Origin of the sequence: Pseudomonas mohnii, assembly GCF_900105115.1 — a bacterium.
In the GTDB taxonomy this organism is placed as follows: domain Bacteria; phylum Pseudomonadota; class Gammaproteobacteria; order Pseudomonadales; family Pseudomonadaceae; genus Aquipseudomonas; species Aquipseudomonas mohnii.
This window is the reverse complement of the sequence record NZ_FNRV01000001.1, coordinates 3,445,864-3,501,958: the sequence shown is the minus strand read 5'-3', so window position 1 is coordinate 3,501,958 and position 56,095 is coordinate 3,445,864. Positions and strand designations below refer to the sequence as shown.

The 56,095-nt window shown below is 59.9% G+C and carries 54 protein-coding genes and 1 pseudogene (2 of these 55 running past the window's edge); 29 read left to right on the top strand and 26 right to left on the bottom strand.

What is annotated here, in order from left to right; translation table 11 throughout:
• Positions 1–928, bottom strand: partial view of a D-amino acid dehydrogenase gene (gene dadA / locus BLV61_RS16170; RefSeq protein WP_047539144.1) — the 5' portion only. It extends 377 nt beyond the left edge of the window; the window shows 928 of its 1,305 coding nt (coding positions 1–928); its start codon is at positions 926–928; its stop codon lies beyond the left edge, outside the window.
• 157 nt (positions 929–1,085) lie between these two features.
• Between dadA and BLV61_RS16165 the strand changes: the two genes are divergently transcribed.
• Positions 1,086–1,574 (top strand): Lrp/AsnC ligand binding domain-containing protein, encoded by a 489-nt coding sequence (locus BLV61_RS16165; RefSeq protein WP_047535058.1) that lies wholly within the window; start codon positions 1,086–1,088, stop codon positions 1,572–1,574.
• A 140-nt stretch (positions 1,575–1,714) separates the two neighbouring features.
• Here BLV61_RS16165 and BLV61_RS16160 read toward each other — a convergent pair whose 3' ends face one another.
• A complete protein-coding gene (locus BLV61_RS16160; RefSeq protein WP_047535059.1) occupies positions 1,715–2,068 on the bottom strand; it encodes a YkgJ family cysteine cluster protein in 354 nt (117 codons plus the stop codon).
• 147 nt (positions 2,069–2,215) lie between these two features.
• On the opposite strand from BLV61_RS16160, the gene BLV61_RS16155 reads away from it, so the two are divergent.
• On the top strand, positions 2,216–3,529 hold the full coding sequence (locus tag BLV61_RS16155) for an NAD(P)/FAD-dependent oxidoreductase (RefSeq protein WP_090466378.1): 1,314 nt from the start codon (positions 2,216–2,218) through the stop codon (positions 3,527–3,529).
• A gap of 98 nt (positions 3,530–3,627) precedes the next feature.
• Here the strand turns inward: BLV61_RS16155 and BLV61_RS16150 are convergent, their stop codons facing one another.
• A complete protein-coding gene (locus BLV61_RS16150) occupies positions 3,628–3,873 on the bottom strand; it encodes a DUF1127 domain-containing protein (protein ID WP_090466376.1) in 246 nt (81 codons plus the stop codon).
• Positions 3,874–4,052: 179 nt separating this feature from the next.
• On the opposite strand from BLV61_RS16150, the gene BLV61_RS16145 reads away from it, so the two are divergent.
• Positions 4,053–5,486 carry an aminotransferase-like domain-containing protein gene (locus BLV61_RS16145; RefSeq protein ID WP_090466374.1) on the top strand — a complete coding sequence of 478 codons (1,434 nt, stop codon included), beginning with the start codon at positions 4,053–4,055 and terminating at the stop codon, positions 5,484–5,486.
• A 60-nt stretch (positions 5,487–5,546) separates the two neighbouring features.
• A complete protein-coding gene (locus BLV61_RS16140) occupies positions 5,547–7,115 on the top strand; it encodes a phospholipase D family protein (protein ID WP_090466372.1) in 1,569 nt (522 codons plus the stop codon).
• 27 nt (positions 7,116–7,142) lie between these two features.
• On the opposite strand, the gene BLV61_RS16135 is transcribed toward BLV61_RS16140, so the two are convergent.
• Both BLV61_RS16135 and BLV61_RS16130 read right to left on the bottom strand, forming a co-directional pair.
• Positions 7,143–8,288, bottom strand: a complete 1,146-nt coding sequence (locus BLV61_RS16135) for an MFS transporter (RefSeq protein ID WP_090466370.1) — start codon at positions 8,286–8,288, stop codon at positions 7,143–7,145.
• Between the two features lie 186 nt (positions 8,289–8,474).
• On the bottom strand, positions 8,475–9,968 hold the full coding sequence (locus tag BLV61_RS16130) for an aldehyde dehydrogenase (protein WP_090466368.1): 1,494 nt from the start codon (positions 9,966–9,968) through the stop codon (positions 8,475–8,477).
• 222 nt (positions 9,969–10,190) lie between these two features.
• Between BLV61_RS16130 and BLV61_RS16125 the strand changes: the two genes are divergently transcribed.
• Positions 10,191–10,553 (top strand): cupin domain-containing protein, encoded by a 363-nt coding sequence (locus BLV61_RS16125; protein WP_047535073.1) that lies wholly within the window; start codon positions 10,191–10,193, stop codon positions 10,551–10,553.
• 201 nt (positions 10,554–10,754) lie between these two features.
• Here the strand turns inward: BLV61_RS16125 and rpmG are convergent, their stop codons facing one another.
• Positions 10,755–10,910 (bottom strand): 50S ribosomal protein L33, encoded by a 156-nt coding sequence (gene rpmG / locus BLV61_RS16120; RefSeq protein WP_007894709.1) that lies wholly within the window; start codon positions 10,908–10,910, stop codon positions 10,755–10,757.
• Positions 10,911–10,921: 11 nt separating this feature from the next.
• Positions 10,922–11,155: a 50S ribosomal protein L28 gene (gene rpmB, locus BLV61_RS16115; RefSeq protein ID WP_034147715.1), complete on the bottom strand. Its 234-nt coding sequence runs from the start codon at positions 11,153–11,155 to the stop codon at positions 10,922–10,924.
• Between the two features lie 446 nt (positions 11,156–11,601).
• On the opposite strand from rpmB, the gene BLV61_RS16110 reads away from it, so the two are divergent.
• On the top strand, positions 11,602–13,185 hold the full coding sequence (locus tag BLV61_RS16110; RefSeq protein ID WP_090466366.1) for an ABC transporter substrate-binding protein: 1,584 nt from the start codon (positions 11,602–11,604) through the stop codon (positions 13,183–13,185).
• Positions 13,186–13,292: 107 nt separating this feature from the next.
• Here BLV61_RS16110 and radC read toward each other — a convergent pair whose 3' ends face one another.
• The gene (radC, locus tag BLV61_RS16105; protein WP_047535082.1) at positions 13,293–13,967 is read right to left on the bottom strand and encodes a RadC family protein; all 675 of its coding nucleotides are present in this window, start codon (positions 13,965–13,967) and stop codon (positions 13,293–13,295) included.
• A 135-nt stretch (positions 13,968–14,102) separates the two neighbouring features.
• On the opposite strand from radC, the gene coaBC reads away from it, so the two are divergent.
• The 4 genes and pseudogenes from coaBC (at position 14,103) to argB (ending at position 18,337) form a co-directional block, all read left to right on the top strand.
• Complete coding sequence (coaBC, locus tag BLV61_RS16100; protein ID WP_090326620.1) at positions 14,103–15,311, top strand: bifunctional phosphopantothenoylcysteine decarboxylase/phosphopantothenate--cysteine ligase CoaBC; 1,209 nt, start codon at positions 14,103–14,105, stop codon at positions 15,309–15,311.
• Positions 15,312–15,316: 5 nt separating this feature from the next.
• Entirely contained in the window at positions 15,317–15,772 is a 456-nt protein-coding gene (gene dut / locus BLV61_RS16095; RefSeq protein ID WP_047535088.1) for a dUTP diphosphatase, read from the top strand.
• Between the two features lie 231 nt (positions 15,773–16,003).
• A pseudogene (locus BLV61_RS16090) lies at positions 16,004–17,407 on the top strand (phosphomannomutase/phosphoglucomutase); the annotation flags it as partial.
• 24 nt (positions 17,408–17,431) lie between these two features.
• Positions 17,432–18,337, top strand: coding sequence for an acetylglutamate kinase (gene argB, locus BLV61_RS16085; protein WP_047535093.1), 906 nt, complete (start codon positions 17,432–17,434; stop codon positions 18,335–18,337).
• Between the two features lie 179 nt (positions 18,338–18,516).
• Here the strand turns inward: argB and pyrE are convergent, their stop codons facing one another.
• The gene (gene pyrE / locus BLV61_RS16080; RefSeq protein WP_047535097.1) at positions 18,517–19,161 is read right to left on the bottom strand and encodes an orotate phosphoribosyltransferase; all 645 of its coding nucleotides are present in this window, start codon (positions 19,159–19,161) and stop codon (positions 18,517–18,519) included.
• 81 nt (positions 19,162–19,242) lie between these two features.
• Between pyrE and BLV61_RS16075 the strand changes: the two genes are divergently transcribed.
• Complete coding sequence (locus tag BLV61_RS16075; RefSeq protein WP_003176915.1) at positions 19,243–20,022, top strand: exodeoxyribonuclease III; 780 nt, start codon at positions 19,243–19,245, stop codon at positions 20,020–20,022.
• Between the two features lie 75 nt (positions 20,023–20,097).
• On the opposite strand, the gene gltS is transcribed toward BLV61_RS16075, so the two are convergent.
• From gltS to rph, 3 genes are all read right to left on the bottom strand, one after another.
• Positions 20,098–21,303: a sodium/glutamate symporter gene (gltS, locus tag BLV61_RS16070; protein WP_090466364.1), complete on the bottom strand. Its 1,206-nt coding sequence runs from the start codon at positions 21,301–21,303 to the stop codon at positions 20,098–20,100.
• 431 nt (positions 21,304–21,734) lie between these two features.
• Positions 21,735–22,103: a DUF4870 domain-containing protein gene (locus BLV61_RS16065; protein WP_047535107.1), complete on the bottom strand. Its 369-nt coding sequence runs from the start codon at positions 22,101–22,103 to the stop codon at positions 21,735–21,737.
• 29 nt (positions 22,104–22,132) lie between these two features.
• The gene (gene rph / locus BLV61_RS16060; protein ID WP_047535109.1) at positions 22,133–22,855 is read right to left on the bottom strand and encodes a ribonuclease PH; all 723 of its coding nucleotides are present in this window, start codon (positions 22,853–22,855) and stop codon (positions 22,133–22,135) included.
• 266 nt (positions 22,856–23,121) lie between these two features.
• Here rph and BLV61_RS16055 point away from each other — a divergent pair, with 266 nt between their 5' ends.
• The 6 genes from BLV61_RS16055 to BLV61_RS16030 all read left to right on the top strand — a co-directional run bounded on the left by BLV61_RS16055 (position 23,122) and on the right by BLV61_RS16030 (position 28,424).
• A complete protein-coding gene (locus BLV61_RS16055; protein ID WP_090466361.1) occupies positions 23,122–23,985 on the top strand; it encodes a YicC/YloC family endoribonuclease in 864 nt (287 codons plus the stop codon).
• 12 nt (positions 23,986–23,997) lie between these two features.
• A complete protein-coding gene (gmk, locus tag BLV61_RS16050; RefSeq protein WP_047535114.1) occupies positions 23,998–24,618 on the top strand; it encodes a guanylate kinase in 621 nt (206 codons plus the stop codon).
• Positions 24,619–24,784: 166 nt separating this feature from the next.
• Entirely contained in the window at positions 24,785–25,048 is a 264-nt protein-coding gene (rpoZ, locus tag BLV61_RS16045) for a DNA-directed RNA polymerase subunit omega (protein ID WP_007921129.1), read from the top strand.
• Between the two features lie 57 nt (positions 25,049–25,105).
• Positions 25,106–27,211 carry a bifunctional GTP diphosphokinase/guanosine-3',5'-bis pyrophosphate 3'-pyrophosphohydrolase gene (spoT, locus tag BLV61_RS16040; protein WP_047535119.1) on the top strand — a complete coding sequence of 702 codons (2,106 nt, stop codon included), beginning with the start codon at positions 25,106–25,108 and terminating at the stop codon, positions 27,209–27,211.
• Between the two features lie 24 nt (positions 27,212–27,235).
• On the top strand, positions 27,236–27,616 hold the full coding sequence (locus BLV61_RS16035; RefSeq protein ID WP_003229509.1) for a RidA family protein: 381 nt from the start codon (positions 27,236–27,238) through the stop codon (positions 27,614–27,616).
• A 67-nt stretch (positions 27,617–27,683) separates the two neighbouring features.
• Complete coding sequence (locus BLV61_RS16030; RefSeq protein ID WP_047535125.1) at positions 27,684–28,424, top strand: hypothetical protein; 741 nt, start codon at positions 27,684–27,686, stop codon at positions 28,422–28,424.
• Positions 28,425–28,488: 64 nt separating this feature from the next.
• On the opposite strand, the gene BLV61_RS16025 is transcribed toward BLV61_RS16030, so the two are convergent.
• On the bottom strand, positions 28,489–29,346 hold the full coding sequence (locus BLV61_RS16025; RefSeq protein ID WP_090466358.1) for an SDR family oxidoreductase: 858 nt from the start codon (positions 29,344–29,346) through the stop codon (positions 28,489–28,491).
• Between the two features lie 189 nt (positions 29,347–29,535).
• Here BLV61_RS16025 and exbB point away from each other — a divergent pair, with 189 nt between their 5' ends.
• From exbB to BLV61_RS15995, 6 genes are all read left to right on the top strand, one after another.
• Positions 29,536–30,504 (top strand): tonB-system energizer ExbB, encoded by a 969-nt coding sequence (gene exbB / locus BLV61_RS16020; protein WP_047535131.1) that lies wholly within the window; start codon positions 29,536–29,538, stop codon positions 30,502–30,504.
• Positions 30,505–30,510: 6 nt separating this feature from the next.
• Entirely contained in the window at positions 30,511–30,939 is a 429-nt protein-coding gene (gene exbD / locus BLV61_RS16015; RefSeq protein ID WP_047535134.1) for a TonB system transport protein ExbD, read from the top strand.
• On the top strand, positions 30,936–31,685 hold the full coding sequence (locus BLV61_RS16010; protein WP_090466354.1) for a TonB family protein: 750 nt from the start codon (positions 30,936–30,938) through the stop codon (positions 31,683–31,685). Before exbD ends, BLV61_RS16010 begins: the two co-directional genes overlap by 4 nt.
• 240 nt (positions 31,686–31,925) lie before the next feature.
• Positions 31,926–32,855 carry a hydrogen peroxide-inducible genes activator gene (locus tag BLV61_RS16005; RefSeq protein WP_047535140.1) on the top strand — a complete coding sequence of 310 codons (930 nt, stop codon included), beginning with the start codon at positions 31,926–31,928 and terminating at the stop codon, positions 32,853–32,855.
• Between the two features lie 9 nt (positions 32,856–32,864).
• A complete protein-coding gene (gene recG / locus BLV61_RS16000) occupies positions 32,865–34,940 on the top strand; it encodes an ATP-dependent DNA helicase RecG (RefSeq protein WP_090466352.1) in 2,076 nt (691 codons plus the stop codon).
• A gap of 79 nt (positions 34,941–35,019) precedes the next feature.
• Complete coding sequence (locus BLV61_RS15995; protein WP_090466349.1) at positions 35,020–36,420, top strand: aminoacyl-tRNA deacylase and HDOD domain-containing protein; 1,401 nt, start codon at positions 35,020–35,022, stop codon at positions 36,418–36,420.
• A gap of 96 nt (positions 36,421–36,516) precedes the next feature.
• Here the strand turns inward: BLV61_RS15995 and BLV61_RS15990 are convergent, their stop codons facing one another.
• The 4 genes from BLV61_RS15990 to BLV61_RS15970 all read right to left on the bottom strand — a co-directional run bounded on the left by BLV61_RS15990 (position 36,517) and on the right by BLV61_RS15970 (position 39,115).
• A complete protein-coding gene (locus BLV61_RS15990; RefSeq protein ID WP_090466346.1) occupies positions 36,517–36,906 on the bottom strand; it encodes a helicase in 390 nt (129 codons plus the stop codon).
• Positions 36,907–37,307: 401 nt separating this feature from the next.
• Positions 37,308–37,583 carry an HU family DNA-binding protein gene (locus BLV61_RS15980; RefSeq protein WP_003213368.1) on the bottom strand — a complete coding sequence of 92 codons (276 nt, stop codon included), beginning with the start codon at positions 37,581–37,583 and terminating at the stop codon, positions 37,308–37,310.
• A 194-nt stretch (positions 37,584–37,777) separates the two neighbouring features.
• Positions 37,778–38,926, bottom strand: a complete 1,149-nt coding sequence (locus BLV61_RS15975) for an NAD(P)/FAD-dependent oxidoreductase (protein ID WP_090466344.1) — start codon at positions 38,924–38,926, stop codon at positions 37,778–37,780.
• Between the two features lie 21 nt (positions 38,927–38,947).
• A complete protein-coding gene (locus BLV61_RS15970; protein ID WP_007954349.1) occupies positions 38,948–39,115 on the bottom strand; it encodes a rubredoxin in 168 nt (55 codons plus the stop codon).
• A gap of 200 nt (positions 39,116–39,315) precedes the next feature.
• Here BLV61_RS15970 and BLV61_RS15965 point away from each other — a divergent pair, with 200 nt between their 5' ends.
• Positions 39,316–39,879, top strand: coding sequence for a chorismate--pyruvate lyase family protein (locus BLV61_RS15965; RefSeq protein WP_090466342.1), 564 nt, complete (start codon positions 39,316–39,318; stop codon positions 39,877–39,879).
• A complete protein-coding gene (gene ubiA / locus BLV61_RS15960) occupies positions 39,879–40,769 on the top strand; it encodes a 4-hydroxybenzoate octaprenyltransferase (protein WP_047535172.1) in 891 nt (296 codons plus the stop codon). The genes BLV61_RS15965 and ubiA overlap by 1 nt, the downstream gene beginning before the upstream one ends.
• Positions 40,770–40,823: 54 nt before the next feature.
• Here ubiA and BLV61_RS15955 read toward each other — a convergent pair whose 3' ends face one another.
• On the bottom strand, positions 40,824–41,210 hold the full coding sequence (locus BLV61_RS15955) for a COG4315 family predicted lipoprotein (RefSeq protein ID WP_047535175.1): 387 nt from the start codon (positions 41,208–41,210) through the stop codon (positions 40,824–40,826).
• Between the two features lie 152 nt (positions 41,211–41,362).
• On the opposite strand from BLV61_RS15955, the gene phoB reads away from it, so the two are divergent.
• The 3 genes from phoB to BLV61_RS15940 all read left to right on the top strand — a co-directional run bounded on the left by phoB (position 41,363) and on the right by BLV61_RS15940 (position 44,928).
• On the top strand, positions 41,363–42,052 hold the full coding sequence (gene phoB, locus BLV61_RS15950) for a phosphate regulon transcriptional regulator PhoB (RefSeq protein WP_034149326.1): 690 nt from the start codon (positions 41,363–41,365) through the stop codon (positions 42,050–42,052).
• Positions 42,053–42,189: 137 nt separating this feature from the next.
• On the top strand, positions 42,190–43,476 hold the full coding sequence (gene phoR / locus BLV61_RS15945; RefSeq protein ID WP_244159981.1) for a phosphate regulon sensor histidine kinase PhoR: 1,287 nt from the start codon (positions 42,190–42,192) through the stop codon (positions 43,474–43,476).
• 111 nt (positions 43,477–43,587) lie between these two features.
• Positions 43,588–44,928 (top strand): hemolysin family protein, encoded by a 1,341-nt coding sequence (locus tag BLV61_RS15940; RefSeq protein WP_047535182.1) that lies wholly within the window; start codon positions 43,588–43,590, stop codon positions 44,926–44,928.
• A gap of 68 nt (positions 44,929–44,996) precedes the next feature.
• On the opposite strand, the gene BLV61_RS15935 is transcribed toward BLV61_RS15940, so the two are convergent.
• The 8 genes from BLV61_RS15935 to BLV61_RS15900 all read right to left on the bottom strand — a co-directional run bounded on the left by BLV61_RS15935 (position 44,997) and on the right by BLV61_RS15900 (position 55,677).
• Positions 44,997–45,893, bottom strand: coding sequence for a peptidoglycan DD-metalloendopeptidase family protein (locus tag BLV61_RS15935; protein ID WP_047535186.1), 897 nt, complete (start codon positions 45,891–45,893; stop codon positions 44,997–44,999).
• 207 nt (positions 45,894–46,100) lie between these two features.
• Positions 46,101–47,018 carry a response regulator gene (locus tag BLV61_RS15930; RefSeq protein ID WP_047535189.1) on the bottom strand — a complete coding sequence of 306 codons (918 nt, stop codon included), beginning with the start codon at positions 47,016–47,018 and terminating at the stop codon, positions 46,101–46,103.
• A 166-nt stretch (positions 47,019–47,184) separates the two neighbouring features.
• Complete coding sequence (gene phoU / locus BLV61_RS15925) at positions 47,185–47,946, bottom strand: phosphate signaling complex protein PhoU (protein WP_047535192.1); 762 nt, start codon at positions 47,944–47,946, stop codon at positions 47,185–47,187.
• Between the two features lie 119 nt (positions 47,947–48,065).
• Positions 48,066–48,899, bottom strand: coding sequence for a phosphate ABC transporter ATP-binding protein PstB (gene pstB / locus BLV61_RS15920; RefSeq protein WP_047535196.1), 834 nt, complete (start codon positions 48,897–48,899; stop codon positions 48,066–48,068).
• Between the two features lie 114 nt (positions 48,900–49,013).
• Positions 49,014–50,684 carry a phosphate ABC transporter permease PstA gene (pstA, locus tag BLV61_RS15915; protein WP_047535198.1) on the bottom strand — a complete coding sequence of 557 codons (1,671 nt, stop codon included), beginning with the start codon at positions 50,682–50,684 and terminating at the stop codon, positions 49,014–49,016.
• A gap of 15 nt (positions 50,685–50,699) precedes the next feature.
• A complete protein-coding gene (locus BLV61_RS15910) occupies positions 50,700–52,982 on the bottom strand; it encodes an ABC transporter permease subunit (RefSeq protein ID WP_047535201.1) in 2,283 nt (760 codons plus the stop codon).
• Positions 52,983–53,145: 163 nt separating this feature from the next.
• Positions 53,146–54,147 carry a phosphate ABC transporter substrate-binding protein PstS gene (locus BLV61_RS15905; RefSeq protein ID WP_090466337.1) on the bottom strand — a complete coding sequence of 334 codons (1,002 nt, stop codon included), beginning with the start codon at positions 54,145–54,147 and terminating at the stop codon, positions 53,146–53,148.
• A 231-nt stretch (positions 54,148–54,378) separates the two neighbouring features.
• Positions 54,379–55,677, bottom strand: a complete 1,299-nt coding sequence (locus tag BLV61_RS15900; RefSeq protein WP_090466335.1) for an MFS transporter — start codon at positions 55,675–55,677, stop codon at positions 54,379–54,381.
• Positions 55,678–56,040: 363 nt separating this feature from the next.
• On the opposite strand from BLV61_RS15900, the gene BLV61_RS15895 reads away from it, so the two are divergent.
• Positions 56,041–56,095, top strand: the 5' end (the start) of a protein-coding gene (locus BLV61_RS15895) for an acyl-CoA thioesterase (RefSeq protein ID WP_047535207.1). 350 nt of this gene lie beyond the right edge of the window; 55 of the gene's 405 nt are visible here — the first part of the coding sequence; it begins with the start codon at positions 56,041–56,043; the stop codon falls past the right edge of the window.

Here is a 56,095-nt window from a genome sequence, read left to right as displayed (position 1 = left end):
GGATGCGGTTGTCGAAACGGGTGATTGCGACCTTGTAGGTCTCGTCGAGAATGGTCGAGGTCGGGGCCATTGCCGGGTTGGTGATCGGCACGGTCAGGGAGTAACCCTTGAGCGGATACACCGGGGCCTTGATGCCCAATGGCTTGAGCAGTTGCGGCGAGTAGCTGCCGAGTGCCAGGACGTAGCGGTCCGCGGTTTCCAGTTTGCCGTCGATCCATACACCGTTGATGCGATCGCCGGCGAAGTCGAGGCGCTGAATGTCCTGACCGAAACGGAATTGCACACCGAGGTTCGCGGCCATCTCGGCCAGCTTGGTGGTGAACATCTGGCAGTCGCCAGTCTGGTCGTTCGGCAGGCGCAGGGCACCGGCGAGGATATCGGTGACGCTGGCCAGGGCCGGTTCGACGCGGGCAATGCCTTCGCGATCGAGCAGTTCGAACGGCACGCCGGATTCTTTCAACACAGCGATGTCTTTCGCGGCGCCGTCGAGCTGGGCCTGGGTACGGAACAGTTGAGTCGTGCCGAGGCTGCGGCCTTCGTAGGCAATGCCGGTTTCGGCGCGCAATTCGTCGAGGCAGTCACGGCTGTACTCGGACAGACGGACCATGCGCTCCTTGTTCACCGCGTAACGGCTGGCGGTGCAGTTGCGCAGCATCTGCGCCATCCACAGGTATTGGTCGATGTCGCCAGTGGCCTTGATCGCCAGCGGCGCGTGACGCTGCAACAGCCACTTGATGGCTTTGAGCGGCACGCCCGGTGCGGCCCACGGCGAGGCATAACCCGGCGAAACCTGGCCGGCGTTGGCGAAACTGGTCTCCATCGCGGCAGCCGGCTGCCGGTCGACGACCACCACTTCAAACCCGGCACGCGCCAGATAGTAAGCACTGGTGGTACCGATGACGCCGCTACCCAAGACCATGACGCGCATTTTCATATCCCTCATCGCGGCTAACCGCTGACGTTTGTTGTTCAGAGCTTTAGATAGGCGCAGTGTAAAAAAGAATAGCCAGTGATTTTCACTATATAAGCGCTTATATTTGGCGACAATTCTCGGCAAAAACCCTTTTCACGGAGGCGCATCCCCTATGCGTACCAACACTCAAACCAAACGAGAGCTGGACAAGATCGACCGCAACATCCTGCGGATCCTGCAAGCGGACGGGCGTATCTCCTTCACCGAGCTGGGGGAGAAGGTCGGACTCTCGACCACGCCCTGCACAGAGCGGGTGCGGCGCCTGGAACGCGAAGGGATCATCATGGGTTACTACGCGCGGCTCAATCCGCAGCACCTCAAGGGCAGCCTTCTGGTGTTCGTGGAAATCAGTCTCGACTACAAATCCGGCGACACTTTCGAAGAGTTCCGACGCGCGGTGCTGAAGCTGCCACACGTGCTGGAGTGCCATTTGGTGTCAGGGGATTTCGACTATCTGGTGAAGGCACGGATCTCCGAAATGGCCTCGTACCGCAAGCTGCTGGGCGACATCCTGCTCAAGCTGCCCCATGTGCGCGAATCCAAGAGTTACATCGTGATGGAAGAGGTGAAAGAGAGCTTGAATTTGCCGATTGCGGATTGAAGCGCTGCGTTGTCCGATCTGGCCCCATCGCTAGCAGGCTAGCTCCCACAATTGATCTTCAGCGGACACACGTTCTGTGCATGACACAGATCCAGTGTGGGAGCTAGCCCGCTAGCGATTACAGGCGACTCGGTCTTCCCTCAGACGAGGACCTGCCGATTCGAAGCCATGTACTCGAACACCTGCTTCTCCACCCGCGGATGAATCAGCTCCACCGGTCCCCGGCCATTAGGGCACGGCAAGCTCTTGGTCGTGCCGAACAACCGGCAGATCAGCGGCCGCTCTTCATACACCGTGCAACCGTTCGGTCCCAGGTGCACACAGTTGAGTGCCTCCATCGCCGCGTCCTGCTCGGCCCGGGTCTTGCGCGGCAGGCGCGACATTTCTTCCGGCGAGGTCGTCACCGGACCACAGCAGTCATGGCAGCCGGGGACGCACTCGAACGAGGGAATCTGCTGGCGAAGCGTGCGGATTTTCTGACTGTTGCAGCTCATCGAAGCGGTGACCGATATCGGAATAGAGCGTGATTCTGACGCAAAAGCCCTTTTCCAGACAGCAGCAACCGACCAATGTTGCCCGTCTGCGAAGGTCCGGCTTATGCTCCGTCAAATTTTATAAACACAAGAATCAGGATCACGCAGATGACTGCTCGTGCTCGGCAACCTGTCTCGAACCACCCGCATACGGCCTCCTACTACGCCGCCAGCAGCTTGCCGCAGCCGCAGCTTCCGGCGCTCAAGGGCGAAGTGCTGGCTGACGTGTGCGTGGTCGGCGGCGGGTTCTCGGGATTGAACACGGCACTTGAACTGGCCGAACGCGGCCTCGGCGTGGTGTTGCTCGAAGCGCACAAGATCGGTTGGGGCGCCAGCGGACGCAATGGCGGGCAGTTGATTCGCGGTGTCGGGCACGGCCTCGATCAGTTCGCCAACGTGATCGGTGCGGACGGTGTGCGTCAGATGAAACTCATGGGCCTGGAAGCGGTGGAAATCGTCCGACAGCGCATCGAGCGATTTCAGATCCCCTGCGACTTGACCTGGGGCTACTGCGACCTGGCCAACAAGCCCCGCGACCTCGAAGGCTTCGCCGAAGACGCCGAAGAACTGCGCAGCCTCGGTTATCGCTACGAAACCCGCCTGCTGCAACCCCATGAGATGCACACGGTGGTGGGCTCCGAGCGCTACGTCGGCGGTCTTGTCGACATGGGTTCCGGGCACCTGCACCCGCTGAACCTGGCACTGGGCGAAGCGGCTGCCGCACAACGATTGGGCGTCAAACTATTCGAACAGTCCGCCGTTACCCGAATCGATTACGGCCCCGAGATCAAGGTTCATACCGCCCAAGGCTCGGTCCGCGCCAAGACCCTAGTACTGGGCTGCAATGCTTACCTCAATCAACTCAATCCGCAACTCAGCGGCAAGGTGTTACCCGCCGGCAGTTACATCATCGCCACCGAACCATTGAGCGAGGAACAGGCACACGCCTTGCTGCCGCAAAACATGGCGGTCTGTGATCAGCGGGTGGCACTGGATTATTACCGGCTCTCGGCGGATCGACGCTTGCTGTTCGGCGGCGCCTGCCATTACTCAGGTCGCGACCCGAAAGACATCGCCGCCTATATGCGGCCAAAAATGCTGGACGTGTTCCCGCAGTTGGCCGGCGTGAAGATCGATTATCAATGGGGAGGCATGATCGGCATCGGCGCCAACCGCTTGCCTCAGATCGGTCGACTCAACGACCAGCCGAACGTGTATTACGCTCAGGCCTATTCCGGCCATGGTGTGAATGCCACGCACCTGGCGGGCAGGTTACTGGCCGAGGCCATCAGTGGTCAGCACAGCGGTGGGTTCGATCTGTTCGCCAAGGTGCCACACATCACCTTCCCCGGCGGCAAGCATCTGCGCTCGCCATTGTTGGCGCTGGGGATGTTGTGGCATCGGCTGAAAGAGTGGGTTTGAAGGATTGGTTTCGCTCTTACCTGCTACATCGCGAGCAAGCTCGCCCCACAGGTCCATCTCTTCCCTGTGAGCGAGCTTGCTCGCGATTGGTCCGCCACTCAGATCCGCCAGAAAGGCTTGAGCCCCTCCTCCCGCGCCTGTTCACGGGTCAGCCCGATATCCTTGAGCTGCTCGGGCGTCAGCCTCAGCAACGCCTTGCGCGTGTGCAGACGGTGCCAGAACAGATCCCAGCGACTCAGGCCGGACGGTGCGTTGCGCATGACGGACCTCTGCGCACCGTTGTCCTGCCCTGCCACCAGTTCCTGACTGTGTAACGTCAGCCGCACATCGCTCAAGCCGTTCATTTTCATCGCTCCTGTTTACTTGGGTAGCCAGAGATTCCATGATGCGCGGGCAAGCAAAACCATTACAGATTCAACAGCCATGTATTATCCCCATACAGATTTGCTGTTCGAAGCACTGAATTGTCGATTTTTGCCACATCTGTACTGGTTGACCGAATCCCCTGCACCGAGGCAGTGCCATGACCCTTTATGTGAACCTCGCCGAATTACTCGGCACGCGTATCGAACAGGGCTTCTATCGCCCGGGTGACCGCCTGCCGTCGGTACGGGCGCTTAGCGTTGAACACGGGGTCAGCCTGAGCACGGTGCAGCAGGCCTATCGCATGCTGGAAGACAGCGGGCTGGCCACGCCAAAACCCAAATCCGGGTATTTCGTGCCGGTCAGTCGCGAGCTGCCGGAACTGCCGGCGATCGGTCGTCCGGCCCAACGCCCTGTGGACATTTCGCAATGGGATCAGGTGCTGGAGCTGATCCGCGCGGTACCGCGCAAGGATGTGGTGCAACTGGGTCGCGGCATGCCGGACATCACCACGCCCACCCTCAAACCGCTATTGCGCGGCCTGGCGCAGTTGAGCCGCCGGCAGGACATGCCCGGCCTGTATTACGACAACATCCATGGCAATCTCGGCCTGCGCGAACAGATTGCACGCCTGATGCTCGATTCCGGCTGCCAACTGGGCCCCGGCGACCTGGTGGTGACCACCGGATGCCATGAAGCGCTGTCCACCAGCATTCGGGCGATCTGCGAGCCGGGCGACATCGTGGCGGTCGACTCACCGAGCTTTCACGGCGCCATGCAAACCCTCAAGGGCCTGGGCATGAAAGCCCTGGAAATCCCCACCGACCCGCTCACCGGCATCAGCCTGGAAGCGCTGGAGCTGGCATTGGAACAATGGCCGATCAAGGCCATACAGTTGACCCCCAACTGCAACAACCCGCTGGGCTACATCATGCCGGAGTCGCGCAAACGCGCGCTTTTGACGCTCGCACAGCGTTTCGACGTGGCGATCATCGAGGACGATGTGTATGGCGAACTTTCCTACACCTACCCGCGCCCTCGCACGATCAAATCCTTCGACGAGGACGGCCGCGTCTTACTGTGCAGCTCATTTTCCAAAACGCTGGCCCCCGGCCTGCGCATCGGCTGGGTGGCGCCCGGTCGTTATCTGGAGCGGGTGCTGCACATGAAATACATCAGCACCGGCTCTACCGCGCCACAACCACAGATTGCCATTGCCGAATTCCTCAAAGGTGGACATTTCGAACCCCATTTGCGGCGGATGCGTACGCAATACCAGCGCAATCGCGACGCCATGATCGACTGGGTCACCCGCTACTTCCCGGCGGGCACGCGCGCCAGTCGCCCACAAGGCAGCTTCATGCTGTGGGTTGAATTGCCGGAAGGATTCGACACCCTGAAACTGAATCGGGCCTTGCACGACCAGGGCGTACAGATTGCCGTCGGCAGCATCTTTTCCGCCTCGGGCAAGTACCGCAATTGCCTGCGGATGAACTACGCTGCCAAACCGACAGCACAGGTCGAAGACGCGGTGCGCAAGGTCGGCGCTGCGGCCATTCAATTGCTGGCCGAAACCCGCGAGCTCAACGACTGACCTTTCTGCGGATACCAACGTCCATATGCCAATACCTGCCGCCAACCGGAACGATCCCACGTGAGAGTCACAAAGCCTCTGCTTGCTCTTGTGTTACTGGCCTCGTTCCTCGGCGGCTGCGCCAGTCTCGACGTGCAGCGCGAACCGAGCCAGGCGCTGCCAGCCAATGATTCGGCATTCGGTCGCTCGGTCCAGGCCCAGGCAGCGCCCCATCAAGGGCAGTCCGGTTTTCGCCTGCTCTCGGACAGTACCGAGGCCTTCACTGCGCGCGCCGAGCTGATCCGCAATGCGCAACGCAGCCTCGATTTGCAGTACTACATCATTCACGACGGCATCAGTACACGAATGCTGGCGAATGAACTGCTCAAGGCCGCTGACCGTGGCGTGCGCGTGCGCATCCTGATCGACGACACTACCAGCGACGGCCTGGACTTCATCATCGCCACGATGGCGGCGCATCCGCAGATCCAGATTCGCGTGTTCAACCCGCTGAATCTGGGCCGCAGCACCGGCGTGACGCGGACCATGGGCCGCTTGTTCAACCTGTCGCGGCAACACCGGCGCATGCACAACAAACTGTGGCTGGCCGACAACAGCATGGCCATCGTCGGTGGACGCAATTTGGGGGACGAGTATTTCGATGCCGAGCCCAACCTGAACTTTACCGACATCGACATGCTTGGCGCAGGCCCGGTTGCCGAGCAGCTGGGACACAGTTTCGACCAGTACTGGAACAGCGCCCTGAGCAAACCGATCGATGGGTTTCTATACAGCAAACCGACCGCCAAGGACCTGGAAAATACCCGGACCCGGCTCGAAGAATCCCTGGAGGAAACACGCAAAGAGAACCACGCGCTCTACAAACACCTGATGACGTACGCTACCAAACCGCGCCTGGACATTTGGCGCAAAGAGTTGATCTGGGCCTGGAACCAGGCGCTGTGGGATGCGCCGAGCAAGGTGCTGGCCGATGGCGAGCCAGACCCTCAGTTGCTCTTGACCACGCAACTGGCGCCCGAACTCAATGGCGTCAGCAAGGAGTTGATCATGGTCTCGGCCTATTTCGTGCCGGGCCAGCCGGGGCTGGTGTACCTGACCGGGCGCGCCGACGCCGGGGTCTCAGTGCGGCTGCTGACCAACTCCCTGGAGGCCACGGACGTACCGGCGGTGCATGGCGGTTATGCACCGTATCGCAAGGCGCTGCTGGAACATGGCGTGCAACTGTTCGAGTTACGCCGCCAGCCTGGCGAAGGCGGCGGCAGCGGCCCTAACCTGTTCTACAGCCGATCCTATCGCGGCTCCGATTCCAGCCTGCACAGCAAGGCGATCATCTTCGACCAGCAGAAAGCCTTCATCGGCTCGTTCAATTTCGATCCGCGCTCGGTGCTGTGGAACACCGAAGTCGGAGTACTGGTGGACAGCCCGGAGCTTGCGGCACACGCGCGTGAACTGGCGCTGCAAGGCATGGCACCGCCCCTGAGCTACAAAGTGGAACTGGAAAAAAGCCAGATCGTCTGGGTCACCGAAGACAACGGCAAACTGCACACCCTGACCAGCGAGCCAGGCAGTTGGTGGCGGCACTTCAATGCCTGGTTCAGTAATACGGTTGGCCTGGAACGGATGTTATGACCCTGCGGGAGCACGTTCCCACAGGTGTCAGGCCGGTTCGGCAACCGAGCCAAATGCCCCTTGCCGCGACACCACGATCAGCACACCCAACGCCCCCGCCGCCATCAGCAACGGCAAGGCGTGCCCGCTGATCCACTGGCTGCCGGCACCGGCCAGCAAAGGCCCGATCAGGCAACCGATGCCCCATAATTGCGCAATGTGCGCATTGGCCCTGACCAGCGCATCGTCGCGATAACGTTCGCCGATCAGAATCAGCGACAAGGTGAACAACCCACCCGCGCTGGCCCCAAACAACACCCACAACGGCCAGATCAGCAGCGTGTCGATCAGCAACGGAATGGCCAGACTCGACCCCAGCAGCACCACCGCGCACCCGGTAAACAAGGTGCGCCGCGACAAGCGATCGGCCAACGCGCCAATCGGTAATTGCAGCACGGCATCACCCACCACCACCGTACTGACCATCGCCAGGGCGATTTCCGTGGTGAACCCCTGGCGCAAGCAGTAGACCGGCAGCAGCGTCAGGATCATCGCTTCGAACGCAGCGAACAGCGACACCGCCCAGGCAATCGCCGGCAGCCCCCTGCAGAACTCAAGCAAATCTCTCAAGGTCACGCTACCGGCCTCACTGCTCGGCGCACCGCTGCGACCGAGCAATAGAAACGGTGCCGCCATCAGCAAGCTGACACCCACCCAAAAACCATAATCGTGCTCAGTGCCAAGAAAGCCCAGCAACACCGGTCCGGCCAGCTGACTCAGCGCATAACTGCTGCCATACAGCGCGACCAACCGCCCGCGCCATTGCTCGACCACCAGTTGGTTGATCCAGCTTTCACCGATGATGAATACAAGCGTCAGGATCACCCCGATCATCAGCCGCAGTGCCAGCCAGATCGGGTAGCTCGGCAACAGCGCCAGCAAGCCGATGGAAACCGCTCCGGCCCACAGGCATAGACGCATCAAATTGGCCGTACCAAGGCGCGCCGCCAGACGACTGGAAATTTTCGCCCCGACCAATACGCCAATGGCCGGCATCGCCGCCATCACACCGATGGCGAACGAGCCGTAACCCCAGCTTTCCAGGCGAAACGACACCAGCGGCATGCTGACACCCAGGGCCAGGCCGACACTCAAGACAGACGCCAACACGGCGAAATACGTCGCCCAACGCATGTTCCACGCTCCTGTGGATATTTTTATGGTCCGCACAAAACATTGTGGGAGCGAGCTTGCTCGCGATTAACGGAGCAACATTCAACTTGTTCGTCGACTGTCACACCGCTATCGCGAGCAGGCTCGCTCCCACAAGGGATCTGTGTCGTTTGGGAAGCCTGACCTGGATCAGGCTCCCCTACTGACTTACAACTTGATCCAGGTCGCCTTCAGCTCGGTGTACTTGTCGAACGCGTGCAGCGACTTGTCGCGACCGTTGCCGGACTGCTTGAAGCCACCGAACGGTGCAGTCATGTCGCCGCCATCGTACTGGTTGACCCACACGCTACCGGCACGCAGTGCACGGGCGGTCAGGTGCGCCTTGGAGATATCGGAAGTCCACACTGCAGCGGCCAGACCGTACGGAGTGTCGTTGGCGATCGCGACGGCTTCTTCGGCGCTGTCGAAGGTGATGACCGACAACACTGGCCCGAAGATTTCTTCCTGGGCAATTTTCATCGCGTTGCTCACGCCGTCGAAAATCGTCGGTTCAACGTAGGTGCCACCGGTTTCCTGGAGGATGCGTTTACCACCGGCTACCAGTTTGGCGCCGTCGGTGTGACCGGACTCGATGTAGGACAGCACGGTGTTCATCTGCTGGGTATCCACCAGCGCGCCGACGTTGGTCGCCGGATCCAGCGGGTTGCCCGGCTTCCAGGTTTTCAGGGCTTCGATCACCAGTGGCAGGAATTTGTCCTTGATCGAACGCTCCACCAGCAGGCGCGAACCGGCGGTGCAGACTTCGCCCTGGTTGAAGGCGATAGCACCCGCAGCAGCTTCAGCGGCCTCCTGCAGGTTCGGTGCGTCGGCGAACACGATGTTCGGGCTCTTGCCGCCGGCTTCGAGCCAGACGCGCTTCATGTTCGATTCGCCGGAGTAGATCAGCAGTTGCTTGGCGATCTTGGTCGAACCGGTGAACACCAGGGTGTCGACGTCGTTATGCAGGGCCAGGGCCTTGCCAACGGTATGACCGTAACCCGGCAGGACGTTCAGCACGCCTTTCGGAATCCCGGCTTCGACTGCCAGAGCAGCGATGCGGATGGCGGTCAGCGGCGATTTTTCCGATGGCTTGAGGATCACCGAGTTACCGGTGGACAGCGCTGGGCCGAGCTTCCAGCACGCCATCATCAATGGGAAGTTCCACGGCACGATGGCGCTGACAACGCCGACCGGTTCGCGCGTCACCAGACCCAGTTGATCGTGCGGGGTAGCTGCGACTTCGTCGTAGATCTTGTCGATGGCTTCGCCGCTCCAGCTCAGGGCTTGCGCTGCGCCGGGAACGTCGATGTACAGGGAATCGCTGATCGGCTTGCCCATGTCCAGGGTTTCAAGCAGGGCCAGCTCTTCGGCGTGCTGTTTGAGCAGGCCGGCAAAACGAATCATGGTGGCTTTGCGTTTGGTCGGCGCCAGGCGCGACCAGACACCGGAATTGAAGGTGGCACGGGCGTTTTCAACAGCGCGCTGGGCGTCGGCGGCATCGCAGCTGGCGATTTTGCCCAACAGACGGCCATCGACCGGGCTGATGCACTCGAAGGTCTCGCCGGAGACGGCATCGGTGTATTCGCCATTGATGTAGGCGCGGCCTTCGATCTTCAGATCGCGAGCCCGTTGTTCCCAGTCGGCACGAGTCAGGGTGGTCATACGAGTGTCCTCCTCTTATTGAATACGACACCCGCGTTCTTCGCGGGCGCTGTCAGGAATTCTGCCCGGTCAGCCTGCTTTCGGCCCAAGGCAACTGCCACCCTAAACCAGCGGCAGGGGAAGTTTCAATATATTTGACACAAGGCCGGTAAACGACCTTGCGATGTTCATTTTAATAAACATAGACTTTGGCGATACCAACAATAACGGAGGAATACAACAATGAGCATCCAGAACATCGTCGACTTCGGCCAGGCCACCACCGAGCCCGAGCGCTATCGACCAGACCCGGCAAAGGTGCTCAAGGGCGATCCTGAGCAAGTGGTCTACAACCACTACAACAGCCCTTGCGGCCAATTGAATGCCGGCGTGTGGGAAGGCGCAGTCGGCCAGTGGCTGGTGAACTTCACCGAGCATGAATATTGCGAAATCGTTCAGGGCGTTTCCGTCCTGCGCGATAACGATGGCAACAGCAAAACCGTGCGCGCAGGTGATCGCTTCGTCATCCCGGCCGGTTTCCGGGGCACCTGGGAAGTGCTGGAGCCTTGCCGCAAGATTTATGTGGCGTTTGAACAGAAGGCCTGAAGACTTTCATTGCCTGGACCACCCTCATCGCGGGCAAGCCACGCTCCCATAGAGATCTGCGTCGTTTGCGAAACCTCTGGAAGCGGGCTGGCTCCGGGCGAATCTACGCCGATGAGGCCCTGGCAAACATCACAAAGCTCAAGCAACAAAAAAGGCCCGTATCTCGCGATACGGGCCTTTTTCGTAAGAGGGAAAAATCAATTACTTGATTTTGCCTTCTTTGTAGATCACGTGCTTGCGAACAACCGGATCAAATTTCTTGATCTCGATTTTGTCCGGAGTAGTACGCTTGTTCTTGTCGGTAGTGTAGAAGTGACCAGTACCGGCGCTCGAAATCAAACGAATCAATTCACGCATGATTAGCTCCCTTAGATCTTGCCGGCTTTGCGGATTTCGGCCAGCACGGCAGTGATGCCACGCTTGTCGATGATACGCATGCCTTTGGCAGATACGCGCAGACGCACGAAACGTTTCTCTTCTTCAACCCAGAAGCGGTGATGCTGCAGGTTCGGCAGGAAACGACGACGGGTTTTGTTGTTTGCGTGGGAAATGTTATTCCCAGTCACCGGACCCTTACCGGTAACTTGACAGACTCTAGACATGCCTCAGCCCTCTAAAACCACATGCCCAACCCGGCATGGGTTGGCCGCTTAATCTCTCAGTCATTTGGCGCCAGGCGCCGCGTTTCTTTAAGGGTCTTACCGGCTACACCTACAAACGAAGGAACCGGGCCCCTAGAAAAGAGCGCTGCTTTATACCAGAAAGACTAGAGAGCAACAACATTCGCTGTACATTGAGTTGATAAAAACCCTGTTTTTCGAGCGTCAGGCGCTTTGGATAAAGGCTATCGTCGACTTCGACCGCTCGTCGCAGAGAATCGCTCGACACGCCCTCCCAGCGTTTTTCCAACCGGCACACAGCAAAATCAGTCGCCTATAGTCTCCTCAAAATCAAAAAGGGGATAGTCATTTGCAATCGAGCCCACTAGGGTAAGCCTTTTCCAGACTGCACTTGCAGATGGGCCTTCGATCTGTAAAGGAACCCGACCATGCGCCTCGCTGCCCTACCGTTGTTGCTCGCCCCGTTCTTGCTGAGCCCACAGGCCTTCGCCGCCGCCCTGAGCGTCTGCACCGAGGCCAGCCCGGAAGGCTTTGACGTGGTGCAGTACAATTCGCTGACCACCACCAACGCCTCGGCCGACGTACTGATGAATCGGCTGGTGGACTTCGACACCGCCAGCGGCAAAGTGATCGCCAGCCTGGCGGACAGCTGGGAAGTCAGCCCCGATGGCCTGATCTACGTCTTCAAACTGCGACCGCAGGTGAAATTCCATCGCACCGAGTATTTCAGCCCGACCCGCGAGTTGACCGCCGAAGACGTCAAATTCAGCTTCGACCGCATGCTTGACCCCGCCAACCCGTGGCACCAGGTTGCCCAGACCGGTTTTCCCCATGCGCAATCGATGCAATTGCCAGCGCTGATCAAGAAAATCGACGCCCTTGACCCACTGACCGTGCGCTTCACCCTCGACCACCCGGACTCGACCTTCCTCGCGACCCTGAGCATGGGTTTCGCCTCGATCTACTCGGCTGAATACGCGGACAAATTGTTGAAGGCCGGCACCACGGACAAGCTCAACAGCCAGCCAATCGGCACCGGCCCGTTTGTTTTCACGCGTTTCCAGAAGGATACCTCGGTTCGCTACAAAGCCAACCCGGACTACTTCGGCGGCAAACCGTCCGTGGACCCGCTGATCTTCGCCATCACCCCGGACGCGAACGTGCGCTTGCAGAAGTTGCGCCGCAACGAGTGCCAGATCGCCCTGTCGCCCAAACCTCTGGACGTACAGGCCGCGCTGAAAGAGCCGACCCTGAAAGTGGAAAAGACTGACGCCTTCATGACCGCATTCGTCGGCATCAACAGCCAACATCCACCGCTGGACAAGCCCGAAGTGCGACAGGCGATCAACCTCGCCTTCGATAAGGCCAACTACATCAAAGCCGTGTTCGAGGACACCGCCGAAGCGGCCAACGGTCCGTACCCACCCAATACCTGGAGCTACGCGAAAAACCTGCCGGGCTACCCCCATGACATCGAGAAAGCCAAGGCATTGATGGCCAAGGCCGGGCTCAAGGACGGCTTCCAGACCACCATCTGGACCCGCCCTTCCGGCAGCCTGTTGAACCCCAACCCGAGCCTCGGCGCGCAGCTGCTGCAATCTGACCTCGCGGAAATCGGCATTCAGGCCGAGATCCGCGTGATCGAATGGGGCGAACTGATCCGCCGCGCCAAGGCCGGTGAGCATGACCTGCTGTTCATGGGATGGGCTGGCGACAATGGTGACCCGGACAACTTCCTCACGCCGCAGTTTTCCTGCGCGGCAGTCAAATCCGGCACCAACTTCGCACGTTATTGCAATGCGGATCTGGACAAGCTGATCAGTGCCGGCAAAACCACCGGCGAGCAAGGCGTTCGCACCAAGCTTTATGAACAAGCGCAAGCGCAGATCCAGCAACAGGCGCTATGGCTACCGCTGGCCCATCCGACGGCTTTCGCCCTGACGCGCAAAAATGTCGAGGGTTATTCAGTCAGCCCGTTTGGGCGTCAGGACTATTCGAAGGTCAAACTGTAGGAGCAAGCTTGCTCGCGATGATCGTCAACGATAAAGCGGGAAACCTGACACCCCCTGGCGTTCACGGGCTCATCGCGAGCAAGTTCGTTCCTACCGTAATGCACTACTCACATCCACCCATACTCGGCCATGGACAACGGATCGCCGTCGCCGATGATGAAATGATCCAGCACCCGCACATCGATCAACTCCAGCGCCTTTTGCAAACGCTTGGTCAACACCCGATCAGCCTGACTGGGGTCGGAATTCCCTGACGGGTGGTTGTGGCAGAGGATCAAGGCTGCTGCATTGTTAGCCAGCGCACGCTTGACCACCTCCCGCGGATGCACACTCGTATTGTCGATGGACCCGCGAAATAGCGTTTCGAAGCTCAGTACCTGATGTTTGGAGTCCAGAAACAGGCAACCGAACACTTCATGCGGTTCGTGACGCAGCATCGATTTCAGGTATTCACGGACCACGTGAGGGTTTTCCAGTGCCGGTTTCTGGCGCGCCCGTTCAGCCAAATGCCGCCGGCTCATTTCCTGGGCTGCCTGCAATTGAGCGAATTTTGCCGGGCCCAGCCCCAAATGCATGCTGAACATGACCTGATCGGCCTCGAGCAGTGCGCGCAGACTGCCAAACTGGCCCAGCAGATGCCGCGCCAGATCCACCGCGCTTTTGCCGGATACGCCGGTTCGTAAAAATATCGCCAGTAACTCGGCGTCTGAAAGACTCGCGGCTCCCAGTGTCAGTAATCTCTCCCGCGGCCGCTCCGCCGCCGGCCAATTGCGAATACTCATAGCACCTCCCTGTCTGTGGGCGCCGCTGTTCCGTAGCGGTCGCTGTGATATCGTAGCCCATCTTTTTTGCTGGCGAATTCATCCCTGGGGAGGGGGTATCGCCAAGCAGCCACCAACGAATTGAAAGGCAGACCTATGCAGCGGCTGTATCGGAAACGCATCGTTCTGGGCGTCGGCGGCGGTATCGCTGCCTATAAAAGCGCCGATCTGGTTCGCCGCCTGATGGACCAGGGCGCCGAAGTGCGCGTAGTCATGACCCGTGGCGGCGCCGAGTTCATCACCCCGCTGACCATGCAGGCCCTGTCCGGGCACCCGGTTCACCTGGATCTGCTGGACCCGGCAGCCGAAGCCGCCATGGGTCACATCGAACTGGCGAAATGGGCCGATCTGGTGTTGATCGCGCCGGCCACCGCCGACCTGATCGCTCGTCTTGCCCAAGGCATTGCCGATGACTTGCTGACCACGCTGGTGCTGGCCACCGACGCGGTCGTCGCCGTCGCCCCGGCGATGAACCAGGCCATGTGGCGCGATCCGGCGACCCAGGCCAACCTGCAAACCCTCGAAAGTCGCGACCTGAAAGTCTTTGGCCCAGCCTCTGGCAGCCAGGCCTGCGGCGACGTCGGCCTGGGCCGCATGCTCGAAGCCACCGATCTGGCCCAGTGCGCCGCCGACTGCTTCCAGCGCCAGGCGCTGACCGGCAAACACGTGCTGATCACCGCTGGCCCGACCCAGGAAAACATCGACCCGGTGCGCTACATCACCAACCACAGCTCCGGGAAAATGGGTTTCGCCCTCGCTGAAGCAGCTGTTGAAGCCGGCGCTCGGGTGACGCTGATCACCGGCCCCGTGCATTTGCCGACCCCGGACCGTGTCACACGCATCGACGTGGTCAGTGCCCGTGACATGCTTGCCGCCTGCGAAGCTGCGATCCCCTGCGACCTGTTCATCGCCTCTGCCGCAGTTGCGGACTACCGCCCGGAAGTAGTCGCGCCACAAAAACTTAAGAAAGATCCTACGAACGGCGACGGCTTGTTGCTGCAAATGGTGCGCAACCCGGACATCCTGGCCAGCATCGCGACACGCCCCGACCGTCCGTTCAGTGTCGGTTTCGCCGCTGAAACCGAACACCTGCTCGATTACGCTGCCCGCAAGCTGAAAGACAAGAACCTCGATTTGATCGTCGCCAACGACGTCGCCAACCCGAGCATTGGCTTCAACAGCGAAGAAAACGCCTGCAGTGTGATCGACCGCGAGCTTCACGCCACACTTTTCGCCCAGACCAGCAAGAGCAAGATTGCTCGTCAGCTGATCACTTTTATCGCCGAACGTCTGAACCAGGTTTAATTTACATGCACGCTTTGCAAGCCAAGATCCTCGACCCCCGCATCGGTACCGAATTTCCGTTGCCGCAATACGCCACACCGGGCTCCGCCGGCCTCGACCTGCGCGCCATGCTGGAGCAGGACATCGTGATCAAACCGGGTGAAACCGTGCTGATCCCTACCGGCCTGTCGGTGTACATCGGCGATCCGAACCTCGCCGCGCTGATCCTGCCGCGCTCCGGCCTGGGCCATAAGCACGGTATCGTGCTGGGCAACCTGGTGGGTCTGATCGACTCTGATTACCAGGGCCCGCTGATGGTTTCTTGCTGGAACCGTGGCCAGACCGACTTCACCATGGCGGTGGGCGAGCGGCTGGCGCAACTGGTGCTGGTACCGGTGGTGCAGGCACATTTCGAGATGGTCGAAGAGTTCGTCGAGACCCAGCGCGGCACTGGCGGTTTCGGTCATTCCGGTAGCCATTGATCCGATAGAGGATCTCTGTGGCGAGGAAGCGCTCTCGCCACGGATTTCGAACGGCCCCAACAGTAAGGTTGTCCGCCCAAAATCAAGGCATTGGCCAACCCGTTAGCCGCTGACTTCGGCAAGATGGCCTTTTCGCACCACGAACTCTCTGTGGAAAACGCCGTCATACCCTTCAGTTTGAGTCTGCCGAGTCACTCGCAGGCAGGTCCAACCACATTCGAGATGGAGTTTCCCCAGATGAGCACCCCGGCCCAAATTGCCCCCAAGTTCCCAGACAGCATCTTCCGCGCCTATGACATTCGCGGCACAGTCCCGGAATTTCTGAACGCAGAAACGGCCTACTGGCTCGGTCGCGCCATCGGTGCACAGAGCCTCGCGCAGGGCGAACCCAACGTATCCGTTGGCCGTGACGGTCGCCTGTCCGGCCCGGAGCTGGTGGAAAAATTGATTCAAGGCTTGGCCGAAAGCGGTTGCCACGTCAGCGACGTTGGCCTGGTGCCGACGCCAGCGCTGTACTACGCCGCCAACATCCTGGCCGGCAAATCCGGCGTGATGCTTACCGGCAGCCACAACCCTTCGAACTACAACGGTTTCAAGATCGTCATCGCCGGCGATACCTTGGCCAACGAACAGATCCAGGCCCTGCACGACCGCCTCAAAAACAACGACCTGAGCAGCGGCAAGGGCAGCATCACCAAAGTCGAGATCCTCGACCGTTACACCACCGAAATCGTCCAGGACGTCAAACTGGCCCGTCGCCTGAAAGTGGTCGTGGACTGCGGCAATGGCGCGGCCGGTGTGATCGCTCCGCAATTGATCGAAGCGTTGAACTGCGAAGTCATTCCGTTGTTCTGCGAAGTCGACGGCAACTTCCCGAACCACCACCCGGATCCGGGCAAACCTGAAAACCTCGTTGACCTGATCGCCAAGGTCAAGGAAACCAACGCGGATATCGGCCTGGCCTTCGACGGCGATGGCGATCGCGTCGGCGTCGTGACCAACACGGGCAGCATCGTCTATCCGGACCGCCTGCTGATGCTGTTCGCCCGCGACGTAGTGGCACGCAACCCGGACGCGGAAATCATCTTCGACGTCAAATGCACCCGTCGCCTGATCCCGCTGATCAAGGAGTACGGCGGCCGTCCGCTGATGTGGAAGACCGGTCACTCGCTGATCAAAAAGAAAATGAAACAATCCGGTGCCCTGCTGGCTGGCGAAATGAGCGGGCACATCTTCTTCAAGGAGCGCTGGTTCGGTTTCGACGACGGCATTTACAGCGCCGCACGGCTGCTGGAGATCCTCAGCAAGGAAAAATCATCGGCCGAAGAGCTGTTCGCGACCTTCCCGAATGATATTTCTACGCCGGAAATCAATATCCATGTGACCGAAGAGAGCAAATTCAGCATCATTGATGCACTGCACGACGCGCAATGGGGCGCAGGCGCCGACCTGACCACCATTGACGGCGTGCGAGTCGACTATGCCAAAGGCTGGGGCCTGGTTCGCGCATCCAACACCACACCGGTGCTGGTGCTGCGTTTCGAGGCCGATGACGAGGCTGAATTGCAGCGCATCAAGGACGTCTTCAAAGTCCAACTGAAGCGTGTTGCACCTGATCTCCAACTACCGTTTTGATTTATTGAAGCACCGGAGCCCTGAATGACCCTCGAACGCGAAGCCGCCGCCAACACCGCCAAGGTCCTGTCCGAAGCACTGCCCTACATTCGCCGTTATGTCGGCAAGACGCTGGTGATCAAATACGGCGGCAACGCGATGGAAAGCGAGGAGCTGAAAACCGGCTTCGCCCGCGACATCGTGCTGATGAAAGCCGTGGGCATCAACCCGGTGGTCGTTCACGGCGGCGGTCCGCAAATCGGTGATTTGCTCAAGCGCCTGTCGATCGAAAGCCATTTCGTCGATGGCATGCGCGTCACCGACGCTGCGACCATGGACGTTGTGGAAATGGTTCTCGGTGGCCAGGTCAACAAGGACATCGTCAACCTGATCAACCGCCATGGCGGCAGCGCCATCGGCCTGACCGGTAAAGACGCTGGGCTGATCCGCGCGAAGAAGCTCACCGTCACTCGCCAGACGCCGGAGATGACCCAACCGGAAATCATCGACATCGGCCAGGTGGGCGAAGTGGTCGGGATCAACACCGAACTGCTGAACCTGCTGGTCAAAGGCAACTTCATTCCGGTGATCGCGCCTATCGGCGTCGGTGAGAACGGCGAGTCTTACAACATCAACGCTGACCTGGTGGCCGGTAAAGTCGCCGAAGCGCTGAAAGCCGAGAAACTGATGCTGCTGACCAACATTGCCGGCCTGATGGACAAGTCGGGCAAGGTCCTGACCGGCCTGAGCACTCAGCAAGTCGACGACCTGATCGCCGATGGCACTATCTACGGCGGCATGTTGCCGAAGATCCGTTGCGCACTGGAAGCGGTTCAGGGCGGCGTCGGCAGCTCGCTGATCATCGACGGTCGCGTGCCGAATGCGATCCTGCTGGAAATCTTCACCGATACCGGTGTGGGCACCTTGATCAGCAATCGCAAGCGTCACTAAGCGATAGCGCAAATAAAAAGACCCTGCTCAGCCTGGCTGAGCGGGGTCTTTTTTATTCCACAATCCCTGTAGGAGCGAGCTTGCTCGCGAAAGACGTCAACGATAACGCGGGGTGTCTGGCGAAAAGCGGCGCCCTGAAGGGCATCGCGAGCAAGCTCGCTCCTACAGGGGCATTGCAGTTAAACGCCGAACTGGGCGCGGTAAGCCTCTACCGCCGGCAAGTGCTGCTTGAGCTGTGGATCGTCGGCCAGGAATTCCAATACCTGATTCAGCGAAACGATGCTGATCACCGGAATGCCGAAGTCGCGCTCCACTTCCTGAATCGCCGACAGCTCGCCGTTGCCACGCTCCTGACGGTTCAGGGCAATCAACACGCCAGCGGCCTTGGCGCCTTCCTGAGACGCGATGATCTGCATCACTTCACGGATGGCGGTGCCAGCGGTGATCACGTCGTCAATGATCAGTACGTTACCGGTCAATGGCGCGCCGACCAGGCTGCCGCCTTCGCCGTGGGCCTTGGCTTCCTTGCGGTTGAAGCACCAGGGCAGGTCACGGTTGTGGTGCTCGGCCAACGCCACGGCGGTGGTCGCCGCCAACGGGATGCCTTTGTAGGCCGGACCGAACAGCACGTCGAAGGAAATACCGCTCTCGGCGATGGCCGCGGCGTAGAAACGCCCCAGCTGCGCCAGGGCAGCACCCGTATTGAACAGGCCCGCATTGAAGAAGTAGGGACTGGTACGCCCGGACTTCAGGGTGAACTCACCGAAGCGCAAAACGCCGCGATCGATGGCAAAACGAATGAAATCGCGTTGATACGCTTGCATGGAAAAACCCCAAATACCACGGATTTAGCTAATTAGCTTGACGCCGTGTATCATACACGCACGCGATTTTTGGGGCCATTTATGCGGATCATCAGTGTGAACGTCAATGGTATTCAGGCAGCAGTCGAGCGTGGTTTGCTCAGTTGGCTGCAAGCACAGAATGCCGACGTCATCTGCCTGCAGGACACCCGCGCCTCCGCCTTTGAACTGGACGATCCAGCCTTCCAACTGGATGGATACTTCCTTTATGCCTGCGATGCCGAAGTCCCCGCCCAAGGTGGCGTGGCTTTGTATTCGCGGCTGCAACCGAAGGCTGTCATCAGCGGTCTTGGTTTCGAGACGGCCGACCGCTACGGGCGCTACCTGCAAGCCGATTTCGACAAGGTCAGCATCGCGACCTTGCTGCTCCCTTCAGGGCAGAACGGCGATGAAGACTTGAACCAAAAGTTCAAGCTAATGGACGACTTCGCCCGTTATCTCGATAAACAGCGACGCAAACGTCGCGAGTACATTTATTGTGGCTCGTTGTACGTAGCGCAACAGAAGCTGGATATCAAGAACTGGCGCGACAGCCAGCAATCCCCGGGCTTCCTGGCACCTGAACGTGCCTGGATGGACGAGATTGTCGGCAACATGGGCTATGTCGATGCCCTGCGCGAAGTCAGCCGTGAAGGCGATCAGTACAGCTGGTGGCCGGATAACGAACAAGCCGAAATGCTCAACCTCGGTTGGCGTTTCGACTATCAGCTGCTGACCCCGGGCCTGCGTCGCTTCGTACGCAGTGCACGCTTGCCGCGCCAACCGCGCTTCTCGCAACATGCGCCGCTGATCGTGGACTATGACTGGACGCTGACCATCTAAGCGTTGTACCGAATGAAAAAATGCCCGTATCGCAAGATACGGGCATTTTTTTGATCATCGGCGGTGTTCGGCTCTTCAGGCAGCGGCGAAGATCGGCAACGCGAGGTACGACTTGATCACGATCACATTAATGATGTCGATGAAGAAAGCTCCCACCATCGGCACCACTAGAAATGCTATCTGCGAAGGACCGTAACGCTGAGTCACCGCTTGCATGTTAGCGATCGCCGTTGGCGTGGCGCCCAGCCCGAACCCGCAGTGTCCTGCCGCCAGCACTGCCGCATCATAGTTGCTGCCCATAACCCTGAAGGTCACGAACATCGCAAACAGCGCCATAACCAGCGTTTGCGCAGCCAGGATAATGAAAATGGGCAACGCCAGTGCAGCCAGGTCCCAAAGCTTGAGTGACATCAGCGCAATCGCCAGAAACAGCGACAAGCTGACATTACCCAGCACGGAAACTTCACGCTCAAACACCTGATACAAGCCAAGCGCTGAAAGCCCGTTGCGTAAAACCACACCCACGAACAAGACACAAACGAACGTTGGCAGCTCGAAGGCCGTGTCTTTCAGCAGGCCGTTCAGGAGTGAACCCACCAGCAAGCTGACCGCGATCAGGGCGAGCGTCTCGATAAACGAAAATGGCGTGATCGAGCGCTCTTTGTTCGGCTGCTCGAAGCCCTTTGGCATCCCTGGCTTCGCTTGCTCGAGACCGGGTACCTGGACACGGTTGATGAGCAGGCGAGCGACCGGTCCCCCAATCAATCCGCCCAGCACCAGGCCAAACGTTGCAGAAGCCATCGCAAGCTCGGAAGCAGAAGCCAGACCATACTTCTCACTGAACGTCGCGCTCCACGCAGCGCCTGTACCGTGCCCACCCGCTAGCGTAACGGAGCCTGTCAACAGGCCCATCAACGGATCGAGCCCCAACGCCGTTGCGAGACCGATGCCCATGGCATTCTGAACCACCAGAAGCCCGATGACCGCCAGTAGAAAAACCCCCACTACGCGCCCGCCTTTCTTCAAGCTGGCGAAGTCTGCACTCAAGCCAATGGTCGCAAAAAACGCCAACATCAAGGGTGTTTGCAGCGAGGTATCAAATCGAACTTCAATGTCCAGGCTTCGCAAGGCCAGAAGAACCAGAGCAACCAGCAGACCGCCTGCTACAGGCTCAGGGATGTTGTAGGTCCGTAAAAAACCAACGCGCGTGACAAGTCCGCGCCCCAGTAACAGCACCAGGGAGGCAGCCACAAGTGTTCCGTAAAAATCGAGCTGAAGCATTGTAATAATTCATTTACATATATTCAGGGGCGAACTTTTTACCTGGACTCGCCTCTTGAACAGGTTGATATATCAACACTGATTGATTGAGATTCAAGTACCGTCAATGGTTTGAATATATCGAAATATTTCTTGATAAATATTACTTGGCGCAACCTTATCAACCACCCAGCCCCATTGCCAAGCAGACAGGCCGTGCTAAGGCCTTGCAGTTGTGACTAAACGTGTAAGACGAATCCCTACAAGTGTGTGAGAAAATTTCTGCAGCGCCTGAATTTCGTAATGGCAACTGTTACACACAACTTGAAACATTCAGCTGTATTTAGAAAAGCCAAGACCCCGAAGTTGGTGCATTGACTTAAATCGGGAAAAACGACCGAGTAAAGTCGACTTTTCTGGAGAACAACTTGCGCCTGCAGGGGGCGGGTTGCTTATTTGATCAGGCGCCAGGTGAACGGATACCGATAAGGCACCCCTTCATTGGCCTTCACGCCGGCAATGATCGTCAGCACTAACGCACCGATCGCGATCAGACCAAACAGGAAGAACCCGATGATGACTACCATCAGCAGAAAACAAATGGCGGATGCAATAGCAACGGTAAGCTGAAAATTCAGCGCTTCCTTTCCCTGCGCATCGACAAACGGGTCCATCTCTCGCTTCATCTGCCAGAGAATCAACGGCCCGATCAGCGTACCGAACGGAATCCAGATCCCCAGCAAGGCGGACAAGTGACAAAACATCGCCCACTGCCGAGCCTCTTTGCTCGGGGTGGGAAGCAGTTGCTGTTCGTCACTCATGGCGTCCTCCTTGCCTTGGATCATTCCGGTTAGTCGGCCAGCGCAGCCTTTTGCAGGTCGAAGATTTCGTTCATGCCTTTCTTCGCCAGCTCGAGCATGGCGTTCAGCTCTTCAGGCTGGAACGGCGCGCCTTCGGCAGTGCCCTGGACTTCGATGAAGCCACCGGTACTGGTCATCACCACGTTCAGGTCGGTCTCGGCAGCCGAGTCTTCCAGGTAATCGAGGTCAAGCACTGGCTCGCCCTGATACATACCCACCGAAACGGCACCGATCATTTGCTTGAGCGGGTCACCGCCTTTGAGGCCGCCGCGCTTCTTGATCACTTTCAAGGCATCGACCAGCGCAACCATGGCGCCGGTGATGGACGCGGTGCGGGTGCCGCCGTCGGCCTGGATCACGTCGCAGTCGACGTACAGGGTAACGTCGCCCAGCTTGGACATGTCCAGTGCTGCGCGCAGGGAACGGCCGATCAGGCGCTGGATTTCCAGGGTACGGCCGCCTTGCTTGCCGCGACTCGCTTCACGCTGGTTACGCTCGCCGGTGGCACGCGGCAGCATGCCGTATTCGGCGGTCAACCAGCCTTGGCCCTGACCTTTGAGAAAACGCGGCACGCCGTTTTCCACGCTGACGGTGCAGATGACTTTGGTATCACCGAACTCGACCAGTACAGATCCCTCGGCGTGTTTGGTGTAGTTGCGGGTAATGCGGATCGAGCGGAGCTGATCGGCAGCGCGACCACTTGGACGTTTCATAAGGGATACCTGTACGGGGACGGAAAACTGCGGAGCATTATAGAGCCGACGGCCACCGCTGGGCACTTCTAAAAAAATCCTCCGACGACCGAAGGCTCTGAACAGCCCATCGCCGGAGCGTTGCAGCCATTTGTGACAGCCTGTGTTTGGGCGCATCCGCACCACTGCGCTACAATCCTGCGCCTTTGCTGCCAGTCGGCTTAAATTCATTGATATCGGATGACCGGAATCGCTGTTCCGGCCGATCTGCATTGCGAGGTACCTCCATGGTGCACAGCATGACCGCCTTCGCCCGCGTCGAGAAAGCCGGCGTTCAGGGCACCCTGAGCTGGGAACTGCGCTCGGTCAACAGCCGCTACCTGGAACCCCATTTGCGTCTGCCCGAGTCTTTTCGTGACCTCGAAGGCGCCGTTCGCGAAGCGCTGCGCCAGGGCGTGTCCCGAGGCAAGCTCGAATGCACCCTGCGCTTCACCGAAGAAAACACGGGCAAACCGCTGCAAGTCGATCAGGCGCGCGCCGCGCAATTGGTCGCCGCCGCCGAGACGATCGCCAGCCTGATCAAAAATCCGGCAGCGCTGAACCCCCTCGAAGTCCTGGCCTGGCCCGGCGTACTGGTAGGCGATGCCACCGACCCGCAAGCGCTGAACGCCGAAGCACTCGCACTGTTCAACCAGGGCCTGAAAGAACTCAAGGCCGGTCGCGAGCGCGAAGGCGCAGAGCTGGCGCGGTTGATCAACGAGCGCCTGACCTCCATTGAAGAAGACGTAGTGACCTTGCGCGAACTGGTCCCGCAGATGCTCGCCACCCAGCGCCAGAAAGTCCTCGACCGCTTCGCCGACATGAAGGCCGAGATGGACCCGCAGCGCCTGGAGCAGGAAATGGTCATGCTCGCGCAAAAAAGCGACGTCGCCGAAGAACTGGATCGCCTGAGCACTCACATCATCGAAGTTCGCCGGGTACTCAACTCCGGTGGCGCTGCCGGGCGGCGCCTGGATTTCCTGATGCAGGAACTCAACCGCGAAGCCAACACACTGGGCTCCAAAGCCTTCGACCCGCGCAGCACCCAGGCTGCGGTCAACCTCAAGGTGTTGATCGAGCAGATGCGCGAACAAGTGCAGAATATTGAGTAAGGCATTCCCGACATGACCCACAGCACCGGCACCCTGTACATTATTTCCGCCCCTTCAGGCGCGGGCAAAAGCAGCCTGGTCAAGGCCCTGACCGACGCCGATCCGGAGATCCGCGTCTCGATCTCCCACACCACCCGTGCCATGCGCCCCGGTGAAGTGAACGGCGTGAACTACCACTTCGTCGAACGCAGCGAGTTCGTGAAGATGATCGAGCACGGAGATTTCCTCGAGCGCGCCGAAGTCTTCGGCAACCTCTATGGCACCTCGCAAAGCCACCTGCAGCAGACCCTCGACGAAGGCCACGACCTGATCCTGGAAATCGACTGGCAGGGTGCCGAGCAAGTGCGTCAACTGATGCCCAAGGCCCGCTCGATCTTCATTCTGCCGCCATCGCTTCAGGCCCTGCACCAGCGCCTGACCAACCGTGGCCAGGACAGCGACGAGATCATCGACGGCCGGATGCGCGAAGCTGTTAGCGAAATGAGCCACTACGTCGACTACGACTACCTGATCATCAACGACGATTTCGCCCACGCATTGAACGACCTGAAGGCGATTTTCCGCGCCAATCAGCTGCAGCAGAAACGCCAACAACAGCGTTTTGGCAAGTTGCTGGCTGAATTGCTCGACTAATCAGCTCTTCCCAAAACCGCTGCAAGGGCTTTACATTGGCACTTGCAGCGCGTTGAAGGGCTTGGTCAAAAATCAGCGCTTCCCTAATCGCTGGTGATTTTTTAAACTGTTGAGTCCGCTCGCCCATCCGGGCAGCGCGCATATTGCATTTGCTACGAGGAAGACCATGGCCCGCGTAACCGTTGAAGACTGCCTAGAACACGTGGATAACCGCTTTGAGCTGGTCATGCTCTCTACCAAGCGTGCCCGTCAACTGGCCACCGGCGGCAAAGAGCCGAAAGTAGCCTGGGAAAACGACAAGCCTACCGTCGTCGCCCTGCGTGAAATCGCTGAAGGCCTGATCGACTACGCAGCTATCGCCGAAGCCGAAATCGTTGAAGATGAACCGCTTTTTGCTGCATTCGAGGACGAGTCCAACGAGGCCGTCTAAGCCTATGCCTGGTCGACGTAGCACGGCGCGGGAACACAGCTTGCGGCAGGAGTCATCATGCCGAGCATAGACGCCCTCGCCGATCGCTTATCGACCTACCTCGGCAAGGACCAGGTCAACCTGGTCCGCCGGGCGTATTTCTACGCCGAACAAGCCCACGACGGCCAACGCCGCCGCAGTGGCGAGGCGTACGTCACGCACCCTCTCGCGGTGGCGAATATTCTTGCCGAAATGCATATGGACCATCAGAGCCTGATGGCAGCCATGCTGCATGACGTGATCGAAGACACCGGTATCGCCAAGGAAGCACTGCAAGCGCAGTTCGGTGAAACCGTGGCCGAATTGGTCGACGGGGTCAGCAAACTGACCCAGATGAACTTCGAGACCAAAGCCGAAGCCCAGGCTGAAAACTTCCAGAAAATGGCCATGGCCATGGCACGCGACATTCGCGTGATCCTGGTCAAGCTGGCCGACCGCCTGCACAACATGCGCACGCTGGAAGTGCTGTCCGGCGAAAAACGCCGCCGCATCGCCAAGGAAACCCTGGAAATCTATGCGCCCATCGCCAATCGGCTGGGCATGCACGCCATCCGCATAGAATTCGAAGACCTCGGCTTCAAGGCCATGCACCCGATGCGTTCCGCGCGAATCTACCAGGCGGTCAAGCGCGCCCGGGGCAACCGCAAGGAAATCGTCAACAAGATCGAGGAATCCCTCAGCCACTGCCTGGCCATCGATGGCATTCAGGGCGAGGTCAGCGGTCGGCAGAAACACCTCTACGGCATCTACAAGAAAATGCGTGGCAAGCGCCGGGCCTTCAACGAGATCATGGACGTCTACGCGTTCCGGATCATCGTCGACAAGGTCGACACCTGCTACCGCGTCCTGGGCGCCGTGCATAATTTGTACAAACCGTTGCCGGGGCGCTTCAAGGATTACATCGCGATCCCCAAGGCCAACGGCTATCAGTCGCTGCACACGACGCTGTTCGGCATGCATGGCGTTCCGATCGAAATCCAGATCCGCACCCGCGAAATGGAAGAGATGGCCAACAACGGCATCGCCGCCCATTGGCTGTATAAATCCAGCGGCGACGAGCAGCCAAAAGGCACTCACGCCCGCGCGCGCCAATGGGTCAAAGGCGTGCTGGAGATGCAGCAGCGCGCCGGCAACTCGCTGGAATTCATCGAAAGCGTGAAGATCGACCTGTTCCCGGACGAGGTCTACGTGTTCACGCCCAAAGGCCGGATCATGGAGTTGCCCAAGGGCTCCACGGCAGTCGACTTCGCCTATGCAGTGCACACCGACGTCGGCAACAGCTGCATTGCCTGCCGGATCAACCGTCGACTCGCGCCGCTGTCCGAACCCCTGCAAAGCGGCTCCACGGTCGAAATCGTCAGTGCTCCGGGCGCGCGTCCGAACCCGGCGTGGCTCAACTTCGTGGTCACCGGCAAGGCGCGCACGCACATCCGCCATGCACTGAAACTGCAACGCCGCTCCGAGTCCATCAGCCTGGGCGAACGCCTGCTGAACAAAGTCCTCAACGGCTTCGACAGCACGCTGGAAAAAATCCCGGCCGAGCGCATCCAGGCGATGCTCACCGAGTATCGCCTCGAGCTGATCGAAGACCTGCTGGAAGACATCGGCCTGGGCAATCGCATGGCCTACGTCGTCGCCCGACGCCTGCTCGGCGAAGGCGAACAGCTGCCGAGCCCGGAAGGCCCACTGGCGATTCGCGGCACAGAAGGCCTGGTGCTCAGCTACGCCAAGTGCTGCACGCCGATCCCGGGCGACCCGATTGTCGGCCACCTGTCCGCGGGCAAAGGCATGGTCGTGCACCTGGACAACTGCCGCAACATCAGCGAAATCCGCCACAATCCGGAAAAATGCATCCAGCTCTCGTGGGCCAAGGATGTCACCGGCGAATTCAATGTCGAACTGCGCGTCGAGCTGGAACACCAGCGTGGCCTGATCGCCCTGCTGGCCAGCAGCGTCAACGCGGCCGATGGCAACATCGAAAAAATCAGCATGGACGAACGCGATGGTCGCATCAGCGTGGTCCAACTGGTGGTCAGCGTGCACGACCGCGTGCACCTGGCCCGCGTGATCAAGAAACTGCGCGCCCTGACCGGAGTGATCCGCATCACCCGGATGCGCGCCTAAGCCACCCATTACAAGGAGTCATCAATGACCAAGACCGTTATCACCAGCGACAAGGCCCCGGCCGCCATCGGTACTTACTCCCAGGCGATCAAGGCTGGCAACACCGTTTACATGTCGGGTCAGATTCCTCTGGACCCAAAAACCATGGAACTGGTTGAAGGCTTCGAAGCCCAGACCGTCCAGGTCTTCGAGAACCTCAAGGCCGTGGCTGAAGCCGCCGGTGGTTCGTTCAAGGACATCGTCAAGCTGAACATCTTCCTCACCGACCTGAGCCACTTCGCCAAGGTCAACGAGATCATGGGCAAGTACTTCGACCAACCGTACCCAGCCCGCGCCGCCATTGGCGTAGCTGCCCTGCCAAAGGGTTCGCAGGTTGAAATGGATGCCATTCTGGTCATCGAGTAATGCGTCCGGCGCAGCCTCTGGCTGCGCCGACTGCTCTGCTGTAAGGAAAGCTTGATAGGATTCCACCATGCGCAAAGCGCTTGCTCTCTCGCTGCTCGCCCTGTTCTTGGGCGGTTGTGCCAGCAACCCTGCCGACCGTGATATCAGCGGCACCTGGATCAATCAGGCGGCGATCGATACTGCATCCAAAGGCGTCCCCCTGCGTGAGGCGCTCCAGACCTATGGCCCGAACCTGGAATGGAACGTCAACACCAAGGCCGGTCAGGCCCGCTACACCAATGGCTTTGAAAATGTCGAAGGCAAGATGCTGGGCGAAGAGTCCGGCGCCTGGAAAATCGACTTTTATGGCAGCTCGGCCAGCGAGTTGAAACGTGACGGCAAGCAACTTAGCCAGTCCGCCAGCGACAACGAGCCGGCGCAAGTCTTCGACCGCGCACTGATCCCGGTACCGGAGGGCGCACCGATTGGCGCCAGCTTCGAACGCGCGCTGTATTCGGCTTACATGGGCGGTAGCTGGAAAATCGTCAGCGGTCCGGGTGAAGGCAATACCGTGCAGTTCCAGGCCGACGGCCAGGTGACCGGTTTGCCGAACACTGATCGCTACGCACTGTGCCTGGCTGGCGATTGTGCGTCGATGAGCGGCGGCAATGACAACATGTGGCTGCAACTCAACGGGCAAGGAAATGCGTGGATCTTTACCCGTAAAGGCAAAGAACTGGAAATCTTCCAGACCGTGAACACCGCACAGGCAGACGAGATGCCTTCGTTCACACCGGGTGATCGCAAGTGGCTGCTCGAGAAGCAGTAAGTCATACAAAAATATTGTGGGAGCGAGCTGGCTCGCTCCCACAGGTGTTTGTGGTGCCTGAACGTCAGCAGCGCCCATCGATAATCGCTGCATACCCTTCGCGAAAACTCGGATACTTCGGCGCCCAGCCCAAGGCTTTTGCCCGGGCATTACTGCAGCGCTTGCTCCCGGTGCGGCGCACGCTGGCATCGTCGGCCCATTCGGTCACACCCAGATACTCGCGCAACCAACCCACCACATCCGCCAACGCTGCGGGCGCGTCATCGACGCCGATATAGACATCCTCCAACGCCACGCCACGTCGAGCGGCCTCAAGCAAAAACGCCATCAACCCTGCAGCGTCATCGGCATGGATCCGATTGGCATACAACGGCGGATCGACCGCCACGCGATAGCCTCGGCGCACCTGGGTCAGCAACCACTCGCGGCCCGGACCATAAATACCGGTCAACCGCACAATACTGGCCGGGATGCCACTCTTAAGGGCAATCTGCTCGGCTTCGAGCATCACGCGACCGGAATAGCCCGCCGCCACCGCTGGCGAAGTCTCGTCAACCCACTCGCCCTCCTGCTGCCCATAAACACTGCTGCTGGAAACGAACAACAAGCGTTCAGGAACCTGCCCATAGTCGTCCAACCAGCCCAGAACGTGTTGCAAGCCCTGGACATAAGCAGCCCGGTAGCCGGCTTCATCGTGATCGGTAGCGGCCGCGCAATACACCAGGTAGTCCACGGCACCGATTGGCCAGGTGGCCGGACAGTCCTCATTGAACAAGTCGCCCGCAACGCCGATGACACCCTCGGGCAAACGTGAAATGTCACGCCGCAGGCCATGAACCTCCCACCCCAAAGCCAACAATTGCGTGGCCAGACGACTGCCGACATCACCGCAACCGGCGATCAGAACAGAAGGTGCGGACATCAAAAAAACTCCTCTCGGAAACGGATAAGCTAGCGCCGACAGTGGACGAGCGGTTAGCAATGCAGGAAAAAAAAGACTCTATCGCTTTTGTTAACAAGAATTAATTGCAATAATGCACGCCACTTTGTTCTCGGCCTCACGAGGCCTGGAAGAACATTAATCGAATTTTCCTCTCAGGTCCGGCCCAGCATGACATGTAATCAACTCTCCGCTTTGCCAACCAAACGACCTCGCGCCTGGAGCGCGGTGGCCGCCCTGCTGTTCAGCCTGATGCTGGCGCCTGCCGCCGCGTTCGCTGATGCGCAAGCGCCGGCCACTCCGACCTCCGCCACCGCACCGGCTCCAGCCGATCACACCGCCCCGGTTGTCACTCCGGTCGCCAACGACCCAGCGCAGACACAAGCGATCGCCGGCGAAGACGCTCCCGAAGTACTCGAAGCCGACAACACCCTGGGCATGGCCCACGACCTGTCGCCGTGGGGCATGTACAAAAACGCCGACATCATCGTGAAAATCGTGATGATCGGCCTGGCCATCGCTTCGATCATCACCTGGACCATCTGGATCGCCAAAGGCCTGGAGCTGATGGGCGCCAAGCGCCGTCTGCGCAGTGAAATCGCCCAGCTGAAAAAATCTGCCTCGCTCAAGGAAGCCAGCGTCGCGGCGGCGAAGGAAGGTACCCTCGCCAATCTGTTGGTGCACGACGCTCTCGAAGAGATGCGCCTGTCGGTTAACAGTCGCGAAAAAGAAGGCATCAAGGAACGCGTCAGCTTCCGCCTCGAACGCCTGGTGGCGGCCTGCGGTCGCAACATGAGCAGCGGCACCGGCGTGCTTGCCACCATCGGTTCAACGGCGCCATTCGTGGGCCTGTTCGGTACCGTATGGGGCATCATGAACAGCTTTATCGGCATCGCCAAAACCCAGACCACCAACCTCGCCGTCGTGGCTCCCGGCATTGCCGAGGCCTTGCTGGCCACCGCCCTGGGGCTGGTCGCAGCGATTCCAGCGGTCGTGATCTACAACGTGTTTGCCCGCTCCATCGCCGGCTACAAGGCTCAGGTGTCCGACGCGTCGGCACAGGTGCTGCTGCTGGTCAGCCGCGACCTCGACCACCAGCCCGAGCGCAGCTCGCAACCGCACATGGTGAAAGTGGGGTAATCGGCCATGGGCCTGCATTTGAAAGAAGGCGCAGACGACGATCTGGCCGAGAATCACGAAATCAACGTCACGCCGTTCATCGACGTGATGCTGGTGCTGTTGATCATCTTCATGGTGGCGGCACCGTTGGCCACTGTGGACATCAAAGTCGATCTGCCCGCGTCCACCGCCAAACCGGCGCCGCGGCCGGAAAAACCGGTGTTCCTCAGCGTCAAGGCTGACCAACGCCTGTTCCTCGGCGAAGATGAAGTGAAGGCCGAAGCACTCGGCGCTACGCTCGACGCCAAGACCCAGGGCAAGAAAGACACGACGATCTTCTTCCAGGCCGATAAAGGCGTGGATTACGGCGACCTCATGAGCGTGATGGACACCCTGCGCTCCGCCGGTTACCTGAAGGTGGGTCTGGTCGGTCTCGAGTCGGCAGTCAAGAAATGATCACGACGCGCCAAAAGCTGACGCGATATGGCGGTAGCCTGGCCGTGGTGCTGGGCGTTCATGCGCTGGCCATCGCGCTGGCCGTGAACTGGACCGCCCGCCCGCCCATCGAATTGCCGCCCCAGGCAATGATGGTCGAGCTGGCGCCGCTTCCCGCCCCGCCACCGCCTGCACCGCCAAAGGTCGTCACACCGCCACAGCCACCGGCCCCGGTAGAGGAACTGCCGATACCGAAACTCGCCGAAGCGCCGAAGGCGGAAATCGCGGTGCCCAAACCGGTCAAACCCAAGCCGAAGCCTCAACCGCCCAAGCCTGTGGAGAAAAAACCGGAACCACCGAAGGAAAAGCCGTCCGAAGCAAAACCGAGCGAAGAACCACCAACGCCGGCACCAACGGAGAAATCCGCTCAGCCCGCTCCTGGGCCATCGGCAGCTCAACTAGCGGCCAAGGCCAGTTGGGAAGGCACCTTGCTGGCGCACCTGCAAAAGTACAAAAAGTACCCGCCCAGTGCACAGGCACGGGGAAAGGAAGGCATTAACCGCCTGCGTTTCGTGGTGGATGCCGAAGGCAACGTCCTGTCATTCGAGTTGGTGGGCGCCTCAGGCACTGCCGATCTGGACAGGGCGACCCTGGACATGATCCGCCGTGCTCAGCCGCTGCCAAAACCTCCGGCCGAGATGCTCAAAAATGGCTCCATCGAAATTGTTGCACCCTTTGTTTACTCGTTAGACAAACGCCGACGCTGATTAATGTGGGAGCGGGCTTGCTCGCGATTGCTGCCGGACATCCAACATCATCGTTGACTGTTGCACCGCTATCGCGAGCAAGCTCGCTCCACCATGCGAAAGGCACCGAAAAGGTGCCTTTCGCCTATCTGGAAACGGCAAACGTGCATTACCCGGTGTCACTCAGCACATACTGTCTGATAACGTGCGTCTATCGATTGCAAGCGTTATGCTTGGCCCGCAACTTCATGGACGCTTGCTATGACTCTTACAGAATTACGCTACATCGTTACCCTCGCCCAAGAGCAGCACTTTGGCCACGCGGCCGAGCGTTGCCACGTCAGCCAGCCGACCCTTTCGGTAGGCGTGAAAAAGCTCGAAGACGAACTCGGTGTGCTGATTTTCGAGCGCAGCAAAAGCGCCGTGCGCCTGACCCCGGTTGGTGAAGGCATCGTGGCCCAGGCACAGAAAGTCCTGGAACAGGCCCAAGGCATTCGCGAACTGGCACAAGCCGGCAAGAACCAGCTGACCGCCCCGCTGAAAGTCGGCGCGATCTACACCGTCGGCCCGTATCTGTTCCCGCACCTGATCCCGCAACTGCACCGGGTTGCCCCGCAGATGCCGTTGTACATCGAAGAAAACTTCACCCACATCCTGCGTGACAAGCTGCGCAACGGCGAGCTCGACGCGATCATCATCGCCCTGCCGTTCAATGAAGCCGACGTCCTGACCCTGCAACTCTACGACGAGCCGTTCTACGTCCTGATGCCGGCGCAGCACCCATGGACGCAAAAAGAATCCATCGACGCCAGCCTGCTCAATGACAAGAGCCTGCTGTTGCTCGGCGAAGGCCACTGCTTCCGCGATCAAGTGCTGGAAGCCTGCCCGACCCTGACCAAAGGTAACGACGGCGCCAAACACACCACCGTGGAATCCAGCTCGCTGGAAACCATCCGCCACATGGTTGCCTCCGGCCTCGGGATTTCGATCCTGCCGCTGTCGGCCGTCGACAGCCATCACTACGCCCCTGGCGTGATCGAAGTTCGGCCGTTGTCGGCGCCGGTACCGTTTCGCACCGTGGCCATCGCCTGGCGTGCGAGCTTCCCGCGTCCGAAAGCCATTGAAATCCTCGCTGACTCCATTCGCCTGTGCTCGGTGGCCAAGCCATCCGCACCGGTGGTGGCCGGCTAAGCAAGCGTCATGACCGAGTTGTCGCAAGTGTCGGTGACGGCACTCAAGGGTGTCGGCGAAGCCATGGCCGAGAAACTGGCCAAGGTCGGCCTGGAAAATCTCCAGGACGTCCTGTTTCACCTGCCATTGCGGTACCAGGATCGCACGCGCGTAGTCCCGATTGGTGCGTTGCGCCCGGGGCAGGACGCTGTGATCGAAGGCACGGTCAGCGGCGCCGACGTGGTCATGGGCCGACGCCGCAGCCTGGTGGTGCGCCTGCAGGACGGCACCGGCGGACTCAGTCTGCGCTTCTACCATTTCAGCAACGCCCAGAAAGAAGGCCTCAAGCGCGGCACGCGAATTCGCTGCTACGGCGAAGCGCGACCCGGTGCGTCGGGTCTGGAAATCTACCACCCGGAATACCGCGCCATTTCCGGCGACGAGCCGCCGCCGGTGGACGAAACCCTGACGCCGGTGTACCCGCTCACCGAAGGCCTGACGCAACAGCGCTTGCGCCAACTGTGCATGCAGACTCTGACGTTACTCGGCCCCACCAGCCTGCCCGACTGGCTGCCGACCGAACTCGCCCGCGACTATCAATTGGCACCGCTGGCCGATGCGATCCGCTACCTGCATCATCCGCCGGCCGATGCCGATGTCGACGAACTCGCCCTCGGCCACCACTGGGCCCAGCACCGCCTGGCCTTCGAAGAACTGCTGACCCATCAACTGTCCCAGCAACGCCTGCGCGAGAGCATGCGTTCGCTGCGCGCACCGGCCATGCCCAAAGCCACGAAGCTACCGGCCCAATACCTGGCCAACCTCGGCTTCAGCCCCACGGGTGCACAGCGCCGGGTGGGCAACGAAATCGCCTACGATCTCAGTCAACACGAGCCGATGCTGCGCTTGATTCAAGGTGACGTCGGCGCGGGCAAGACCGTGGTCGCGGCGCTGGCTGCATTGCAAGCATTGGAGGCTGGTTATCAGGTCGCTCTGATGGCGCCCACCGAAATTCTCGCCGAGCAGCACTTCATTACCTTCAAGCGCTGGCTAGAACCCTTGGGCATCGAAGTCGCGTGGCTGGCCGGCAAGCTCAAGGGCAAAAACCGCGTGGCCGCGCTGGAGCAAATCGCCAATGGCACGCCGATGGTGGTCGGCACCCATGCGCTGTTTCAGGACGAGGTGCAGTTCAAGAACCTGGCACTGGTGATCATCGACGAGCAACACCGCTTTGGTGTGCAACAGCGCCTGGCGTTACGCCAGAAAGGTGTCGGCGGGCGCATGTGTCCGCATCAGCTGATCATGACTGCGACACCTATCCCGCGCACGCTGGCCATGAGTGCCTACGCCGACCTCGACACCTCGATCCTCGACGAATTGCCGCCCGGCCGAACCCCGGTGAACACGGTGCTGATCACCGACACCCGGCGCGTCGAAGTCATCGAACGGGTGCGCGGCGCCTGTGCCGAAGGTCGACAGGCCTATTGGGTGTGCACGCTGATCGAAGAGTCGGAAGAGCTGACCTGCCAGGCCGCCGAAACCACTTATGAAGACCTCACCGCCGCGCTCGGCGAGCTGAAAGTCGGGCTGATTCACGGGCGCATGAAGCCTGCCGAAAAAGCAGCCGTGATGGCCGAGTTCAAGGCCGGTAACCTGCAACTGCTGGTCGCCACTACCGTGATCGAAGTGGGCGTTGACGTGCCCAACGCCAGCCTGATGATCATCGAAAATCCGGAACGTCTTGGCCTGGCGCAACTGCACCAGTTGCGCGGTCGCGTCGGGCGGGGCAGCGCCGTCAGCCATTGCGTATTGCTCTACCATCCACCGCTGTCGCAGGTCGGACGCCAGCGACTGGGCATCATGCGCGAAACCAATGACGGATTCGTCATCGCCGAAAAAGACCTCGAACTGCGCGGCCCCGGTGAAATGCTCGGCACGCGGCAGACCGGCCTGCTTCAATTCAAAGTCGCCGACCTGATGCGCGATGCCGACCTGCTGCCGGCGGTGCGCGATGCCGCTCAGGCCTTGCTCGAACGCTGGCCCGATCACGTCAGCCCATTACTTGATCGTTGGTTGCGTCATGGGCAGCAATACGGCCAAGTGTGAGCACCGTCTCAGTTTCTGAGCGATGGGTTCAAGCAAGCTGGTTATACTCCTGCCAATTGTTTTAAAACGGATACAGACCATGACCGAAGTTGCCCTCGCACCCGCTACCCCGCACGCGCCGTCGGTCATTCGGCTGTTGCTGGGCAAAATGGGCATTGCCTACAAGGAAGTCCTCGACCACCACGGTCTGAACCCCGCGCGCAAAGTTCAAGCTGCGCTGCTTGATGACGCCGTCGGTGCGCTGATGGTGTTGTTCCCGCAAAGCCAATTGCTGGACCTCAATCGCCTCACCGAACTCACCGGCCGCCGCCTCACTGCGGTGCCGACCGAGCGCCTGGAAAAGATGCTCGGCAAACATAACCTGAGCCTGTTGCCCGGCCTGCCGGCACTGACCAGCTCACCGTGCCTGTACGACGAAAGCCTGCTGCATGAGCCGATCGTGCTGGTCAACTCCGGTGAGCCTGGCGTACTGCTGGAAATCACCAGCGATGCCTTCAAATCCATGCTGAATAAAGCCAGCGCCGCTAACTTCGGCGAAGCGCTGACCAGCATCCGCCCGAACCTCGACCGCCCCGACGACGACCGCGAGGAAATCACCCAGGCCGTCCAAGCGTTCACCGCGCGGCGCATCCAGCAACGCCTGGAAGCGACCATCGAAATTCCGCCGCTGGCCGAGACCGCGCAAAAGATCATCAAACTGCGCGTCGACCCCAACGCTACCATCGACGACATCACCGGCGTGGTCGAGACTGACCCGGCGCTGGCGGCGCAAGTGGTGAGCTGGGCGGCGTCGCCGTACTACGCTTCGCCCGGCAAGATCCGTTCGGTGGAAGACGCCATCGTGCGCGTGCTGGGTTTCGACCTAGTGATCAACCTGGCGCTGGGCCTGGCCCTGGGCAAAACCCTGAGCCTGCCCAAGGACCACCCGCAACACAGCACGCCTTACTGGCAGCAATCGATCTACACCGCCGCCGTCATCGAAGGCCTGACCCGCGCCATGCCGCGCGCCCAGCGTCCGGAAGCCGGCCTGACCTATCTGGCCGGCCTACTGCACAACTTCGGCTACCTGCTGCTGGCCCACGTGTTCCCGCCGCACTTCTCGCTGATCTGTCGCCACCTGGAGGTCAACCCGCATCTGTGCCACAGCTACATCGAGCAACACTTGCTGGGCATCAGCCGCGAACAGATCGGCGCATGGCTGATGCGTTACTGGGACATGCCCGATGAACTGGCCACCGCGCTGCGCTTCCAGCACGACCCCCATTACGACGGCGACTACGCCGAGTACCCGAACCTGGTGTGCCTGAGCGTGCGCTTGCTGCGTAGCCGCGGCATTGGTTCCGGCCCCGACGAAGACATCCCCGATGCCCTGCTCGAACGCCTGGGCCTGACTCGCGACAAGGCCGACGACGTGGTCAGCAAAGTCCTTGAAGCCGAAGTATTGCTGCGCGAACTTGCTTCGCAATTCACTCAGGGCTGAAAGCATCGCGGGCAAGCCACGCCCCCACAGGATTTAGGTGATCCCTGTGGGAGCGGGCTTGCCCGCGATGGATTCAACTCGGTCTGACTGACCCACTCAAACCTTGGCAGTAGCCTTGGCCTTCTTCGGCTTCAAATACTTGGTCAACCCCTGGAACCAGATCACCAGCGCCGGGTTGCCCTTGATCTGAATCGACTTGTCCTGAATACCCGTCATGAACGCCAACTGCTTGTTCTTCGCCTGCATCGTGGCAAAGCCATACGCCGCGTCTTTAAAGGCAATGGCAAACGCAGGCTCGGCATACACACCGGCCTTGCTGGTAATGCGCTGATCCTTCACCCGGAAATGCCGCGCCACTTTCCCGTCCAGGGTCTGCAGCTGAAACACCAACTCCTTGTCGCCCAACTGCTGCTGAAACGCAGGATTGGTCCGACTGGCCTTGCCCATCAACAAACCCAGCATCCACAGCAGAAAACGAAATTTCATGCGCAAGCCTCAAAAAGAAAATGAACGGCCGGGGCAGTTTAACGGCTTCAAGCCATAACGCCAGTATCCAGTTTCATTAGGAGGAGATCATAACCATTAGCGGCACGATGACTACCAAGTCACAATTATTAAAGCCTTCTGCCAGACCACTCGCCACGTCATTCCCACACCAAACGAAACACATTCTGTAGGAGCCGGCTTGCCGGCGATGACCTCACGTGCGCCGCGTTTATCCAGTCCACACGCGTTATCGTTAACGACCATCGCGAGCAAGCTCGCCCCTACAGGTGATGTGTTATCAATTTCCGGGATGGCGCGAAAACCAAAAAAATGGGCACCCAACCTGGTTGGCGTGCCCATTCTTTGTTCGGCTCCCCTGCTACGCAGGGTATGGCGACGGATTACGGATTGACGCTGTCTTTCAACGATTTGCCTGGCTTGAACGCAACGGTGTTGCTGGCCTTGATTTTGACGGGCTCACCGGTTTGCGGGTTTTTGCCGGTGCGGGCGCCGCGGTGGCGTTGCAGGAAGGTGCCGAAACCTACCAGCGTGACGCTGTCTTTGCGGTGCAGGGCGCCGGTGATTTCTTCGAGAACGGCGTTGAGAACGCGGTTGGCCTGCTCTTTGGTGAGGTCTGCTTTTTCAGCAATTGCTGCGGCGAGTTCTGGTTTACGCATATTAGTGAAGCCCCTTTGACGGTTTTTTGTTGTTATGTCCGTGCTGCTCTCTGCGGAGCAGCGCCCAAAGCGCCGCAGGTGCTCTACTCTGCGGCAGACGGGAGTGAGGATGGCACGCAGCGAGGAGCCGCGCCAGTGTCGGCGCGGCCAATGTATGGGCAAAAGGGGGGTGATTCCGACAGAACGACCGGTATTTACGCCAGCAGCGCCGGAAGTTCTTTGTTCAGGGCCATTTTTTCCGTCACCGCCGCGCCTGTCAGGGCATAACCGAGCAGTTTGCCGCCGGCATCGCGGCATAACACCTTGATGTCGGCGCCCTGCCCTTCGACGGTCCAAACGCCCTCCGTGCCGCGTGGCGGCGGGGACACCACCAATGGGCACACCGGGGTTTTGACGGTGATGGGCATCGGGCCATAAGTGACCGTCGTCGGGTTGCCGGCGAGGGTCTGGGCCAGCGCTCTCGCACAGCTCATCAGGGGCATTACGTACAACAGGTTCAGCCCATCGACCTCGGCACAGTCGCCCAGGGCGTAGATGTTGGCGTGGGAAGTTTGCAGGTGGCGGTTGACCACGATGCCGCGATTGACTTGCACGCCGGCAGCGGCGGCCAGGTCGATGCGCGGACGCAGGCCAATGGCCGACACGACCACGTCGCACGGGATCACCTGACCATCGGACAGGTGCGCCTCCAGCCCATCAGCGACGCGCTGCAGGCGATTGAGCACCGGCCCGAGGTGGAAGCGTGCGCCGAGGCTTTCCAGCCCGGCCTGCACCGCCGCAGCCGCCGCCGGGTGCAGCAGGGTCGGCATGACTTGTTCGCACGGCGCCACCAGTTGCACCTCGTAGCCGCCCAGACTGAGGTCGTTGGCGAACTCGCAGCCGATCAGGCCGGCGCCGAGCAACAACACCCGACGCTTGCCGGCCGCTGCGGCGCGAAAGCGTGCGTAGTCTTCGAGGTCGTTGATCGGGAATACGCAGTCCGCCGCATCACCTTCGATGGGCACGCGCACGGTTTCTGCGCCCCAGGCCAGGATCAGGTCACGGTAGTACACCGCTTCTTCGCCGATCCACAGGCGCTTGTGGCCCGGGTCGATACCACTGATGCGCGTGTGGGTGCGCACTTCGGCTTTCAACTGCTCGGCCATGGTGCCGGGTTCTGCCATGCTCAGGCCATCGGCGTCTTTGTTTTTGCCGAAACCGGTGGAGAGCATCGGCTTGGAGTAGGAGCGCCCGTCATCGGCGGTAATCAGCAGCAGCGGGGTTTCGCCATCGAGTTTGCGAAACTCGCGGGCCAGGTTGTAGCCCGCCAGTCCGGTGCCGACGATCACGACAGGTGCGTTCATTCCTTACTCCTTCCAGGTGTTTTAGTTGATTTCGATCATTTCGAAATCCATTTTGCCGACGCCGCAATCCGGGCACAGCCAGTCTTCGGGTACGTCCTGCCACAAGGTGCCCGGCGCGATGCCGTCATCCGGCCAGCCGTCGGCTTCGTTGTAGATCAGGCCGCAGACCACACATTGCCACTTTTTCATTCAGGTACTTCCTCAGGATTCAGGCTTTTACCGGCGCGAACGGTCGATGGTTGCAGCGCTGCCGTCCGGCTCAGGGCGTTTTGTACTGATGGGGCCGCGCAGATGCAAGCCTGTTCGGCGCAACGGGCGGCCAGATCACTCAAATTCATGAGCTGACATGTTAAGCTCGCCGCCTCCTTTGCTGCCAATAATGACTCACTGTGCCGCACTCAAAATCCGCTTGCCCGGCCCCGCTCTGGCTTCCTCAAAGCCAACTGACGCCCCTCCCCGATACGTCTACCCTCGACTGGCTATTCGACGAAGGTTCGCTGACCCGCCGCCTGACCCGCTTGTCGAATGACGGCTTCAGCGTTACGCCGCTGTTCGAAGGCTGGCAGACCCTGCGCGCCGACGAATGCGCCGCGCTGGATCTGGCCGACGGCAGTGAGGGCTGGGTTCGCGAGGTGTACCTGCGCGGTCACGGCGAGGCGTGGGTGTTTGCCCGCAGCGTGGCCTCGCGCAGTGCATTGCAGGGCGACGGCTTGCACATGGACGAATTGGGCAGCCGCTCCCTGGGCGAATTGCTGTTTTGCGATCACGCCTTCCAGCGCCGGGCCATCGAGGTTTGCCACTATCCTCAAGCGTGGCTGCCGAACGAGGTCCAGTCGCCTGAGCTATGGGGCCGCCGCTCACGGTTCGACCGTGGCACCTTGAGCGTGCTGGTGGCCGAGATTTTCCTGCCGACCCTGTGGAACGCCGCCCGCGCCCATCCGGAGAATTGCTGATGTACCAGAGCCTGCTCAAGTCCCTGAACCGCTTGAACCCACGGGCCTGGGATTTCATTCAGCTGACGCGCATGGACAAGCCAATCGGCATCTATCTGTTGCTGTGGCCAACGTTGTGGGCGCTGTGGATTGCCGGCAAGGGCTCGCCGTCGCTGGCCAACATCGTGATTTTTGTCCTTGGCGTGGTGCTGACTCGCGCCGGTGGCTGCGTGATCAACGATTGGGCCGACCGCAAGGTCGATGGCCATGTGAAACGCACCGCACAGCGCCCACTGGCGAGCGGCAAGATCAGCTCCAAGGAAGCGTTGGTGTTCTTTGCGCTGCTGATGGGGGTGAGTTTCCTGCTGGTGCTGTGCACCAATGCGACCACGATCTGGCTGTCACTTGGCGGCCTGGCGCTGGCCTTCACTTACCCGTTCATGAAGCGCTACACCTATTACCCGCAGGTGGTGTTGGGCGCGGCGTTTTCCTGGGGCATGCCGATGGCATTCACAGCCGAAACCGGTGATTTGCCGGCAGCGGCGTGGCTGCTATACATCGCCAACCTGATGTGGACAGTGGGCTACGACACCTATTACGCAATGACCGACCGCGACGACGATCTGAAGATCGGCGTGAAGTCCACGGCGATACTGTTTGGCGAAGCGGACCGGGTGATCATCCTGACCCTGCAAGGATTGGCGCTGGGTTGTCTGTTGCTGGCGGGTTCGAAATTCGAGCTCGGTGGCTGGTTCCACCTCGGGTTGGCGGTGGCGGCAGCCTGCTTCGCCTGGGAGTTCTGGTACACCCGCGACAAGGACCGGATGCGCTGTTTCAAGGCGTTTTTGCACAATCACTGGGCCGGGCTGGCGATTTTCGTCGGGATCGTGCTGGATTACGGGTTGCGCTGAGACAGGATTGATATCGCCCCCGCAGAGCATTCATGCGGGGGCGGATCACGTTGGTTACTTCTGCGACTGGTGAACGACGTGCCAGACGTCTTTCATGCCGTCACCCTTCATTTCTCCAGGTTTTTCGTCCTTCACAAAGGTGTACAGCGGCTTACCGTCATACGCCCACTGCATCATGCCGTCATCGCGCTTGATGGGCGTAAATTTGCCTTCGGCCTTGGCGCCGGCCGGAGCCATCATGGGTGGCCAGTTCTTCGCGCAGTCACCATTACACATCGACTTGCCGCCTGAGTCCTTGTCGAACGTGTACACGGTCATGCCTTTATGGTCGACCATCATGCCGTCTTTCATCATCACCGGTTCAGCGGCGAGCGCCAGGGTCGGCAGCGTTAGCACGGCCGTTACCAGTAACGCCTTCCAGGATTGAGCGATGTAATTCATGGAAACCTTCCTTTTGCGGTTGTCAGGATTCGGACTTAGAGCTTAGTTCAGGTTCACGACGATCGCCGGGCGACTAAAATACTGTCACACGACTGCAATAATTCCGTTATCTAATGCGGCGCAAGACAGTTAAATGACAAGAGGATTAAGGCATGGTTGGCAGGAGCATTCTGATCGTCGACGACGAAGCGCCTATTCGCGAAATGATCGCCGTTGCGTTGGAAATGGCCGGCTATGACTGCCTGGAGGCCGAGAACTCCCAGCAGGCCCACGCCATTATCGTCGACCGCAAACCGGACTTGATCCTGCTCGACTGGATGCTGCCCGGCACCTCCGGCATCGAATTGGCCCGCCGCCTCAAGCGCGATGAACTGACCGGTGATATCCCGATCATCATGCTCACCGCCAAGGGCGAAGAGGACAACAAGATCCAGGGCCTGGAAGTCGGTGCCGACGATTACATCACCAAACCTTTTTCCCCCCGTGAGTTGGTCGCGCGCCTCAAAGCCGTGCTGCGCCGCGCCGGTCCTACCGATGGCGAAGCGCCGATTGAAGTCGGTGGCCTGCTGTTGGACCCGATCGGCCACCGCGTGACCATCGACGGCAAACCGGCCGAAATGGGGCCGACCGAATACCGCCTGCTGCAATTCTTCATGACCCACCAGGAACGCGCCTACACGCGCGGCCAGTTGCTGGATCAGGTCTGGGGCGGCAATGTCTATGTCGAAGAGCGCACCGTCGATGTGCACATCCGCCGCCTGCGCAAAGCCCTCGGCGACGCCTACGAAAACCTGGTACAAACCGTGCGCGGAACCGGCTACCGGTTCTCTACAAAGGCATAAAAGCAGTTGCAAGCGCCAAGCTTTAAGCGGCAAGCAGAAGCACAGCCCGCTATAACTTGCAGCTTGCGGCTAGAAACTTGAAGCTGCGCTAGGACGCCCCCTTGAACCAAAACTGGCATGGAACCCTGATTCGCCACATGCTGCTACTGGTCACCGCCTGCCTGGTGATCGGTTTGATCAGCGGCTACTACGGCTGGAGCCTCGCCGCGGGCCTGGGCCTTTACCTGGCCTGGACCCTCAAGCAACTGCTGCGCCTGCACGAGTGGCTGCGCCTGCACCAACCCGATGAAGCCCCGCCCGATGGCTATGGCCTGTGGGGCGAAGTGTTTGACAGCATCTATCACCTGCAGCGTCGCGATCAGCGAGTGCGCGGGCGGTTGCAAGCGGTGATCGACCGGGTTCAGGAATCCACCGCCGCATTGAAAGATGCGGTGGTCATGCTCGACAGCGACGGCAACCTGGAATGGTGGAACCGCGCCGCCGAAACCTTGCTGGGCCTCAAGACGCCACAGGACAGCGGTCAGCCGGTGACCAACCTGGTGCGCCACCCGCGCTTCAAGGAATACTTCGAGCAGGACAGCTACGCCGAGCCGCTGGAAATCCCTTCGCCGACCAACGACCGGATGCGTATTCAGCTGTACATCACCCGCTACGGCAACAACGAGCACCTGATGCTGGTACGCGACGTCACACGCATCCATCAGCTCGAACAGATGCGCAAAGACTTCATCGCCAACGTTTCCCATGAATTACGCACACCCCTGACGGTGATATGCGGCTACCTGGAAACCCTGCTCGACAACGTCGAGGACGTGAACCCGCGCTGGAGTCGCGCCTTGCAGCAAATGCAGCAACAAGGCGGGCGCATGCAGACGCTGCTCAATGACTTGCTGCTGCTGGCCAAGCTCGAAGCGACCGATTACCCATCGGATAACCAGCCAGTGGCCATCGATGGCCTGTTGCAGTCGATCAAGAGTGACGCTCAGCAGCTCTCCGGCCAGAAAAACCAGCACATCACCCTGGAAGCCGACCCGACGATTCTGCTCAAGGGCAGCGAAGCCGAACTGCGCAGCGCTTTTTCCAACCTGGTGTTCAACGCGGTCAAGTACACCCAGGCCGAAGGCAACATCCGCATACGCTGGTGGGGCGATGAACAAGGCGCACACTTGAGCGTGCAGGACTCCGGGATCGGCATCGACAGCAAACACTTGCCGCGCCTGACCGAACGCTTCTATCGCGTTGACTCCAGTCGCAACTCCAATACCGGCGGCACCGGGTTGGGGCTGGCGATCGTCAAACACGTGCTGCTGCGGCACCGCGCACGAATGGAAATCAGCAGCGTGCCGGGGCACGGGAGCACTTTTACCTGCCATTTCGCCCCCGCCCAGGTCAGCAAATCCAGAGTCATTAGTCCAACGGACTGATGGCAGTACTAGGCAATCGCTGAGTCAGCCGCTACATTGGCTGACTTGTGCCTGCCTTTCAGGCCCACTTTTTCTTTCCTTTCGAATACACGGAACCCGCAAAACTCCATCATGGACCCTTCCCCTGGTTTGACCCTCGCCACACTATTCGCCGACTTCGGCATGATTCTTTTTGCTCTGATCCTGGTGTTGCTCAACGGTTTTTTCGTTGCGGCGGAATTTGCCATGGTCAAATTGCGCTCGACCCGGGTCGAAGCCATCGCTGAACAACACGGCTGGCGCGGGCAGATCCTGCGGACCGTGCACAGCCAGCTCGATGCCTACCTGTCGGCGTGCCAATTGGGCATCACCCTCGCCTCCCTGGGCCTCGGCTGGGTCGGCGAACCGGCGTTCGCGCACATCCTCGAACCGCTGCTCGACGCCGTCGGCGTGCAGTCGGCCGAAGTGATCAAAGGCGTTTCGTTCTTCGCTGCGTTTTTTGTCATCTCGTACCTGCACATCGTGGTCGGCGAACTGGCCCCGAAATCCTGGGCCATCCGCAAGCCCGAGCTGCTGTCGCTGTGGACCGCCGTGCCGCTGTACCTGTTCTACTGGGCCATGTACCCGGCGATCTACTTGCTCAACGCCAGCGCCAACGCGATCCTGCGCATCGCTGGCCAGGGCGAGCCCGGCCCGCATCACGAGCATCACTACAGCCGCGAAGAACTGAAACTGATCCTGCACTCCAGCCGTGGCCAGGACCCGAGCGACCAAGGCATGCGCGTATTGGCTTCGGCGGTGGAAATGGGCGAACTGGAGGTGGTCGACTGGGCCAACTCCCGCGAAGACCTGGTGACACTGGAGTTCAACGCCCCCCTCAAGGAAATCCTGGCGATGTTCCGTCGTCACAAGTTCAGCCGTTATCCGGTGTACGACAGCGAGCGCCAGGAGTTCGTCGGCTTGCTGCACATCAAGGACCTGCTGCTTGAACTGGCGGCACTGGATCATATTCCCGAGTCGTTCAACCTGGCCGAACTGACCCGTCCGCTGGAGCGCGTGTCCAGGCACATGCCGCTGTCGCAACTGCTCGAACAGTTCCGCAAGGGCGGCTCGCACTTCGCCGTGGTTGAAGAGGCCGACGGCAACATCATCGGCTACCTGACCATGGAAGACGTGCTGGAAGTGCTGGTGGGCGACATTCAGGACGAACACCGCAAGGCCGAACGCGGGATCCTCGCCTACCAGCCGGGCAAACTGCTGGTACGGGGCGATACGCCACTGTTCAAGGTCGAACGGCTGCTGGGCATCGACCTGGACCACGTTGAAGCCGAAACCCTCGCAGGGCTGGTCTACGAAACCCTGAAACGCGTACCGGAAGAGGAAGAAGTGCTGGAAGTCGAAGGCCTGCGCATCATCATCAAGAAGATGAAAGGGCCGAAGATCATTCTGGCCAAGGTCTTGATGCTGGACTGAGTGCAGCACCCGTCGCTTGTGGCGAGGGAGCTTGCTTCCTCGCCACAATTAGTTTTCGCAAGCCCTCGTTATTGCTTGCCCAACGCAAAGTTGGGCAATGAGCTCACCGGTTGGTTGAACTGATACGGAATTGACACCAGGCCCATCCCGGTATTGCGCTGCACCACGAAATGCAGGTGCGGCCCGCTGCTGTTGCCGGTATTGCCCGACAGCGCGAGCGCGGTGCCCACCATGACCCTTTGCCCCTCCCGAACGCTGACCGAGCCTTTTTTCAGGTGCAGGTACACGCCCATGGTCCCGTCATCGTGCAACACCCGCACGAAATTGCCCGATGGATTGGTGCCGCGTCCGGTCTGTCCGTTTTCGATCTTCACCACGACTCCGCCACGTGCGGCAATGATCGGTGTGCCTTCGGGCATGGCGATGTCGATGGCGTAACGGTTCTTCGGCCCAAAGTGGCTGTATTGGCCCTCGGCACCCTGACTCACCCGAAACGGCCCGCCACGCCAGGGCAACGGGTATCGATAGGCCATGGAGGCACCTGCGGGGTCGCCCAGGGAGTATTCGAACCTGGGGATATAGGCGATCGGCCTTGTGGCCTCTGTGGCCGTGAGCATCGCCAGGCGAATGCTGCTGCGTGACGGCATCACCCGACGAATCGGCCGGCTCGGCGCGCCACTGACGTTCTTCAAGCCATCGAAACTCAATTCGATTTCCACCGGCGCATAGAGGTCGTTTCGCACGTATACGCTGTCCACGCCTTCCTTCTTCATGATCACCAGGTACACCTGACGCTCAAGGTGCTCTTCCATGCGATCGCGGAAGGTGAACACCTTGGAGCCTTTCGTGGGGCGGTCACTGTAGGAGACCACGCCATTGGCGTCGGTGGACTTGTAGATAGTCACGGCCATCGCCGGGGTGGCGGCCATGAACAGACCACATAAAAACAGCAGGCGCGCGAGCATGGGCAGGATTCTGTCGTGTGAGGCCTGGAATGAGCCTAGCAGTCGGAATTGACCTGTGTTGTCGGCAGATGTTTCAAAGTGGATGGTTTAGCAGATGTGTGGTGATTGCTCTAGCGTCATCGCGGGCAAGTTCGCCCCCACAGGTTCTGCACTGTACCTGTGGGAGCGGGCTCGCCCGCGATGGCTGGCTGACAGGCGACGCCTGACTTACGCGCCCGGAACGAAGTGCTTCTGTGCGGTGCCACGGGCGATCAGGCGGGAAATGTAATCGAGCTTCTGCGAGTCCTGATCGACGAAACGGAAGGTCAATTGCAACCAGTCGCTGTCCGGCTTGGGCTCATGGGCGACGACGGCGTGCAAATAGCCATTCAGACGAGCCGTCTCGGCGTTGTCGCCCTGCTCCAGGTCGAGCACGGCACTGTCCAATACTTGTGGCAGTGTTTCGGAGCGCTTCACCACCAGCAGCGCTTCCTTGAGGCTCAGCGCCTTGATCACGCATTGCTGGATACCGTTGGGCAGGCGCAATTGCCCCTGACCACGCCCACCCGCCCCAGAGGCAGCCGGAGCGGGCGCCTTGACCGGCGGACTGTTGAGCAAACCACGGGATGGCGCGGCAGCAGGAGTCGGGGCAGAAGGCGATGGCGCGACCACGGTGGCCTTGCCGCCAGTCAATGCATTCAGGGAGTCGTTGCCGAACGCCGAAGTCGTTTTGGTCGATGCAACGTTCACCAACGCGTCGAGCTTGCCGACCTTGTGCAGTGCCTGCCTGACCTTATTGATCAATTGCTCGTTGGTGAACGGCTTGCTGACATAGCCAGAAACCCCGGCCTGGATTGCCTGGACGACGTTCTCCTTGTCGCCACGGCTGGTCACCATCACAAACGGCATGGTTTTGAGGCTGTCCTGCGCGCGACACCAAGTCAGCAGTTCCAGGCCGGACATTTCCGGCATTTCCCAGTCGCACAGCACCAGGTCGAACGCTTCCCGGGCCAGCAATGCCTGGGCCTTTTTGCCATTGATTGCGTCTTCGATCCGCATGCCCGGGAAATAGTTACGCAGGCATTTCTTCACCAGGTCACGAATAAACGAGGCATCGTCCACGACCAACACACTGACCTTACTCATCCATAACCCCTTAAAAAACCCCGGCAAGCATACCGCTTTGCTGATGGCACATTGCCAAAACCTTCAGTCACGCCGGGACTTTTCGTTCGCGGGTGCTGCTTTTCGAATTCGAGAGCCGCAAACAAAAACGCCCGGCCAACAGGCCGGGCGCTTTACTTGGGCAATCTTACTTATCGTCAGGTTTGCCCGGAACATTAGCGGTTTCGCCGGCGGTTCCTTCAACTTCTTCTTTCATGCGCTTGAGGCCAAGGTGACGTACGTCAGTGCCGCGCACCAGGTAAATCACCAACTCGGAAATATTGCGCGCGTGGTCGCCGATGCGCTCCAGCGAGCGCAGCACCCAGATAATGCTCAAGACGCGCGAGATAGACCGCGGGTCTTCCATCATGTAGGTCGCCAGCTCACGCAGAGCGGTCTTGTATTCACGGTCGATGATTTTGTCGTACTGCGCCACTGACAACGCCAGATCGGCGTCGAAACGGGCAAAGGCGTCCAACGCGTCACGAACCATGTTACGGACCTGGTCGCCGATGTGGCGCACTTCGACGTAGCCGCGTGGCGCTTCGCCTTCTTCGCACAACTGGATGGCACGACGGGCGATCTTGGTCGCTTCATCACCGATGCGCTCCAGGTCGATCACCGACTTGGAGATGCTGATGATCAGACGCAGGTCAGACGCCGCCGGCTGACGACGGGCCAGAATGCGCAGGCATTCTTCGTCGATGTTGCGTTCCATCTGATTGATCTGGTCGTCGATTTCGCGAACCTGCTGGGCCAGGCCGGAATCGGCCTCGATCAGCGCGGTGACCGCGTCGTTGACCTGTTTTTCCACCAGACCGCCCATGGCCAGGAGGTGGCTGCGCACTTCCTCCAGTTCGGCGTTGAACTGCTGGGAGATGTGGTGGGTAAGGCCTTCTTTGCTAATCATCTGTTTCGCTCCGCGAAAGTTGCAAGCTTCAAGCTGCAAGCTTCAAGCAGTTATGTATAAGTCCTGATATCGCACCGCTTCTCTTGCCGCTTGCAGCTTGACGCTTGCGGCTGTAGGGGCTAGCCGTAACGACCGGTGATGTAGTCTTCGGTCTGCTTCTTCGCCGGATTGGTGAACAGGGTGTCGGTGTCGCCGAATTCCACCAGTTTGCCCATGTACATGAACGCCGTGTAGTCGGATACCCGAGCGGCCTGTTGCATGTTGTGGGTCACGATGACGATGGTGAATTTGGATTTCAGTTCGTAGATCAGCTCTTCGACTTTCAGCGTCGAGATCGGGTCGAGTGCCGAGCACGGTTCATCGAGCAGCAGCACTTCCGGTTCCACGGCGATGGTGCGGGCGATCACCAGACGTTGCTGCTGACCACCGGACAGGCCCAGTGCCGATTCATGCAGACGGTCTTTGACTTCATCCCACAGGGCCGCGCCTTTCAACGCCCACTCGACCGCTTCGTCGAGGATGCGCTTCTTGTTGATGCCCTGGATCCGCAGGCCGTAAACCACGTTTTCATAGATGGTTTTCGGGAACGGGTTGGGCTTCTGGAACACCATGCCGACGCGACGACGCAGCTCGGCCACGTCTTCGCCCTTGCGATAGATGTTGTTGCCGTACAGGTTGATCGCGCCTTCGACGCGGCAGCCGTCCACCAGATCGTTCATGCGGTTAAACGTACGCAGCAATGTGGACTTGCCGCAGCCGGACGGGCCGATGAAGGCGGTCACGCGCTGTTTCGGGATGTTCATGCTGACGTCGTACAGCGCTTGTTTCTCACCGTAGAACAGGCTCAGGCTCGGCACCTCGATGGCCACGGTTTCCTGCTCGAGATTCAGGCTCTGCTTGTCGCGACCCAGGGCCGACATGTTGATGCCGTGAGTATGTGCTTCGTGCTGCATGGGGTCTCACTCCGTTCGTAGCTGCAGGCTTCTAGCTGCAAGCTGCAAGTTTGAGCAAAAGCGGCTTGCGGCCTAAAGCTTGCCGCTTGGAACTTGCCGCTTGTGGCTTATTTATCAGCTATCCAGCGCTTTGTATTTTTCGCGCAGGTGGTTACGGATCCACACGGCCGACAGGTTCAATGTCGCGATCACCAGTACCAGCAGCAGCGCCGTGGCGTATACCAGCGGCCGCGCGGCCTCGACGTTCGGGCTCTGGAAGCCGACGTCATAGATATGGAAGCCCAAGTGCATGATCTTCTGGTCCAGGTGCAGGTACGGGTAGTTGCCGTCCACCGGCAGCGACGGCGCCAGTTTCACCACACCCACCAGCATCAGCGGCGCCACCTCACCGGCGGCGCGTGCCACGGCGAGGATCATGCCGGTCATCATCGCCGGGCTGGCCATCGGCAGCACGATCTTCCACAAGGTTTCAGCCTTGGTCGCGCCGAGGGCCAACGAGCCTTCGCGAACGGTGCGAGGAATCCGCGCCAGGCCTTCTTCAGTGGCCACGATCACCACCGGCACCGCCAGCAGGGCCAGGGTCAGCGAAGCCCAGAGCAGGCCCGGCGTACCGAAGGTCGGTGCCGGCAAGGCTTCCGGGAAGAACAACCGGTCGACCGAGCCACCCAGCACGTAGACGAAGAAGCCCAGACCGAACACGCCGTACACGATGGCCGGAACGCCCGCCAGGTTGTTCACCGCGATGCGGATCACGCGGGTCAGGGTGTTCTGCTTGGCGTATTCACGCAGGTACACCGCCGCCAGCACGCCGAACGGGGTGACGATCATCGCCATGATCAAAGTCATCATCACGGTGCCGAAGATCGCCGGGAAAATCCCGCCTTCGGTGTTCGCTTCACGCGGGTCGTCGCTCAGGAATTCCCAGACCTTGCTGAAGTAGAAGCCGATCTTGGTCAGGGTGCTCATCGCGTTCGGCTGATAGGCGTGAACCACTTTGCCGATGCCGATTTCCACTTCCTTGCCGTTGGCATCGCGGGCCGTCAGGCTGTCGCGGTTGAACTGCGCGTGCAGATCGGCCAGACGTGCTTCGATCTCTTGATAGCGAGCGTTCAGCTCAGCGCGCTCGGATTCCATGTCCGCTTGCGCGGCAGGGTCGAGTTTGCCTTCCAGCTCCAGCTTGCGACCGTGCAAGCGGATGCGCTCGAGACCGGCGTTGATCGCGCCGATGTCGGTTTTTTCCAGGCTCTTGAGCTGCGCAGCCAGCTTGTTGACGCGATCGACACGGGCCTGCAACTCAGGCCATGCGGCTTCGCCTTCAGCGATGACCTTGCCATCCTGTTTGACGTTGACCAGGTAGCCGTAGAAGTTGCCCCACTCACGACGCTCGATGGCCATCAGCTCCGGCGGCGTCGTCTGGTTGGTCAGCCACTCGCCGACGGTCCAGGTGAAGTCGTTGCCGTTCAGGTCGCGGTTGCCGACCTTGATCAGCTCGCGGGTCATGAATTCCGGGCCTTGATCCGGCACCGGCAAACCAGCGGACTTCAGACGTGCGCGGGGCACTTCTTCCTTCTGTACCACTTCGCCAATGACCAGGTGATTAGCCTGGCCCGGCACGTCGTAGTTGGCGTGGATCAGATCCGCCGGCCAGAAGTGACCCAGGCCGCGCACGGCGATCACCGCCAGCAGGCCAATGGTCATGATGACCGCGATGGACACCGCGCCACCGCTGATCCAGACGCCGGGGGCGCCGCTCTTGAACCATCCATTCAGGGAGTTCTGTTTCACAGACTTCTACCTTTCTTAAAGCGACGAGTATTTCTTGCGCAGACGCTGACGAATCAGTTCCGCGAGGGTGTTCATGACGAAGGTGAACAACAGCAACACCAGCGCCGAGAGGAACAGCACGCGGTAGTGACTGCCGCCGACTTCCGATTCGGGCATTTCCACCGCGACGTTGGCGGCCAGGGTGCGCAGACCTTCGAACAGGTTCATCTCCATGACCGGGGTGTTACCGGTGGCCATCAACACGATCATGGTTTCACCGACCGCACGGCCCATGCCGATCATCAGCGCCGAGAAGATGCCCGGGCTGGCGGTGAGGATCACCACGCGCGTCATGGTCTGCCACGGCGTGGCACCGAGGGCCAGGGAGCCGAGGGTGAGGCCACGCGGTACGCTGAACACGGCGTCTTCGGCGATGGAGTAGATGTTCGGGATGACCGCAAAGCCCATGGCCAGGCCGACCACCAGTGCGTTGCGCTGGTCGTAGGTGATGCCCAGGTCGTGGGAGATCCACATGCGCATGTCGCCGCCGAAGAACCAGTTCTCCATGAACGGGCTCATGTACAGCGAGAGCCAGCCAACGAAGAGGATCACCGGGATCAGGATCGCGCTTTCCCAGCCATCGGGCACTTTCAGGCGAATGGATTCAGGCAGGCGACTGAAGACGAAACCGGCGACCAGAATGCCGATCGGCAGGAGCATCAGCAGGCTGAAGATGCCCGGCAAGTGCCCTTCCACATACGGGGCGAGGAACAGACCGGCGAAGAAACCGAGGATCACCGTCGGCATCGCTTCCATCAGTTCGATCACCGGCTTGACCTTGCGGCGCATGCCCGGTGCCATGAAGTACGCGGTGTAGATCGCAGCGGCGACGGCCAGTGGAGCCGCCAGCAGCATCGCGTAGAACGCGGCCTTGAGGGTACCGAAGGTCAGCGGCGACAGGCTCAGCTTGGGTTCGAAATCGGTGTTGGCGGCGGTCGATTGCCAGACGTATTTAGGCTCGTCGTAGTTCTCGTACCAGACCTTGCTCCACAGCGCGCTCCACGAGACTTCCGGGTGCGGGTTGTCGAGCAGCAACGGTTGCAGCTTGCCGCCGGCTTCCACGATCACGCGGTTGGCCCGTGGCGACAGGCCGAAAATGCCCTGGCCTTCGACCACTTGATCCACCAGCAAGGTGCGGTGGGCCGTACTGTGGAATACGCCGAGCTTGCCGGAGGCGTCGAGGGCGATAAAGCCCTTGCGGCGTTCTTCGGCAGTGATTTCAACAATAGGCGTGGTGCCCATCTGGAAGGTACGGATCTGCTTGAGGCGTTGTTCACCGTCCTGATCGCGCGCCATGAACCATTGAGCCAGGCCACCTTTGGAGTCGCCGATGATCAGCGAGATACCGCCAACCAACTGAGTGCTGGCCGTGACTTGGGCTTCACCGTCTTCCAGCAGTTTGTAGCGACCGTTGAGACTCTTGTCGCGCAGGCTGAATACGTCGGCCTGGGCACGCCCGTTGACCACGTACAGCCACTGCTGACGCGGATCGACGAAGATGTTTTTCACCGGTTCGGTCATTTGCGGCAGATCGATACGCTTCTGCTCGTTGGTGATTTCGCCGGTCATCATGTTTTCTTCGCTGGTGAGCGACAACACATTGAGTTGCGAACCGGTGGCGCCAACCAGCATCAGGGTCGAATCGTTGGCATTGAGGCTGACGTGCTCAAGCGCACCACCCGCCTCGTTCACCACGATAGGTGCTTCGCCGTACGGGTACTCGACCGCTGGCGAAATGGTTTTCTTGCCTTGCGGGTAGCTGACTTTATAGGTGTGACGGAACACCAGCGCCTGACCGTTGGACAGGCCCACGGCCACCAACGGGTGACCTGGCTGGTCTTCTCCGATGGAGGTCACGGTGACGCCGGCCGGAACAGGCAAATCGACGCGCTTGAGTTCAGCGCCACTGTCGATATCGAAGAACAGCGCCTGGCCTTTGTCGGAAACCCGCATGGCCACTTGGTTCTGCTCTTCCAGGGAGATCATCAGCGGCTTGCCGGCGTCTTGCATCCAGGCAGGCGTGATGGCGTCCTTGGCGGTCAGGCTGGCACCCTGGAACAGGGGCGCGACGACGTAGGCAAGGAAGAAAAAGATCAACGTGATCGCACCCAGCACGGCCAGGCCACCCACGAGGACGTACCAGCGGGTCAGGCGATCTTTGAGCGCGCGAATGCGGCGCTTGCGTTGCAGCTCAGGCGTATTGAAATCAATCCGCTTGGGGGGATTTGTAGTCATGTTGGAATTGGCCAGATCATTCATGCGCACACCCTAGCGATCCTGTATGACAGAAAGATGACAATGCAGTGACGCAACAAATCCGCCGCCAGCGGTGGCTGGCAGTGGATAGAGAATTAGAGGTGTATGAGGGCAGCTCCTGCCGCCCCCATGTGAATCCGGTGAAGTTCACACCGGACTCAATTTGTTACTTTTTTGCGACTTCAGCGCCGCCTTCCGACAGCCCCAGGTCAGCCAGTGCTTTTGCAGCAACCTTGGCTGGCAGTGGGATGTAACCGTCTTTCACGACCACTTCCTGACCCTGTTTCGACAGAACCAGTTTCACGAACTCGGCTTCCAGCGGGGCCAGAGGCTTGTTCGGGGCCTTGTTGACGTATACGTACAGGAAGCGGGACAGCGGGTATTTGCCGTTCAGGGCGTTTTCTTCGCTGTCTTCAATGAAGTCGGTGCTGCCTTTCTTGGCCAGGGCCACGGTCTTCACGCTGGCGGTCTTGTAACCGATGCCCGAGTAACCGATGCCGTTCAGCGAGGAGCTGATCGACTGCACGACCGAAGCCGAACCTGGTTGTTCGTTGACGTTTGGTTTGTAGTCGCCTTTGCACAGGGCTTCTTCTTTGAAGTAGCCATAGGTGCCGGATACCGAGTTACGACCGAACAGTTGAACCGGCTTGTTGGCCAGGTCGCCGGTCACGCCCAGGTCACCCCAGGTTTTGACTTCGGTCTTGGCGCCGCACAGACGAGTGGACGAGAAGATCGCGTCGACTTGTTCCATGGTCAGGTGCTGGATCGGGTTGTCCTTGTGCACGAACACCGCCAGGGCGTCCACGGCAACCGGGATAGCGGTTGGCTTGTAGCCGTACTTCTGCTCGAAGGCAGCCAGTTCGGTGTCCTTCATCTTGCGGCTCATCGGGCCCAGGTTAGAGGTGCCTTCAGTCAGCGCAGGTGGCGCGGTGGCGGAGCCAGCGGCCTGAATCTGGATGTTTACGTTCGGGTATTCTTTTTTGTAGTTCTCAGCCCACAGGGTCATGAGGTTGGCCAGGGTATCGGAACCGACGCTGGACAGGTTGCCCGACACACCAGTGGTCTTGGTGTAGCTCGGGATCGACGGGTCAACAGCGGCAACCGCGTTGGCAGTCGCAACGCCAGCAGCGACAAAAGTCATTGCCGCCATCAAACGCTTCAGTTTCATGCCTTACTCCTAGCAGATAGGGTGTGTTAGTCGGGGCCAAGTATCAGCAGGCCGTGTGAACACTCTATGGCTGAAATATGACAATTAGATGAAAGGCCAGCATCGCGTTTTTACCGGGTGATTCGGGGCGCCCCAAATCGCTAGCAGGCTAGCTCCCACATTGGAATGCATTTCAATGTGGGAGCTAGCCTGCTAGCGATAGGACCGGTACAGCCACAGAGGACCGCGGGATCAGCGCCCTTTCTTCCAGAGATAACCGCCCACCACAATCCCGACGCCACACAGCACCGCCACATAATAGGCCGGCCCCATCGGGCTTTCCTTGAGCAACAAACTGACGATCATCGGCGTCAGGCCACCGAAAATGGCGTAGGCCACGTTGTAGGAAAAGGACAAGCCGCTAAAGCGCACCACAGGCGGGAACGCCTTGACCATGACGTACGGCACCGCACCGATGGTGCCGACCAGCAGGCCGGTCAGGGCATACAGCGGGAACAGCCAGTCAGGATGGTCAGCCAGGCTGTGGTAGAAGGTCCAGGAGCTGGCCAGCAGGGCCGCACAACCGAATACGAACACCCGCCCCGCACCAAAACGATCGGCCAATGCGCCGGCAATGATGCAACCAACGCTAAGGAAAATGATCGCCACACTGTTCGCCTGCAGGGATGTGGTTGGCGAGAAGTGATAGACCGTTTGCAACACGGTCGGGGTCATCAGAATCAACACCACGATCCCGGCGGACAACAGCCAGGTCAGCAGCATGGAAATCGCGATGGCACCACGATGGTCACGCAGCACCGCACGCAGCGGCACTTCTTCGGCCAGGGCCTTGCGCAATTGCAGTTCGGCGAACACCGGGGTTTCGTGCAACCAGCGGCGCAGGTACACCGAGAAAAGGCCAAACACACCGCCCAACAGGAACGGAATCCGCCAGGCGTAATCCGCCACTTCCACCGGGGTGTAAAGGCTGTTGATCGCCGTCGCCACCAGAGATCCCAGGAGGATGCCCGCCGTCAGACCGCTGGTCAGCGTGCCGCAGGCGTAGCCGATGTGCCGTTGCGGTACGTGCTCGGAAACGAAGACCCAGGCGCCCGGCACTTCGCCGCCAATGGCCGCGCCCTGGATCACCCGCATCAGCAGCAACAGGATAGGCGCCCACATGCCGATCTGCGCATAGGTCGGCAGCAGGCCCATGATCAGGGTCGGCACCGCCATCATGAAAATGCTCAAGGTGAACATTTTCTTGCGCCCCAGCAGGTCGCCGAAGTGCGCCATCACGATGCCGCCCAGCGGCCGCGCCAGGTAACCGGCGGCGAAGATGCCGAAAGTCTGCATCAAACGCAGCCACTCAGGCATGTCCGCCGGGAAGAACAGTTTCCCCACCACCGTGGCAAAGAACACGAAAATGATGAAGTCGTAGAATTCCAGCGCGCCGCCCAGGGCCGACAGCGATAGGGTCTTGTAGTCGTTGCGGGTCAGCGGACGTGCAGGTTGGCTTGGCTGCGCGATACTCGAGGGCGCTGTGGTCATGGCAAGGGCTTCTCTTATAGTCAAATCTGCCGCCCCAACAACGCTGGCAAGGGCTCGGGCAGGACCGGCACCATAACAAATTGTTCGAAAAAGCACATAGAGGCGCGTTTTTGACAGTCAAAATGAGAACCGGACGGTCGTCTCGGAGTCTACCGACCGATATACTCGCAATCTCGCTGCAGTTCGAAAGGGTTGCTGTGCGAAAACGCCTGTCAGGTTCATAGGCGATTTCGCAGAGTTTCCCTTTAGGCGCCTTAAGAAAAACGTGACGAACGTAGTATGTTCGGTGCTTGGATCGTTTTTCGCGAAGACGGCTACCACCAGCAATACCAACGAAGAGTCACGGGTCAGAGGCCCCCCGGCATGATAGAGCTCGAACAAGAAGATCCGATTCCGCAAGGCGACCTGGCCCTGCAAA

What these genes read in the sequence shown, in the direction of transcription:
- BLV61_RS15990 (WP_090466346.1), bottom strand. Translation starts at nt 36,906, where the DNA reads ATGAAATTTCGTTTTCTGCTGTGGATGCTGGGTTTGTTGATGGGCAAG.
- BLV61_RS16005 (WP_047535140.1), top strand. Translation starts at nt 31,926, where the DNA reads ATGACTCTTACAGAATTACGCTACATCGTTACCCTCGCCCAAGAGCAG.
- BLV61_RS15940 (WP_047535182.1), top strand. Translation starts at nt 43,588, where the DNA reads ATGGACCCTTCCCCTGGTTTGACCCTCGCCACACTATTCGCCGACTTC.
- exbD (WP_047535134.1), top strand. Translation starts at nt 30,511, where the DNA reads ATGGGCCTGCATTTGAAAGAAGGCGCAGACGACGATCTGGCCGAGAAT.
- rpmB (WP_034147715.1), bottom strand. Translation starts at nt 11,155, where the DNA reads ATGTCTAGAGTCTGTCAAGTTACCGGTAAGGGTCCGGTGACTGGGAAT.
- argB (WP_047535093.1), top strand. Translation starts at nt 17,432, where the DNA reads ATGACCCTCGAACGCGAAGCCGCCGCCAACACCGCCAAGGTCCTGTCC.
- BLV61_RS15900 (WP_090466335.1), bottom strand. Translation starts at nt 55,677, where the DNA reads ATGACCACAGCGCCCTCGAGTATCGCGCAGCCAAGCCAACCTGCACGT.
- BLV61_RS16150 (WP_090466376.1), bottom strand. Translation starts at nt 3,873, where the DNA reads ATGAACGGCTTGAGCGATGTGCGGCTGACGTTACACAGTCAGGAACTG.
- rpmG (WP_007894709.1), bottom strand. Translation starts at nt 10,910, where the DNA reads ATGCGTGAATTGATTCGTTTGATTTCGAGCGCCGGTACTGGTCACTTC.
- phoB (WP_034149326.1), top strand. Translation starts at nt 41,363, where the DNA reads ATGGTTGGCAGGAGCATTCTGATCGTCGACGACGAAGCGCCTATTCGC.
- exbB (WP_047535131.1), top strand. Translation starts at nt 29,536, where the DNA reads ATGACATGTAATCAACTCTCCGCTTTGCCAACCAAACGACCTCGCGCC.
- BLV61_RS15980 (WP_003213368.1), bottom strand. Translation starts at nt 37,583, where the DNA reads ATGCGTAAACCAGAACTCGCCGCAGCAATTGCTGAAAAAGCAGACCTC.
- BLV61_RS16160 (WP_047535059.1), bottom strand. Translation starts at nt 2,068, where the DNA reads ATGAGCTGCAACAGTCAGAAAATCCGCACGCTTCGCCAGCAGATTCCC.
- gmk (WP_047535114.1), top strand. Translation starts at nt 23,998, where the DNA reads ATGACCCACAGCACCGGCACCCTGTACATTATTTCCGCCCCTTCAGGC.
- BLV61_RS16165 (WP_047535058.1), top strand. Translation starts at nt 1,086, where the DNA reads ATGCGTACCAACACTCAAACCAAACGAGAGCTGGACAAGATCGACCGC.
- BLV61_RS16125 (WP_047535073.1), top strand. Translation starts at nt 10,191, where the DNA reads ATGAGCATCCAGAACATCGTCGACTTCGGCCAGGCCACCACCGAGCCC.
- pstB (WP_047535196.1), bottom strand. Translation starts at nt 48,899, where the DNA reads ATGCAGCACGAAGCACATACTCACGGCATCAACATGTCGGCCCTGGGT.
- ubiA (WP_047535172.1), top strand. Translation starts at nt 39,879, where the DNA reads ATGTACCAGAGCCTGCTCAAGTCCCTGAACCGCTTGAACCCACGGGCC.
- BLV61_RS16110 (WP_090466366.1), top strand. Translation starts at nt 11,602, where the DNA reads ATGCGCCTCGCTGCCCTACCGTTGTTGCTCGCCCCGTTCTTGCTGAGC.
- coaBC (WP_090326620.1), top strand. Translation starts at nt 14,103, where the DNA reads ATGCAGCGGCTGTATCGGAAACGCATCGTTCTGGGCGTCGGCGGCGGT.
- pyrE (WP_047535097.1), bottom strand. Translation starts at nt 19,161, where the DNA reads ATGCAAGCGTATCAACGCGATTTCATTCGTTTTGCCATCGATCGCGGC.
- BLV61_RS16065 (WP_047535107.1), bottom strand. Translation starts at nt 22,103, where the DNA reads ATGAGTGACGAACAGCAACTGCTTCCCACCCCGAGCAAAGAGGCTCGG.
- BLV61_RS15955 (WP_047535175.1), bottom strand. Translation starts at nt 41,210, where the DNA reads ATGAATTACATCGCTCAATCCTGGAAGGCGTTACTGGTAACGGCCGTG.
- BLV61_RS16130 (WP_090466368.1), bottom strand. Translation starts at nt 9,968, where the DNA reads ATGACCACCCTGACTCGTGCCGACTGGGAACAACGGGCTCGCGATCTG.
- BLV61_RS16010 (WP_090466354.1), top strand. Translation starts at nt 30,936, where the DNA reads ATGATCACGACGCGCCAAAAGCTGACGCGATATGGCGGTAGCCTGGCC.
- BLV61_RS16030 (WP_047535125.1), top strand. Translation starts at nt 27,684, where the DNA reads ATGCGCAAAGCGCTTGCTCTCTCGCTGCTCGCCCTGTTCTTGGGCGGT.
- BLV61_RS16145 (WP_090466374.1), top strand. Translation starts at nt 4,053, where the DNA reads ATGACCCTTTATGTGAACCTCGCCGAATTACTCGGCACGCGTATCGAA.
- BLV61_RS15995 (WP_090466349.1), top strand. Translation starts at nt 35,020, where the DNA reads ATGACCGAAGTTGCCCTCGCACCCGCTACCCCGCACGCGCCGTCGGTC.
- BLV61_RS16135 (WP_090466370.1), bottom strand. Translation starts at nt 8,288, where the DNA reads ATGCGTTGGGCGACGTATTTCGCCGTGTTGGCGTCTGTCTTGAGTGTC.
- phoU (WP_047535192.1), bottom strand. Translation starts at nt 47,946, where the DNA reads ATGATTAGCAAAGAAGGCCTTACCCACCACATCTCCCAGCAGTTCAAC.
- BLV61_RS16075 (WP_003176915.1), top strand. Translation starts at nt 19,243, where the DNA reads ATGCGGATCATCAGTGTGAACGTCAATGGTATTCAGGCAGCAGTCGAG.
- gltS (WP_090466364.1), bottom strand. Translation starts at nt 21,303, where the DNA reads ATGCTTCAGCTCGATTTTTACGGAACACTTGTGGCTGCCTCCCTGGTG.
- radC (WP_047535082.1), bottom strand. Translation starts at nt 13,967, where the DNA reads ATGAGTATTCGCAATTGGCCGGCGGCGGAGCGGCCGCGGGAGAGATTA.
- dut (WP_047535088.1), top strand. Translation starts at nt 15,317, where the DNA reads ATGCACGCTTTGCAAGCCAAGATCCTCGACCCCCGCATCGGTACCGAA.
- BLV61_RS15910 (WP_047535201.1), bottom strand. Translation starts at nt 52,982, where the DNA reads ATGAATGATCTGGCCAATTCCAACATGACTACAAATCCCCCCAAGCGG.
- BLV61_RS16025 (WP_090466358.1), bottom strand. Translation starts at nt 29,346, where the DNA reads ATGTCCGCACCTTCTGTTCTGATCGCCGGTTGCGGTGATGTCGGCAGT.
- BLV61_RS16055 (WP_090466361.1), top strand. Translation starts at nt 23,122, where the DNA reads ATGGTGCACAGCATGACCGCCTTCGCCCGCGTCGAGAAAGCCGGCGTT.
- recG (WP_090466352.1), top strand. Translation starts at nt 32,865, where the DNA reads ATGACCGAGTTGTCGCAAGTGTCGGTGACGGCACTCAAGGGTGTCGGC.
- rph (WP_047535109.1), bottom strand. Translation starts at nt 22,855, where the DNA reads ATGAAACGTCCAAGTGGTCGCGCTGCCGATCAGCTCCGCTCGATCCGC.
- BLV61_RS15970 (WP_007954349.1), bottom strand. Translation starts at nt 39,115, where the DNA reads ATGAAAAAGTGGCAATGTGTGGTCTGCGGCCTGATCTACAACGAAGCC.
- BLV61_RS15975 (WP_090466344.1), bottom strand. Translation starts at nt 38,926, where the DNA reads ATGAACGCACCTGTCGTGATCGTCGGCACCGGACTGGCGGGCTACAAC.
- spoT (WP_047535119.1), top strand. Translation starts at nt 25,106, where the DNA reads ATGCCGAGCATAGACGCCCTCGCCGATCGCTTATCGACCTACCTCGGC.
- BLV61_RS16035 (WP_003229509.1), top strand. Translation starts at nt 27,236, where the DNA reads ATGACCAAGACCGTTATCACCAGCGACAAGGCCCCGGCCGCCATCGGT.
- BLV61_RS15930 (WP_047535189.1), bottom strand. Translation starts at nt 47,018, where the DNA reads ATGAGTAAGGTCAGTGTGTTGGTCGTGGACGATGCCTCGTTTATTCGT.
- rpoZ (WP_007921129.1), top strand. Translation starts at nt 24,785, where the DNA reads ATGGCCCGCGTAACCGTTGAAGACTGCCTAGAACACGTGGATAACCGC.
- BLV61_RS15935 (WP_047535186.1), bottom strand. Translation starts at nt 45,893, where the DNA reads ATGCTCGCGCGCCTGCTGTTTTTATGTGGTCTGTTCATGGCCGCCACC.
- phoR (WP_244159981.1), top strand. Translation starts at nt 42,190, where the DNA reads ATGCTGCTACTGGTCACCGCCTGCCTGGTGATCGGTTTGATCAGCGGC.
- BLV61_RS16155 (WP_090466378.1), top strand. Translation starts at nt 2,216, where the DNA reads ATGACTGCTCGTGCTCGGCAACCTGTCTCGAACCACCCGCATACGGCC.
- BLV61_RS15905 (WP_090466337.1), bottom strand. Translation starts at nt 54,147, where the DNA reads ATGAAACTGAAGCGTTTGATGGCGGCAATGACTTTTGTCGCTGCTGGC.